The 57,671-nt window shown below is 72.7% G+C and carries 47 protein-coding genes and 1 pseudogene (2 of these 48 running past the window's edge); 25 read left to right on the top strand and 23 right to left on the bottom strand.

Annotation, left to right across the window (positions count from 1 at the left end):
* From OG937_04150 to OG937_04140, 3 genes are all read left to right on the top strand, one after another.
* Nucleotides 1-7,376: the final stretch of a non-ribosomal peptide synthase/polyketide synthase gene (locus OG937_04150; GenBank protein WUD78626.1), read on the top strand. It extends 14,530 nt beyond the left edge of the window; 7,376 of the gene's 21,906 nt are visible here — the last part of the coding sequence; its start codon lies beyond the left edge, outside the window; it ends in the stop codon at nt 7,374-7,376.
* Nucleotides 7,373-7,579: an MbtH family protein gene (locus OG937_04145; GenBank protein ID WUD70926.1), complete on the top strand. Its 207-nt coding sequence runs from the start codon at nt 7,373-7,375 to the stop codon at nt 7,577-7,579. Before OG937_04150 ends, OG937_04145 begins: the two co-directional genes overlap by 4 nt.
* Nucleotides 7,580-7,693: 114 nt before the next feature.
* Nucleotides 7,694-8,545: a tetratricopeptide repeat protein gene (locus OG937_04140; GenBank protein ID WUD70925.1), complete on the top strand. Its 852-nt coding sequence runs from the start codon at nt 7,694-7,696 to the stop codon at nt 8,543-8,545.
* 103 nt (nt 8,546-8,648) lie between these two features.
* Here the strand turns inward: OG937_04140 and OG937_04135 are convergent, their stop codons facing one another.
* From OG937_04135 to OG937_04125, 3 genes are read right to left on the bottom strand one after another with little or no spacing between them, the layout of a single operon-like run.
* Nucleotides 8,649-9,722, bottom strand: coding sequence for an iron-siderophore ABC transporter substrate-binding protein (locus OG937_04135; protein WUD70924.1), 1,074 nt, complete (start codon nt 9,720-9,722; stop codon nt 8,649-8,651).
* A gap of 57 nt (nt 9,723-9,779) precedes the next feature.
* Nucleotides 9,780-11,558 (bottom strand): ABC transporter ATP-binding protein/permease, encoded by a 1,779-nt coding sequence (locus tag OG937_04130; GenBank protein ID WUD70923.1) that lies wholly within the window; start codon nt 11,556-11,558, stop codon nt 9,780-9,782.
* Nucleotides 11,555-13,237 (bottom strand): ABC transporter ATP-binding protein/permease, encoded by a 1,683-nt coding sequence (locus OG937_04125; protein ID WUD70922.1) that lies wholly within the window; start codon nt 13,235-13,237, stop codon nt 11,555-11,557. The genes OG937_04130 and OG937_04125 overlap by 4 nt, the downstream gene beginning before the upstream one ends.
* A 219-nt stretch (nt 13,238-13,456) precedes the next feature.
* On the opposite strand from OG937_04125, the gene OG937_04120 reads away from it, so the two are divergent.
* Nucleotides 13,457-13,900 (top strand): MerR family transcriptional regulator, encoded by a 444-nt coding sequence (locus OG937_04120; protein ID WUD78625.1) that lies wholly within the window; start codon nt 13,457-13,459, stop codon nt 13,898-13,900.
* Nucleotides 13,901-13,913: 13 nt separating this feature from the next.
* Nucleotides 13,914-14,954 (top strand): aldehyde reductase, encoded by a 1,041-nt coding sequence (locus tag OG937_04115; GenBank protein WUD70921.1) that lies wholly within the window; start codon nt 13,914-13,916, stop codon nt 14,952-14,954.
* 13 nt (nt 14,955-14,967) lie between these two features.
* On the opposite strand, the gene OG937_04110 is transcribed toward OG937_04115, so the two are convergent.
* The 9 genes from OG937_04110 to OG937_04070 form a co-directional block, all read right to left on the bottom strand.
* Nucleotides 14,968-15,552: a hypothetical protein gene (locus tag OG937_04110; GenBank protein WUD70920.1), complete on the bottom strand. Its 585-nt coding sequence runs from the start codon at nt 15,550-15,552 to the stop codon at nt 14,968-14,970.
* A 191-nt stretch (nt 15,553-15,743) separates the two neighbouring features.
* Complete coding sequence (locus OG937_04105; GenBank protein WUD70919.1) at nt 15,744-16,109, bottom strand: YciI family protein; 366 nt, start codon at nt 16,107-16,109, stop codon at nt 15,744-15,746.
* 51 nt (nt 16,110-16,160) lie between these two features.
* A complete protein-coding gene (locus OG937_04100) occupies nt 16,161-19,163 on the bottom strand; it encodes a DUF4981 domain-containing protein (GenBank protein ID WUD70918.1) in 3,003 nt (1,000 codons plus the stop codon).
* 83 nt (nt 19,164-19,246) lie between these two features.
* Entirely contained in the window at nt 19,247-21,976 is a 2,730-nt protein-coding gene (locus OG937_04095) for an alpha-mannosidase (GenBank protein ID WUD70917.1), read from the bottom strand.
* Between the two features lie 74 nt (nt 21,977-22,050).
* Nucleotides 22,051-22,908 (bottom strand): carbohydrate ABC transporter permease, encoded by an 858-nt coding sequence (locus OG937_04090; protein ID WUD70916.1) that lies wholly within the window; start codon nt 22,906-22,908, stop codon nt 22,051-22,053.
* Nucleotides 22,905-23,855, bottom strand: a complete 951-nt coding sequence (locus OG937_04085; protein WUD70915.1) for a sugar ABC transporter permease — start codon at nt 23,853-23,855, stop codon at nt 22,905-22,907. Before OG937_04085 ends, OG937_04090 begins: the two co-directional genes overlap by 4 nt.
* Before the next feature lie 7 nt (nt 23,856-23,862).
* Complete coding sequence (locus OG937_04080) at nt 23,863-25,200, bottom strand: extracellular solute-binding protein (GenBank protein ID WUD70914.1); 1,338 nt, start codon at nt 25,198-25,200, stop codon at nt 23,863-23,865.
* 277 nt (nt 25,201-25,477) lie between these two features.
* Nucleotides 25,478-26,482 carry a LacI family transcriptional regulator gene (locus OG937_04075; GenBank protein WUD70913.1) on the bottom strand — a complete coding sequence of 335 codons (1,005 nt, stop codon included), beginning with the start codon at nt 26,480-26,482 and terminating at the stop codon, nt 25,478-25,480.
* A gap of 148 nt (nt 26,483-26,630) precedes the next feature.
* The gene (locus OG937_04070; GenBank protein ID WUD70912.1) at nt 26,631-27,032 is read right to left on the bottom strand and encodes a MarR family transcriptional regulator; all 402 of its coding nucleotides are present in this window, start codon (nt 27,030-27,032) and stop codon (nt 26,631-26,633) included.
* A gap of 208 nt (nt 27,033-27,240) precedes the next feature.
* Between OG937_04070 and OG937_04065 the strand changes: the two genes are divergently transcribed.
* The 11 genes from OG937_04065 (at nt 27,241) to OG937_04015 (ending at nt 38,020) form a co-directional block, all read left to right on the top strand.
* A complete protein-coding gene (locus OG937_04065) occupies nt 27,241-28,020 on the top strand; it encodes an RNA polymerase sigma factor (GenBank protein WUD70911.1) in 780 nt (259 codons plus the stop codon).
* Nucleotides 28,021-28,228: 208 nt separating this feature from the next.
* A complete protein-coding gene (tal, locus tag OG937_04060) occupies nt 28,229-29,377 on the top strand; it encodes a transaldolase (GenBank protein WUD70910.1) in 1,149 nt (382 codons plus the stop codon).
* Nucleotides 29,374-30,927, top strand: a complete 1,554-nt coding sequence (zwf, locus tag OG937_04055) for a glucose-6-phosphate dehydrogenase (GenBank protein WUD70909.1) — start codon at nt 29,374-29,376, stop codon at nt 30,925-30,927. Before tal ends, zwf begins: the two co-directional genes overlap by 4 nt.
* On the top strand, nt 30,924-31,958 hold the full coding sequence (gene opcA / locus OG937_04050; GenBank protein WUD70908.1) for a glucose-6-phosphate dehydrogenase assembly protein OpcA: 1,035 nt from the start codon (nt 30,924-30,926) through the stop codon (nt 31,956-31,958). The genes zwf and opcA overlap by 4 nt, the downstream gene beginning before the upstream one ends.
* A complete protein-coding gene (gene pgi / locus OG937_04045; protein ID WUD70907.1) occupies nt 31,951-33,600 on the top strand; it encodes a glucose-6-phosphate isomerase in 1,650 nt (549 codons plus the stop codon). The genes opcA and pgi overlap by 8 nt, the downstream gene beginning before the upstream one ends.
* 91 nt (nt 33,601-33,691) lie before the next feature.
* Nucleotides 33,692-34,579, top strand: a complete 888-nt coding sequence (gnd, locus tag OG937_04040) for a decarboxylating 6-phosphogluconate dehydrogenase (GenBank protein WUD70906.1) — start codon at nt 33,692-33,694, stop codon at nt 34,577-34,579.
* 89 nt (nt 34,580-34,668) lie between these two features.
* Nucleotides 34,669-35,346: a histidine phosphatase family protein gene (locus OG937_04035; protein WUD70905.1), complete on the top strand. Its 678-nt coding sequence runs from the start codon at nt 34,669-34,671 to the stop codon at nt 35,344-35,346.
* A 97-nt stretch (nt 35,347-35,443) separates the two neighbouring features.
* The gene (locus OG937_04030; GenBank protein ID WUD70904.1) at nt 35,444-36,271 is read left to right on the top strand and encodes a sugar nucleotide-binding protein; all 828 of its coding nucleotides are present in this window, start codon (nt 35,444-35,446) and stop codon (nt 36,269-36,271) included.
* Between the two features lie 122 nt (nt 36,272-36,393).
* Entirely contained in the window at nt 36,394-37,056 is a 663-nt protein-coding gene (gene nthB, locus OG937_04025; protein WUD70903.1) for a nitrile hydratase subunit beta, read from the top strand.
* Nucleotides 37,056-37,655 carry a nitrile hydratase subunit alpha gene (gene nthA / locus OG937_04020; GenBank protein WUD70902.1) on the top strand — a complete coding sequence of 200 codons (600 nt, stop codon included), beginning with the start codon at nt 37,056-37,058 and terminating at the stop codon, nt 37,653-37,655. The genes nthB and nthA overlap by 1 nt, the downstream gene beginning before the upstream one ends.
* Nucleotides 37,652-38,020 (top strand): nitrile hydratase accessory protein, encoded by a 369-nt coding sequence (locus tag OG937_04015; GenBank protein ID WUD70901.1) that lies wholly within the window; start codon nt 37,652-37,654, stop codon nt 38,018-38,020. The genes nthA and OG937_04015 overlap by 4 nt, the downstream gene beginning before the upstream one ends.
* A gap of 29 nt (nt 38,021-38,049) precedes the next feature.
* On the opposite strand, the gene OG937_04010 is transcribed toward OG937_04015, so the two are convergent.
* On the bottom strand, nt 38,050-40,299 hold the full coding sequence (locus OG937_04010; GenBank protein ID WUD70900.1) for a SpoIIE family protein phosphatase: 2,250 nt from the start codon (nt 40,297-40,299) through the stop codon (nt 38,050-38,052).
* Between the two features lie 203 nt (nt 40,300-40,502).
* On the opposite strand from OG937_04010, the gene OG937_04005 reads away from it, so the two are divergent.
* Nucleotides 40,503-41,408, top strand: a complete 906-nt coding sequence (locus OG937_04005; GenBank protein WUD70899.1) for an NAD(P)H-binding protein — start codon at nt 40,503-40,505, stop codon at nt 41,406-41,408.
* Between the two features lie 499 nt (nt 41,409-41,907).
* A complete protein-coding gene (locus OG937_04000) occupies nt 41,908-43,866 on the top strand; it encodes a multicopper oxidase domain-containing protein (protein WUD70898.1) in 1,959 nt (652 codons plus the stop codon).
* 79 nt (nt 43,867-43,945) lie between these two features.
* Here the strand turns inward: OG937_04000 and OG937_03995 are convergent, their stop codons facing one another.
* Together OG937_03995 and OG937_03990 are read right to left on the bottom strand one after the other, a co-directional pair.
* Complete coding sequence (locus OG937_03995; GenBank protein WUD70897.1) at nt 43,946-45,301, bottom strand: mycothione reductase; 1,356 nt, start codon at nt 45,299-45,301, stop codon at nt 43,946-43,948.
* Between the two features lie 166 nt (nt 45,302-45,467).
* Nucleotides 45,468-46,070, bottom strand: a complete 603-nt coding sequence (locus tag OG937_03990; GenBank protein ID WUD70896.1) for a CGNR zinc finger domain-containing protein — start codon at nt 46,068-46,070, stop codon at nt 45,468-45,470.
* A gap of 343 nt (nt 46,071-46,413) precedes the next feature.
* On the opposite strand from OG937_03990, the gene OG937_03985 reads away from it, so the two are divergent.
* From OG937_03985 to tatC, 5 genes are all read left to right on the top strand, one after another.
* Nucleotides 46,414-46,887, top strand: coding sequence for a VOC family protein (locus OG937_03985; protein WUD70895.1), 474 nt, complete (start codon nt 46,414-46,416; stop codon nt 46,885-46,887).
* Nucleotides 46,888-46,985: 98 nt separating this feature from the next.
* Nucleotides 46,986-48,104: an alpha/beta fold hydrolase gene (locus tag OG937_03980; protein ID WUD70894.1), complete on the top strand. Its 1,119-nt coding sequence runs from the start codon at nt 46,986-46,988 to the stop codon at nt 48,102-48,104.
* 50 nt (nt 48,105-48,154) lie between these two features.
* A complete protein-coding gene (locus OG937_03975) occupies nt 48,155-48,394 on the top strand; it encodes a hypothetical protein (protein WUD70893.1) in 240 nt (79 codons plus the stop codon).
* Between the two features lie 72 nt (nt 48,395-48,466).
* Complete coding sequence (gene tatA, locus OG937_03970; GenBank protein ID WUD70892.1) at nt 48,467-48,748, top strand: Sec-independent protein translocase subunit TatA; 282 nt, start codon at nt 48,467-48,469, stop codon at nt 48,746-48,748.
* A gap of 21 nt (nt 48,749-48,769) precedes the next feature.
* Nucleotides 48,770-49,630, top strand: a complete 861-nt coding sequence (gene tatC / locus OG937_03965) for a twin-arginine translocase subunit TatC (protein WUD70891.1) — start codon at nt 48,770-48,772, stop codon at nt 49,628-49,630.
* 20 nt (nt 49,631-49,650) lie between these two features.
* On the opposite strand, the gene OG937_03960 is transcribed toward tatC, so the two are convergent.
* On the bottom strand, nt 49,651-50,100 hold the full coding sequence (locus tag OG937_03960; GenBank protein ID WUD70890.1) for a MarR family winged helix-turn-helix transcriptional regulator: 450 nt from the start codon (nt 50,098-50,100) through the stop codon (nt 49,651-49,653).
* A 262-nt stretch (nt 50,101-50,362) separates the two neighbouring features.
* Here OG937_03960 and OG937_03955 point away from each other — a divergent pair, with 262 nt between their 5' ends.
* Nucleotides 50,363-50,839: a MarR family transcriptional regulator gene (locus OG937_03955; protein WUD70889.1), complete on the top strand. Its 477-nt coding sequence runs from the start codon at nt 50,363-50,365 to the stop codon at nt 50,837-50,839.
* A gap of 83 nt (nt 50,840-50,922) precedes the next feature.
* On the opposite strand, the gene OG937_03950 is transcribed toward OG937_03955, so the two are convergent.
* The 7 genes and pseudogenes from OG937_03950 to OG937_03920 form a co-directional block, all read right to left on the bottom strand.
* The gene (locus OG937_03950) at nt 50,923-51,645 is read right to left on the bottom strand and encodes a hypothetical protein (GenBank protein WUD70888.1); all 723 of its coding nucleotides are present in this window, start codon (nt 51,643-51,645) and stop codon (nt 50,923-50,925) included.
* Nucleotides 51,646-52,043: 398 nt separating this feature from the next.
* The gene (locus tag OG937_03945; GenBank protein ID WUD70887.1) at nt 52,044-52,649 is read right to left on the bottom strand and encodes a GPP34 family phosphoprotein; all 606 of its coding nucleotides are present in this window, start codon (nt 52,647-52,649) and stop codon (nt 52,044-52,046) included.
* A 114-nt stretch (nt 52,650-52,763) separates the two neighbouring features.
* Nucleotides 52,764-53,222 carry an Rrf2 family transcriptional regulator gene (locus tag OG937_03940; GenBank protein WUD70886.1) on the bottom strand — a complete coding sequence of 153 codons (459 nt, stop codon included), beginning with the start codon at nt 53,220-53,222 and terminating at the stop codon, nt 52,764-52,766.
* 42 nt (nt 53,223-53,264) lie between these two features.
* Entirely contained in the window at nt 53,265-54,500 is a 1,236-nt protein-coding gene (locus OG937_03935; protein WUD78624.1) for an acyl-CoA dehydrogenase family protein, read from the bottom strand.
* A gap of 96 nt (nt 54,501-54,596) precedes the next feature.
* The gene (locus OG937_03930) at nt 54,597-55,700 is read right to left on the bottom strand and encodes a serine/threonine-protein phosphatase (protein WUD70885.1); all 1,104 of its coding nucleotides are present in this window, start codon (nt 55,698-55,700) and stop codon (nt 54,597-54,599) included.
* 160 nt (nt 55,701-55,860) lie between these two features.
* Complete coding sequence (locus tag OG937_03925; GenBank protein WUD70884.1) at nt 55,861-56,607, bottom strand: hypothetical protein; 747 nt, start codon at nt 56,605-56,607, stop codon at nt 55,861-55,863.
* A 136-nt stretch (nt 56,608-56,743) separates the two neighbouring features.
* Nucleotides 56,744-56,979: pseudogene (locus OG937_03920) on the bottom strand (IS5/IS1182 family transposase).
* A gap of 63 nt (nt 56,980-57,042) precedes the next feature.
* On the opposite strand from OG937_03920, the gene OG937_03915 reads away from it, so the two are divergent.
* On the top strand, nt 57,043-57,671 hold the 5' portion of the coding sequence (locus OG937_03915; GenBank protein WUD70883.1) for an esterase-like activity of phytase family protein. Its footprint extends 403 nt past the window's final position; 629 of the gene's 1,032 nt are visible here — the first part of the coding sequence; the start codon lies at nt 57,043-57,045; its stop codon lies off the right edge, out of view.

Raw genomic sequence — 57,671 nt, 5'->3', positions numbered from 1 at the left:
TCGACCTGGAGCGCGAACTCCCGCTGCGCGCCGCCCTGTCCGAGACCGGGCCTGACGAGCACGTGCTGCTGCTCGTGCTGCACCACATCGCCACGGACGAGTGGTCCGACCGGGCCCTGCTCGCCGACCTCGGTACCGCCTACGCCGCGCGCACCGCGGGCCACGCCCCCGACTGGGCGCCGCTGCCGGTGAGTTACGCCGACTACACGCTCTGGCAGCGCGAGCTGCTGGAGCACTCCGGCGACGACCTGCTCGCCTACTGGACGGAGACCCTGCGCGGCCTCCCCGAGGAACTGGCGCTGCCCACCGACCGGCCGCGCGCCCAGGAGTCCTCGCACACCGGCGGCACCGTGGGCTTCACGGTCCGGCCCGAGCTGGAACGCGCCCTGCGCGCGCTCGCCCGCCGCGAGGGCGCCAGCATGTTCATGGTCTCCCAAGCCGCCGTCGCCGCCCTGCTGCACCGGCTCGGCGCGGGCGAGGACATCCCGCTCGGCGCGCCCGTCTCCGGACGAGCGGACGAGCGCCTGGAGGACCTCGTCGGCTTCTTCGTCCACTCCCTCGTGCTGCGCACCGACCTGACCGGCGAGCCCGGCTTCGCGGAGCTGCTGCGCCGCGTCCGGTCGGCCGACCTGGCCGCGTACGAGCACCAGGACCTGCCCTTCGAGCGGCTGGTCGAAGCCCTCAACCCGGGCCGCTCCCTGGCCCGGCACCCGCTCTTCCAGGTGATGGTCGTCCATCTCGCCGAGGGCGCCGGCGCCCCCGTGCTGCCGGGCCTCACCGCTCGCCCGGAGCCGGTCGGCCAGGACACCGCCAAGTTCGACCTCAGCTTCGACTTCGTCGAGCAGGGCGAGGGCAACGGCATCCAGGGCTGGATCGAGTACAGCGCCGACCTCTTCGACCGGCCGACCGCCGAACTCCTCGCCCGCCGCATGGAACACCTGCTGGAGCAGGCCGCCGCCGCACCCGAGCGGCCCGTCGGGCACCTGGACGTACTGGAGGACGACGAACGCGCCCGCGTCCTGGGGGAGTGGAACGCCACCGGCCACGCCGTGCCCGGCCTCACCCTCCCCGAGCTGTTCCGCGCCCAGGCCGCGGCGACCCCGGACGCCACGGCGCTGCTGGTGGAGGACACCCCCGTCGGTTACGCGGAGCTGGACGCCCGCGTCGGACGCCTCGCCCACGTCCTCGCGGGCGCGGGCGTCGGCCCGGAGTCCACGGTGGCCGTAGCGCTGCCGCGCTCGGCGGCCCTGGTCGTCACCCTGCTCGCCGTCCACCGCGCGGGCGGCGCCTACCTGCCGCTCGACACCGACTACCCGGCGGAGCGGCTGGCGTTCATGCTCGCCGACGCCCGTCCGGTGTGCGTGGTGACCACCGACGGCGTCGACCTGCCGGGCACCGACGCGCCGCGCCTCCTGGTCGACGCCGACGGCACCCCGGCGGCGGACGCCGCCACCGGCCCGCTCCCGCAGGCGTACGACCCGCGCCGGCCCGCCTACCTCATCTACACCTCCGGCTCGACCGGCCGCCCCAAGGGCGTCGTCGTACCGCAGGAGGGCATCGTCAACCGCCTGCTGTGGATGCAGGACACCTACGGCCTGACGGCCGACGACCGCGTACTGCAGAAGACGCCGTCGAGCTTCGACGTGTCGGTCTGGGAGTTCTTCTGGCCGCTGATCACCGGCGCGACGCTCGTCGTGGCGCGCCCCGAGGGCCACAAGGACCCGGCCTACCTCGCCAGGCTGATCAAGGGCAGCGGCGTCACCACGGCGCACTTCGTGCCGTCGATGCTGCGCGCCTTCCTCGACGAGCCGGCCGCGGCAGGCTGCACCGGACTGCGCCGTGTGATCTGCAGCGGCGAGGCGCTGCCCGCGCCGCTGGCCGCCCGCTTCCACGAGGTGCTGGGCACGGCCGGGCTGCACAACCTGTACGGCCCCACGGAGGCGTCCGTCGACGTCACCGCCCACCACGTCACGCCGGGGGCCGGCACCGTCCCGATCGGCCGCCCGGTGTGGAACACCCGCACCTATGTGCTGGACGCCTCGCTGCGCCCGGTTCCCCCGGGCGTGCCGGGTGAGCTGTACCTCGCGGGCGTCCAGCTGGCGCGCGGCTACCTCGGCCGGGCCGGGCTGACCGCCGAGCGGTTCGTCGCCGACCCGTACGGTGAGCCCGGGAGCCGGATGTACCGCACCGGCGACCTGGCCCGCTGGACGCGCGACGGAGAGCTGGACTACCTGGGCCGCGTCGACGACCAGGTCAAGCTGCGCGGTTTCCGCGTCGAACCGGGGGAGATCGAGGGAGTGCTGACCGGGCATCCCGCGGTCGCCTCGGCCACCGTCCTGCTGCGCGACGATCGCCTGGTGGCGTACGTCGTCCCCGCCCCGGAGCAGGACGCCGACACGGCGGCGCTGCGCGACCACGCGGCCGCCGCGCTGCCGGAGCACATGGTGCCCGCCGCCTTCGTCGTCCTGGACGTCCTCCCGCTCACGCCGAACGGCAAGCTCGACCGCGCGGCCCTGCCCGCGCCGGACTTCGCCTCCCAGGTCACCGCGACCGCGCCCCGCACCCCGCGCGAGGAGCGCATGTGCGAGCTCGTCGCCGCCGTCCTCGGCCTCGAACGGGTCGGCGCCGACGACGACTTCTTCACCCTCGGCGGCGACAGCATCGTCGCCATGCAGCTCGTCGTCCGGGCCCGCGCCGCCGGGCTGACGATCACGCCGCGCGACGTCTTCCGCCACAAGACCCCCGCGGGCCTGGCGGCCGTCGCTGTCGACACCGTCCGCGAGGACCCGGCCGACGACACCGAGCTGCTGCCCGGCCTCACCGACGCCGAGCGCGCCGAACTCCCCGGCGCCGGATCGGCCGAGCTGCTGCCGCTCACCCCGCTCCAGGCCGGCCTGCTCTTCCACGCCTCCTTCGACTCCGGCGACCAGGGCCCCGACGTCTACACCGTCCAGGTGTCGTACGACATCGAGGGCGAGCTCGACCCCGAGCGGCTGCGCGCCGCCGGGCAGGCCCTGCTCGACCGGCATGAGAGCCTGCGCGCGGGCTTCCGCTACCTCTCCTCCGGCCGCCCGGTGGCCGTCGTGCCGCGCTCGGTGCCGCTGCCGTGGCGCCACGTCGACCTCACCGCCGTCCCGGACGCAGGGGAGGAGTGGGAGCGTCTGCTGCTGCAGGAGCGCCGCCGCTTCGACCCCGCCGAACCGCCGCTGCTGCGGCTGTTGCTGGCCAGGACGGGCGACGGCGCCCACCGCCTCGTCCTGTCCCACCAGCACCTGCTGCTCGACGGCTGGTCGGTGCCCCGGCTGATGGCGGAACTGACCGCCCTCTACGACGGGACCACCCCGCCTGCCACCGCCCCCTACCGCGACTACCTGCGCTGGCTCGCCGCGCAGGACACGGCGGCCTCCGCGGCCGCCTGGGCCGCGGCCCTGGACGCGCTGGAGGAGCCCACCCACCTGGCGCCCGCCGACGCAGGCCGGGCGCCGGTCGTGCCGCTCACCCACACCGTCGAGGCCGACGAGGAGCTGACGGAGGCGCTGGGCGCGCTCGCCCGGCGCCGCGGGCTCACCGTCAACATCCTCGTGCAGGCCGCCTGGTCGGTCGTGCTGTCCCGGCTGACCGGCCGCGACGACGTGGTGTTCGGCGCGACGGTCGCGGGCCGTCCGCCGGAGCTGGACGGCGTGGAGTCGATGATCGGCCTGTTCATCAACACCGTGCCCGTCCGGGTCGGGCTGCGCCCGCAGGAGCCGGTCGGCGCCCTGCTGGACCGCGTCCAGGACGAGCAGTCGCGCCTGCTGCCGCACCAGCACCTCGGCCTGGCCGACATCCAGCGCGGCGCCGGGCTCGGCGACCTCTTCGACACGCTGATGGTCTTCGAGTCCTACCCGGTCGCGGAAGAGACGGACGAACCGGGCCTGCGCCTGTCGGTGCGCGAGCACGAGGACTCCACGCACTACCCGTTCGCCTGGGCCGTCGAACCCGACGAGCGCCTGCGCCTCACGGCCGAGTTCCGCCCCGACCTGTTCACCCCGGCGGCCGCCGGGCGCATCGCCTCGGCGATGCTCTCCGTCCTGTCGGCGATGGCCGCCGACCCGGACACCCCCGTCGGCCGCATCGACATCCTCAGCGACGCCGACCGGCGCCTGCTGCTGGAGACCTGGAACGACACGGCCCTGCCCCCGCGGGCCGGCGACGCCACCGTCCCCGCCCTCTTCGCGGCGCAGGCCGCCGCGTCCCCGGACGCGGTCGCCGTCACCGACCCGTCCGTGACGTGGACCTTCGCCGAACTGGCCGCACGCACCGACCGGCTGGCCCGCGTGCTGGCCGGCGCGGGCGCGGGCCCCGAGGGCATCGTGGCGCTGGCGCTGCCGCGCACCGCCGACCACATCACGGCGATCCTGGCCGTCATGACGGCGGGCGCCGCCTACCTGCCCGTCGATCCCGACCTGCCCGCCGACCGCGTGCTCGACATGCTCGCCGACGCGGGGCCGCGGCTGATCCTCACCACGCGGGAACTCGCCGCGTCCCTGCCGGACACCGACGTCCCGGTGCTGCACCTGGACGCCCTCGACGGGCTGCCCGAGGCGGCCCCGCAGGCACCGGCCCCCGACCACCCGGCGTACGTCATCTACACCTCGGGCTCGACGGGCCGCCCCAAGGGCGTCGTCGTCACCCAGCGCAGCCTCGCCAACCTCTTCCACAGCCACCGCCACGACCTCCACGACCGCGCCAAGGAACTGACCGGACGTCGCCACCTGAGGGTCGGCCACGCCTGGTCGTTCTCCTTCGACGCGTCCTGGCAGCCGCAGCTGTGGCTGCTGGACGGGCACGCGCTGCACATCGTGGACGACGAGACGCGCCGCGACGCGGAGCAGCTCGCCGCGCTGATCCGCGCCGAGGGGCTGGACTTCATCGAGGTCACCCCGTCGCTGCTCGCCCAGATGACGGACGCCGGACTGGTCCGCGACGGGAACTGCCCGCTGGCGGTGGTCGGCGTCGGCGGCGAGGCCGTGCCGGACGCCCTCTGGTCGCGCCTGGCGGCCCTGGAGTCCACCGAGGCCTTCAACCTGTACGGGCCCACCGAGGCCACCGTCGACGCCCTCGTCGGCCGGGTCGCCGACAGCGACCGGCCCGTCGTCGGCCGCGCCGTGCGGGGCACGCGCGCCTACGTCCTGGACGGCTCGATGCGCCTGGTCCCGCCCGGCGTCACCGGCGAGCTGTACCTGTCCGGCGCCGGGCTCGCCCGCGGCTACCTGGGCCGCCCCGACCTGACGGCGGAGCGCTTCGTCGCCGACCCGTACGGCCCGCCCGGCGCGCGGATGTACCGCACCGGCGACCTCGCCCGGTGGACCGAGGAGGGGCAGCTGGAGTACGCCGGCCGCTCCGACGACCAGGTCAAGATCCGCGGCTACCGGGTCGAGCTCGCCGAGGTCGAGACCGCCCTCGCCGCGCACGACACCGTGGCCCAGGTCGTCGTCACCGCCCGCGAGGACCGGCCCCGCGTCCGGCAGCTGGTCGGCTACGTCGTCCCCGCCGAGGGCCGCACCGCCGACCCCGCCGCCCTGCGCGCCCATGTGGCGGCGAGCCTGCCGGAGTACATGGTCCCGGCCGCCGTGGTCGTCCTGGAGCGGCTGCCGCTGCTGTCCAACGGCAAGCTGGACCGCAAGGCGCTGCCCGCCCCCGACTTCACCGCGGGCACGGGCGGCCGCAGGCCCGGCAACGACACCGAACGCACCCTGTGCGGCCTCGTCGCCGAGGCGCTGGGACTGCCCGCCGAGGCCGTCGGCACCGACGACGACTTCTTCGCCCTCGGCGGCGACAGCATCGTCGCGATGCAGTTCGTCAGCCGGGCCCGCGCGGCAGGGCTGCGGATCACCCCCCGCCAGGTCTTCCAGCACCGCGACGTGGCCTCGCTCGCCGAGGTCGCCGTACCGCTCGCGGGCGACGAGCTGCTCCGCACCCACGACGACGGCACCGGCCTCGTCCCGCTCACCCCGATCATGCACGCCCTGCGCGAGCGCGGCGGCCCCATCTGGGGCTACCACCAGGCCGCCTTCCTGCAGACCCCTGCGGACCTGGACGAGGACGGCCTGCTGGCGGTCCTGCGCGCCGTGGCCGACCGGCACGACATGCTCCGCGCCCGCCTGGAACGCACCCGCACCCAGCCGTGCCACAAGGGGGACAGCGGAGAGCAGTGGGCGCTGCGCGTGCCCGCTCCAGGCACGGTCGACGTGAGCGCGTGGCTCGCCCGCGCCGACGTGTCGGGCGCGGACGACACCGCGCTGCGGGAGGCGGTCTCCGCCCACGCGGTCACCGCGCGCGCCGGACTCGACCCCGACACCGGCGACATGGTGCGCGCGGTGTGGTTCGACGCCGGGCCCGGACGTCCGGGACGGCTGCTGCTGCTCCTGCACCACCTCGTCGTCGACGGCGTGACCTGGCGCATCCTGCTCCCCGACCTGGAGACCGCCTGGGCGGCCGTCGCCGCGGGCCGCACACCGGAGCTGCCCCCCGTGGACGTCTCCTTCCGCCGCTGGTCCGAACTGCTCACCGCCCGCGCCCTCGACCCCTCCCGCGAGGACGAACTGCCCCGGTGGACCTCGGTCCTCGCGGACGGCGCGGGCCTGCCGCTGGCCCGGCCGCTGGACACGGCACGCGACACCGTGGAGAGCACCCGCTACCTGTCGCTGACCCTGCCCGCCGAGGTCACCGGGCCGCTGCTCGGGCGCGTGCCCGCCGCGTACGGCGCGAGCGTCAACGACGTGCTGCTGACCGCCTTCGCGCAGGCCGTCGCCGACTGGCGGACCCGGCTGCTCGGCGCGGAGCCCGGCACCGCGGTCCTCGTCGACCTCGAAGGCCACGGCCGCGAGGAGGAACTCGCCGGCAACGCCGACCTGTCCCGCACCATCGGCTGGTTCACCAGCGTCGTACCGGTCCGCCTCGACCCGGGCCCGGCGGGCCTGGACCCCGACGAGGCCGTCGCCCGCGTCCGCGAGCACCTGACGGGCCTGCCCACCGGCGGCGTCGGACACGGCCTGCTGCGGCACCTCAACCCGGTCACCGGTCCGGAACTGGCCCGGCTCGCCGAGCCGCAGATCGAGTTCAACTACATGGGCCGCTTCGACGTCCCCGAGGCCGCCGACTGGTCGTACGCGCCGGAGGGCGACGCCGCCGACCTCGACGCCGACCCCGGGATGCCGATGTCCCACGCCCTCACCCTCAACGCCCTCACCGAGGACCGCCCCGGCGGCCCCGAGCTGAGCGCCCACTGGGCCTACGCCGGCGAACTCCTCACCGAGGAGGCCGTCCGGGATCTGGCGCAGACCTGGTTCCGGGCCCTTGAGGCCCTGGTCACACGGAAGGAAACCACCCGATGAGCAGCAACCCCTTCGAGAACCCCGACGGCGTCTACTCCGTCCTGGTCAACGCCGAGGGCCAGCACAGCCTGTGGCCGGACTTCGTCGCCGTCCCGGCCGGCTGGACCGTCGCCCACGGCCCGGCCGCCCGCCAGGAATGCCTGGAGTACATCGAGACCAACTGGACCGACCTGCGCCCCAAGAGCCTCGTCGAGGGCCGGTAACCGGGAACGCACGGCAAGAGGCCGAGAGGGGGGCCGCCCCGCGGGGCGGCCCCCCTCTCGTACGTACCTGCACCCCATGGGGAGGCGCGGGCGCCTGATCCGTACGCTTCGGGCATGAGACTCTTCGGGCCGCGCGGCCGACACGAGGCGGATCGGCCCACGAGTTCCCCCGTGGATGAGGTCATCGCGCTCTACACGGCGGGGCGTTACGCCGAGGCGGAGACCGAGGCCCGTGCCGTGGCGGCTGCCTGGACCGGGCGGCGCGGCACCCCGTACGCACCGCTGGCCCTGAGCTTCGCCGCCCTGGCGGCGGGGGCCCAGGGCCGTCACGCCGAGGCCGTCACCGCGTACGACGACCTGCTGCCCGTCTTCGGAAGGACCTTCGGCGCCGAGCACATGCTGACCCTGAAGCTGCGTTCGGATCGCGCGCAGGCACTCAGCGCGCTCGGTCGGCACGCCGAATGCGAGGCGGAATGCCGGGCCGTCGCAGGGGTCGCGGCCCGCGGCACCGGCCCGGACATGCTGAACACAGCGGCGGCCGCACGCAACGGACTGGTCTTCGCGCTCACCGCGCAGGGCCGTCACGCGGAAGCGGAGGCCCTCGTCCGCGACGCCCTCGCGGCCCATCCGGAGCATGACCGGTTCGCTCTGGTCCTGCGACTCGGCCTGGCCCGCAGCCTCAACGCCCAGGCCCGTCACGAAGAGGCCCTCGCCGAGGCGGAACGCGCCGACGACCTGCGCCGCGGCATGTCCGCGGAGCAGCACCGCGCGGAGACCGGTGCGGTCGAACTGGCCTTGGCCACCGCCCTCCAAGGGCTCGGCCGTGAACGCGAGGCCCACAGCGGGGCCGTGACCGCGCATGATGCGTGCCTGGCGATGTTCGGCCCGGACCACCGCCGGACCGTCGAGGCTCGGGACCTGCTCGAACGTATCGCCGGGGACGTGCCGGACACCGACGCCCGGTAGCGTGACACACGGGCTGGGGCCCGCTCTGCACGCAGAGCGGGCCCCAGCCCCGGGTTGCCCGGCCTCGGCCCGGCGGCGCACGGAGCACCGCGGGACGGGGTGATCAGGACGCGGGCTGCTCCACCTTCGTGGCCGGGTCGCCGTCCACCGCGGCGGCGAGCTGCGGGACGAGGCGGTCGAGGACGTAGGGGATGCTCAGCACGGTCGACAGGGACACCGCGTTGCCGTAGTCGCCGGACTCCTTGACGAAGACCTCGCGGCCCTCCTTCACGACCTTCAGGTCGGCGTACAGCTTGTCCTTGTGCAGCTTCGCGACGGCCGTGGTGGTGTCGGGCACGATCCACACCGCGACGCTCTGGTCGAGCAGGTCGGTGCGCTCCTTGCTGATGTTGGCGCCGAACTGGTCGCCGATCACCTTGTCCAGGTCGGCCGGGAGCTTCAGCCCGAGGTCGGACAGCAGCCGCGAGCGGGCGTCCTGGCTGCCGTAGACGAAGGTGCCCTCGTACGGGGTGGCCATCACCGTGGTGGCGCCGGCGAACTCGGGGTGCGCCGACTTGGCCTCGGCGAACTTCGCCTCGACGCCCTCGACGAGCTTCGTGGCCTCCTCGGGCTTGCCGAGCGCCTTGCCGATGGTCTCGGTCTGCTGCTGCCACGGGATGCCATAGTCGTTGAACTCCTTGGGCTGGGCCACGACCGGCGCGAACTTCGACAGCGTGTCGTACTGCGCCTTGGTCAGGCCCGAGTACAGGGCGAGGATCAGATCGGGCCTGAGGGCGGCGATCTTCTCGACCTGCGGCCCGGTGCCGGTGTCCTTCAGGACCGTGGGCGCCGCGGCGGAGCCCAGCTTGTCCTGCGCCCAGGGGCCGACGGCACCCTTGTAGCCGCCGATCCACTCGGTGGTGCCGACCGGGACGGTGCCGAGCGCGAGGACGGCGTCCTGGTCGGTGAGGCCCACGGTGACCACGCGCTTGGGCTCGGACTTGATCGTGGTGCTGCCGTACTTGTGGGCGATCGTGACGGGGAAGACGTTGCTCGCCGACGCCTTGGTGGAGCCGGAGCCCGGCTTCGACGCGTCGGAGGGCGAGTCGGAGGAGCCGCAGGCGGCTGCCGCACCGACGAGCATCAGTACGGAGGCGAGCAGTCCGGCGAACCGGGTGGCTCTGTTGGCGCGGGGCATCGGGTGATCCTTCTGTTCGTTTCGGTTCTGGACGGGTTCGTTCAGGGGCGGCGGCCGTTACGGCCGGGGGGTGCTGCGGTGCTCCGCCCAGGCCTGCCACAGGGCGGCGTACGGGCCCCCGGCGGCGCGCAGTTCGTCATGGGTGCCGCTCTCGGCGATGCGGCCCTCCTCCATCACCACCACCCGGTCGGCGGCGGCGGCCTGGCTGAGCCGGTGCGCGACGACCAGGGCCGTACGGCCCTCCAGCGCGCGCTCGGCGGCCTCCTCCAGCCGCCCGGCGCCGGCGCTGCCGGCCTCCGCGGTGGCCTCGTCGAGGACGGCGACCGGCGGATCGGCCAGCACCAGCCGGGCGAGGGCGAGTTGCTGCGAGCGGTCGGCGGTCAGCCGGTGGCCGCCCTCGCCGACGACGGTGTCGAGGCCCTCGGGCAGCGCCTGCGCCCAGCCGAGCGCGCCCACCCGCTCCAGGGCCTCGCGCAGCTCCTCGTCGGTGGCGTCCGGGCGGGCCAGGCGCAGGTCGTCGGCGAGCGGGCCGGAGAAGACGTGCACCTCCTGCGTGACCAGCGCGACCGTGCGCCCGGTCTCCGCGGGTTCGCCGCCGCCGACGTCGACCCGGCCGGACGACGGCCGGTGGATGCCGACGACGATCTTGGCGAGCGTGGTCTTGCCGGCGCCGCTGGCACCGACGAGGGCGACCCTCTCCTTGGGCCGCAGCACCAGGTCCACGTCGCTGAGCACCGGCCGTCCCGGCACGTAGGCGTGGCCGACGCCCACCACGGTCACGGCGGGAACACCGGGGACGTTCTGCCGCTGGGCGTCATCCACGACGAGGGGCGCCGGCTCGTCGACGACGCCGACCAGCCGGGCCAGGGCGGCGGTCGCGGACTGGGCGTCGTCCAGCAGCACCAGCGCGGTGTTCACCGGGCCGAACAGGCTGTGGAAGTACAGGGCCGCCGCCGTCGCCGTGCCGATCGACGCGGAACCGCCGCGCACCAGCAGGAAACCGGTGACCAGCACGGCGGCCAGCCCGGTGTACTCGGCCACGTGCAGCCGGCTGTAGAAGCGCAGCACCAGCTGCACCCCGCGCAGCGTCAGGTCGACGGCCGCGCGGGAGCGTTCGGTGACCCGTTCGGTGTGCCCGGCCTCGGCCCGGTAGGCCCGTACGGTCGCCGCGCCGCCGATGGTGTCGAGCAACTGCTGCTGCTGGGCGCCGGTGGCGATGCGCTCCTTGGCGTACAACGGGGTGGCGTTGCGGACGTACCAGCGCGCGGTGTGCGCCTGCACGGGCACCGCGAGCAGCGCCGCCAGCAGGAACCGCCAGTCCAGGACCGCGAGGGCGGCCAGCGTCAGCACGATCGACAGCCCCGAGCGCACCAGTTCCGGCAGGGCGGTGCGCACCGCGTCCGCCACGCGTGACACGTCCCGCGTCACCCGGGAGTTGAGGTCGCCGGAACCGGCCCGCTCCAGGCGCTCCAGCGGCAGCGACAGCGCCCGTTCGACGAAGCGCTCGCGCAGCTCGGCCAGTACGGTCTCGCCGAGCCGTGACACCAGCGACATGCCGAAGGCGGTGGCCACGCCCTGCGCCACGGCGACCAGCACCAGCAGCACCACGGGCAGCGTCAGCGCCCCCGCCGGGCGCCGCTCGGTCACCAGGTCGACGATGTGCCCCAGCAGGGGCTGCGTCAGCAGCCCCACCGTCGTGGCCGCCACCATCACCACGGCCCCGCCCACCGCCAGCGCCCGGTGCGGACGCAGAAGTTCCCGTACCGCGGCACGCGTCCGCGCGGGCGTCGCCGTGGGCAGCAGCTCCCGGGCCGCGGATCCCGATGCCGTCGTCATGCCAGTACCGCCGTCCGGTAGGTCGCGTCGCCGTGCACGAGGTCGCCGTGCGCGCCGTCGGCCGCCACCCGGCCGCCGTCGAGGAGGACGACGCGGTCGGCGACGGACAGCAGGGCCGGGCTGTTGGTGACCAGCAGCGTGGTGCGGCCGCGGCGGTGCTCGCGCAGGCCGCCGGCGATGCGGGCCTCGGTGACCGCGTCGACCGCCGTGGTGGGGTCGTGCACGACGAGCACCGGGCGGTCGGCGACGAGGGCACGGGCGAGCGCGACGCGCTGGCGCTGGCCGCCGGAGAGCGAGCGGCCGCCCTCGGCGACCTCGGTGGCGGTGCCCTGCGGCAGGGCCCGGGCCACCTCGTCCGCGCAGGCGGCGGCCAGCGCGAGGTCGTCGTCCCCGGTGCCGCCCAGGTTGTCGGCGAGGGTGCCCTCGAACAGGTCGGCGTCGTGCGCCGCGACGAGGACCACGGTGCGCAGCCGCGCGGGGTCGAGCTCCGGCAGGGGTACGCCGTCCAGCTCGACGACGCCGGCCTCCGGGTCCGTGGTGCGGCCGAGGCAGGCGAGCAGTGCCTGCGCGGCGGCCGGGTCGGTGCTGGCGACGCCGAGCAGTTCTCCGGGCCGGACGTCGAGGTCGGCCCCGCGCAGGGCGCCGAGGGTGACGCCGCGCAGCCGCAGCCCCCCGCGTACCGGTTCCGGCAGGGCGCGTTCGCCGGGCTGCACGTCGGGTTCCGCGGCGAGCACGGCCGCGATGCGTCCCGCGGAGGCCCGCCCCTGGGCGAACTCGGTGTTGACCCAGGCGAACACCTCCAGCGGTCCCAGGAGGAACAGCGCCAGGCCGACCGCAGAGACGAGCTGACCCAGCGTGATGTCGCCCGCCGTGGCGAGCCGTCCGCCGATCAGCGCGACCACCGCGATGAAGACCCCGGTCAGGGTGAGCACCACCCCGCTCTGCCAGGCCTCCGCGCGCGCCGCCCGCACCGTGGCGCCCAGCGAGGCACGGCTGGTGCGCCGGTACCGTTCGACGGCGGCGCTCTGCGCCCCGATTCCCTTGAGCACCCGCAGTCCCGCCACCAGGTCGGCGGCGATCCCGGAGGCGTACGCGGCGCGCTCCTGCTCGGCCTCGCTGCGCCGCTCCAGGGGCTTGCTGAGCAGGTGCCCGAGCCAGAGCAGCACCGGTGTGCCGAGGAGGACGACCAGGCCCAGCAGGACGGAGATCCGCAGCAGCGCCACGGCGCTGACCAGGAGTCCGGTGAGGGCCGAGATCCCGGTCATCACGGCCATGTTGACGGCGCCGACCCGCTTGGCGTCCTCGGTGGCGATGTTCGCCAGCTCACCGGGCAGATGGCCGCGCTCGGCGCCGCCGCGGGGGTCGAGGACCCGGCGTACGAGGGTGATCCGCAGTTCGTGCGCGGCCTGTTCGGCGGCGCGTTCGCCGGCGCGGGCGCCGAAGCGGAAGCTGAAGGAGAGTCCGACGTACACGACGGCCAGCACCGCGAGCCAGCCGAAGAGGGCGCGTCCGTCACCGTCGGACACGGCCTGGTCGATGACGATGCCGATGAGGACGGGGACGAGCGCCTCCCCGAACTGATGGCCGGCGCCGAGCACGGCGCCCACGGCGACGTCCTTCCGCCGGCCCTTGACCGTCCGCAGCAGGACATCCCGCCCCGACGGCACCTTCGTTCCCACCCCGCGACCCCTCCGGTACCCAGCCGACGGCGAGCAGCACGCCCTGTCTGAAGCTTAGGTAAGGCTACACTAAGTCCCCCTCGGGGGTGAGGTCCCCCCGGAGACGTCCCGGGCCCGCGGCGGACGACGCGCCGGGGCCGTGGCGAAGTGACCTCGGCCACGTGCGCACCCCACGCTTGACCTCAAGCGCTTGAGGTTCCGAAGACTGAGGACGTGGCAATGACAGACGCCCCGCCGGTTTCGATCCAGGAGGTGTCGCGACGCAGCGGCCTCTCCGAGCCGACACTGCGCTACTACGAGAAGATCGGCCTCATCGGCCCGGTCCCCCGTGACGAGAGCAGCGGCCACCGCCGCTACGGCGCTTCCGTGGTGGAGAGGATCGAGGCCCTGAGCTGCCTCAAGGCGACCGGGATGAGCGTGCGCGACATGCACGCATACCTCCGCCACCTCGACGCGGAGGCGGACGCCGACCGGGCCGTGCAACTGCGCGAGCTGTTCCGGCGCAACGCCGACCGGGTGGCCGGGGAGCTCGAGCGGATGCGGGTCCGCCTGCGGTACCTGCAGCTCAAGACCGACCTGTGGGACGCGCGGGAGCGGGGCGACGACGACGCGGAGCAGCGTGCCGTGGACGAACTCACGCGCACGGTGCCCGATCTGAGATAGGGAAGAGAACACCATGTACGACCTGAACCCCGGCTCCGGACCCGTCCTCGTGACGGGCGGCAGCGGCTACCTCGGCTCGCACGTCCTCGACGCGCTGCTGCGCGCCGGCCACCGGGTGCGCACCACCGTCCGGTCGCTGGACCGCGCGGAGGATGTCCGCGCGACCGCGGCCCGGGCGGGCGCCGACCCCGGACGGCTGGAGATCCTCGCGGCGGACCTGGGCGCGGACGAGGGCTGGGCGGAGGCGGTGAAGGGCTGCGAGCACGTCCTGCACGTGGCGTCGCCCTTCCCGGCCCGGCAGCCCCGCCACGAGGACGAGGTCATCGTCCCGGCCCGGGACGGAGCACTGCGCGTGCTGCGGGCGGCGCGTGACCACGGCGTCCGGCGCGTGGTGATGACCTCGTCCTTCGCCGCCGTCGGCTACAGCCGTACGGGTGGCGGCGCCTACGACGAGAGCGACTGGACCGACCCCGGGGACGACCTGACCCCCTACGTCAAGTCCAAGACGGTCGCCGAGCGCGCCGCGTGGGACTTCGTGGCCGCCGAAGGAGGGGACCTCGAACTGGCCGTGATCAATCCGCCCGGGATCTTCGGCCCCGTGCTGGACCGGCACCTGTCCGCCTCGGTGGGGCTCGTCAAGGCGATGCTGGAGGGGGCCCTGCCGGTGGTCCCGCCGCAGTACTTCGACGTGGCCGACGTGCGTGACGTGGCGGAGGCCCATCTGCGGGCGATGGCGGAGCCGGCCGCCGCGGGCGAGCGCTTCCTCATCGGCACCGGCACGGCGACGAGCCTCTTCGCGATGGCCCGTGTCCTGGCGGAGGGACTGGGCGAGCGCGCCGCGAAGGTACCGGCCCGGGAACTCACCCCCGAGGAGGTGCGGGAGGGCGCGCGCACCGACTCGGCGCTGCGGGAGGCGGCGGGTCAGCTGGGCAAGGTGCCGGTGCTCCGCACCGACAAGGCGCGCGCGGTGCTGGGCTGGGAGCCCCGCTCCATGGAGACGACCGTCCTCGACACCGCCGGGAGCCTGTTCCGGCTGGGGCTGGTCGACGTCTGACACCCCGTGCGGGTCACGTCGGCCAGTCGTACCCGAGGGTGAAGTCGACCACCACGGCGAAGGTCAGGTACAGCAGCCAGGCGGCGGTCAGCAGGCGGAACAACCCCATCACGCGCTCCGCGACGGGCACGCCGACCGACATGACGAACTTGCTGAGGTAGACGGCGAAGAGCCCGACGAAGACCAGCCCGACGGGCCAGTCGTCGACCGCGAAGAACACCGTCGCGCCGAGGGCCGACAGGACCATGTAGGCCACGCCGACCCCGGCGTTGACGCGTGCGTCGTTGCCGCGGTAGCGGTCCCAGCCGAGCGCGAACCAGTGGATGCCGTACGCGGTGAAGGCCAGGGCGGCCATGTAGAGCGGCGGCTCCTTGAACACCTCGAACCAGGTGAGGCCCACGAAGAGGATGACGCCCGCCAGGAGCTGGCAGAAGCCCGGCAGCCAGATGCCCCAGACGCCCATCGCCCGGTCGACCCGCTCGTCCCTCTTGGGCCAGCCGAACAGCTCCTGGGAGCCCCAGATCAGATAGCCGGTCGCCAGTCCGAAGAAGCCGAGGGCGAGCGGTGGGTACACCGATGGTTCAAAAATCACATCCATTAGTCCATTATTCACCCAAATGGGTCATATTGCCCATTCGGCCCACGGGGTGCGGCCCGCACTTCGGCGCACGGCGATGGCGGAGGGTGTCGATTCCGTCACCCTCCGTCGGTCGGCGGTGCGGAGGGCTCACGGCGGGTGAACGGGAACCGCTCACCCTGCTCGCCGTGACCGTCGTCCGGACGTAGGGGTCAGCGTGCGTCCATGCCGAACGAGTCGTGGACGGGGCGCACCTCGACCGCCACGACGTGGAAGTCGACGACGCGTCCGGCGATCTCCCGCGCACGCTCCGGGCTCGCGCAGTCGACCATGTAGTAGGCGGTCACCTGCTCCCTCGCCTCCGTGAGCGGTCCGTCCGCCGTCGTCGCGCCGTCCCCGCGCAGCCGGATCGTCGTGGTGTCCCTGGGGTAGGCGAGGCCGGCCCCGTTCAGCAGCTCGCCGGTGCCCGCGAGATCCTTGTGCAGCTCGTCGTGCCGGCGGAACACCTCGGCGCGCTCCTCGGCGGTCATCGCCTCGGTCGCCGCGGGGTCGGCGTACATCAGCACCAGGTACTTCATGCCACCACCTTGGCAGAAGGCCGCTCGTCGCGGCCTTCTGCCATCGGAACTTCAGCCCGCCGTGATGCGGAGCCTGATCGTCCGGGACTGCGGGCGCAGCGCGAACTCGGGCCACACGTCGGGCCCGCACGCCCGGGAGCCGAGGCCGTGCTGGGCCGCGTCGACGAACAGGTGGCTGGTCGCCGACTCCGGGAGCTCGAACGGGTGCGCAGCCCGGGCGATCTGCTGCGGTGTGTGGCGGCTGAGCGTGAAGCCGGGGAGGCGCCCCTGTGCGTCCGGGACGGTCACGAGACGCAGCACTCCGGCGCCGCCACTGGTTAGTTCCAGCTGTCGCAGGCGGGAGCGGTGCCCGGTCTCCTGGGGGCGCGCGTAGGCGACGGAGAGCTCGTCGACGCCGGCGGAGAAGCGGCCGGTGCGCGCCGCGCGGAGGCTGTCGGGGTAGGACTCGTGCGGGCCCATGCCGAACCACTCGGCGCCGTCGACGGGGGCGGCGCCGTCGGGCAGGTCGAAACGGACGCCGATCCGCGGCCACACCGTCGCCCAGCCGCTCGACGGCTCGATCTCCACCCGCAGTTCGAGCTCGTCCCCTTGGAGGGACCAGACGGTCTCCACCGTCACCGACGACGCGGTGTTCGCCGCGGACACCTTGGTGACGGTCCGCAGCGCGTCCGTGGCGGTCTCCACCAACAGCACCCGCGTGGTCAGCCGGTCCAGGCCGTCGCCACGCCAGAGTTCGGCGTTGGAGACCCCGGGGACGTGGGCGTCGCTCTCCTCGGCCACCCCCGAGGTGCCCTCGTCGTTGTCGGTCGGGGCGCGGAACAGTTCCAGCCGCGGGCCCGCCACGGCGCGGCCGGCGAGCCGTACCAGGTCCCCGCCGGCGAACTCGGCGATGCCGAGCGTCAGCGTCCCCTCGCTCCGCCGCCAGTCGGCCGGAAGCCGGACGGCGGGCACGGCACGTCGCGCCGAACGGTCCAGCTGGGCGGTCGCGACCACATGGCCCTCGCTCGCCCACGCGGTGCCGGCCGCCAGGACCGCGTCCAGGGTGAGCCAGGTCTCCGCATCCCGCGACATCGCGATCCGCGGCAGCGGCACGCGCGCCGACCCGCCCGCCACGACGACGGGCACGTCAAGGTCCCCGGCGTCCACGGGCGTCCCGTCGTGCTCGACGCGCCAGCGGAAGCGCAGGTCGGCGGTGTCGGCCGAGTGCCGCAGATTGGTGATCGTCACCGTGTCGCCGTCGCCGTCGCCGTCGCCGTCGCCCGCGTCGAAGGTGAAGCGGACCGGCTGCACGACCGCCTTGAACTCGTGGAGGCCGGGGGTCGGGACGTCGTCGCTGAGCACCATCCCGTCCATCACGAAATTGCCGTCGTGCACGACCTCCCCGAAGTCGCCGCCGTAGGCGTAGTAGGGCGTGCCGTCCGGGGCCGTCGTCAGGATGCCGTGGTCGCGCCATTCCCAGACGAAGCCGCCGTGCAGGCGCGGATGCCGGTGCACCAGCGCCTCGTACTGGTCGAGGGCGCCCGGCCCGTTGCCCATCGCGTGGGCGTACTCGCACAGCAGGAACGGCTTGGTGCGCTGCCGTGCGCCCTGCGAAGGGGTGCAGTCCTGCAGCGGGGTGCGCGAGCCGTCGGTCCCGATCTGCTCGGTCTCCGGCACCGAGGCGTACATGCGCGAGTAGACGTCCGTGTACGCGCCGGTGTGGTCGCCCTCGTAGTGCACGGGGCGTCCCGCGTCGCGGGCGTGCACCCAGGCCGACATCGCGGCGAGGTTGGCGCCGGTGCCCGCCTCGTTGCCGAGCGACCAGAGCACGATGCTGGGGTGGTTCTTGTCCCGTTCGACGGTGCGCCGGATCCGGTCCAGGTACGCCTCCCGCCACGCCGGGTCGTCGCTGGGGTTCCCGGCCCAGCCGACCTTGTCGAAGCCGTGCGTCTCCAGGTCGCACTCGAGGACGACCCAGAACCCGAGTTCGTCGGCGAGGTCGAGCAGCCGCGGATGCGGCGGGTAGTGGCTGGTGCGGATCGCGTTGACGTTGAACCGCTTCATCAGGGCCAGGTCCTGGCGCGCGTGCTCCTCGTCGAAGACACGGCCGCGCTCGGGGTGGGTCTCGTGGCGGTTCATCCCGTGGAAGACGACGCGGCGGCCGTTGACCAGGAACCGGTCGCCGCGGATCTCGACCGTGCGGAAGCCCGTCCGCACCGTGACGGTCTCCGCCGCCGAGGCCACGGTGACCTCGTACCGCCGCGGTACCTCGGCCGACCAGGGCTCCACGCCGTCGACCTCGAACGCGGTCACCTCGGCCGCGGAGCCCCAGACCCGCTCGACGCCGAGCTCGGGGATGCGGAGGGTGACCGGGAACGCCGCCGCCTCCGCGGTGACCTCCGGGTCGATCCGGCCGCGCCCCCGCTCGAACCCGGTGCGCAGCCAGACGTCCTCGATGCCCCCGACCGGCCGCGCGATCAGGGTGACGTCGCGGAAGATGCCCGGTAGCCACCACTGGTCCTGGTCCTCGAGGTAGCTCGCCGCCGACCACTGGTGCACGCGCACGGCGACGACGTTGTCGCCCGGGCGCACGGACGCGGTCACGTCGAACTCGTGGGCCAGCCGGCTGCCCGAGGCACTGCCGACCTCGTCGCCGTTCACCCACACCTTGAAGAGCGACTCAACGCCGTCGAAGCGCAGCACGACCCGCTCGGCCCGCGACCAGTCGGCCGGCAGGTCGAAGTGACGGCGGTAGTCGCCGGTCGGGTTCTCGTCCGGCACGTGGGGCGGGTCGATGGGGAAGGGGAACTGGATGTTGGTGTAGATGGGCCGGCCGTAGGCCCCGTCCCCCTGGAGCACCCAGTGGGAGGGCACCGGGATGTCGTCCCAGCCGCCGTCGTCGAAGCCTTCGGCCGCGAAGTCGTCCGCCGCCGTCGCCGTGGGCGACAGACGGAACCGCCAGTGCCCGTTGAGCGAGCGGGAGGGGGCGTCGGAGTGCAGCCACGAGCGCGCCGGACGCAGCGCGCCACGCCCTGGGGTGGTGTCCGAAACATACGCGGAGAGCTCGGAGGGCAAGAGGTCACAACTCTTTCTTGGTAGCGAGAGGGGGATCCGGTGTGCGGTCACGGCCGCGGTCGGGGTCACGGCCGCGACCGCGGCTACCTGAGCACGATCGTCCGGATCTCCCACGGGCCGAGGGCGAGTTCGAGTGCGCCCTCCGCGGATGCGGTGGCCAGCGGCCGGCCGAGCAGGTCGACCGTGGTCACCCGGCCGAACGCGCCGGTGACGCGGGCGGTGGAGCCCGTGTCGCTCATCGCCACCAGCCGCACCTCGGTGCCGGCACCGAGGTCGTCGCCCGTGACGCGGCGGACGCTGGAGACGAAGACGTCCGTGCCGTCGACCCGCACGCCGGCCGCGTCGGGGGGCAACTGCCCACCGGCGGGCGCCGTACCGCGGGTGACCAGCACGTCGTTGCGGAACTCCTCGGCGAGGGCGACCGCGTCCGCGGCCTGCCAGCCGGTCGCCGACGGCAGGACGGCGAAGCGGTTCTCGATGCGCACCCCGAGGTCCTGCGCCCCCGGCGTGGGGATCTCGCTCGCCGCCGGCTCGTCGCGGAGCGGATGGATGTTGACGCTGATCGAGCCGATCGCGCGCAGGAGGGTCACGGCGAGTTCGGCGCCCCCGGCGGTGAGTTCGTACTCGGTGGCGTGGTCGAGCAGCACGGTGGCCGCGCCGGCAGACACGAAGGTGCTCGCGGGGAAGGTCGGTATCGGGTACTCGCCCCAGCCGCCCTCGGCGGTCAGCCCGCGCTCGGTGACGGCGAACTGCCCGGCCGACGCCGAGCCGGCCGCCGGCCGGGGGAGCGGGACGTGGAAGCGCAGCCGGTGGTCGGCGGACTGGTTCAGGAACGACGTGGTGACGCGCACGAAGGGCTCGCCCGCGCGCAGCTCCACCAGGGTCTCCACCGGCGTCGGCACGGTCCGGTCACCGCGTACGTCGCGGTCGGGGGAGAGCGCGGCGGGCCACGGGTACACGCGGGTGACGCGCACCCGCGACCGCAGCGGGCCGTTCTCGAGGAGTTCGACGGCGACCTCCGTCGGCTCCGAGACGAGCAGGTCGTGGGCCGGTGGGCCGTAGTTGTAGCTGTCGCCGCGGTCACCGCCGTCGACGAGACGGCCGACCCCGCGCAGCACGGTGCCGTCCGCCCCGGTCACCTCCAGGGTGCCGTCGGCGGCGATCACGACCTCGGCCAGCCCGTTCGACAGCGACCCGGCCGTCGCCGTCGCCGGCGCGAAGGCGGTCCCCGATGCGGGCGCCCGCCCGGCCGGCACGACCGTGAAGCTCGCGAGACCGGAGGCGGGGACCGCGACCGGCACCAGCGCGGTCGCCCGTGCCTCCTCCAGCGTCAGCACCCGCCACTCACCCGGGTGCGCGGCGGCAGCGGCGGCGACCTCGCGGCGCAGGATCAGCAGGTCGAACGGACCGCTGGAGGGCACCTCGGCGAGGTGGAAGACGAGCGAACCCGCGGTGAGCTCGTAGTGGTCGATCTGGCGGCCGAACAGCTCACGACGGTGGATGCGACGCAGCACCCGCTCGAGCTGCGAGGCGTCCATGCGCTCGTCGCTGAGCACGGTCGGCGCCTGCGCGACCAGCTGTACGGGGTGCTCCGAGCCGTCGGCCGCGGTCGCGACGAGGACGGTCCCCTCGGGCGGAGCCACGACGTCGACCTCGACCAGCGTCGTGCGCGGGACCGCCAGCGGGTTGGCGACCAGGTGGCCGTCGCTCGGCACGCGGGCGGCGGGTCCGGCCAGCGCCGCGTCCCGCACGGCGCGCGCGGCGTGCGCGGCCTCGGCGAGCCGCGCCTCGACCTGGTCGGCGGTCTCGTCCGTGCCGGAGCCGACGACCGAGTCGTGGGCGCTCGACTCGATGATCTTGTGCCAGGCGAGCGACAGGAACGGCGCGTCGTCACGCCCGGACCACAGCGCGTTCAGTCGCTCGGCGTGGTCGACGGTGCGCTCGGCGACGGCCATCCGGCGCTTGAGCCCGCGCCGCACCGAGAGCACGCCCGGGAGGATGTTGCCGCGTACGTGGCTGCGCAGTTCACCGGTGACGACGGCCGGGACCTCGTCGCGCACGTGCTTGCGTATGTACTCGTCGAGCGTGGCGATGGTGATGGTGCGCCCCTCGCCCGAGGCCCGCCGCAGCCACTCCGCGAGGCGCGGGTCCGGCGCGTTGTGGTCGGTGCCGGCCATCGCGAGCACCGGGTCGTCGCCCCACCGCCCGGCCGTCATCTCCGCGTACTCGCCCAGCGCGCGCCCGATCTGATCGGGCACCAGCAGGACGTCGAGGCCGTTGTCGTAACCGTCGAAGAGGAACTCGGTGCGTACCTCCGAGCCGTCGGGGGCGCGCCAGCGGAAGGCGTGGCCGTCGACGGAGCCGGGCACCCCGCGCCACAGCGCCGCGTGCTCGATCCCGGCGCGCGCCAGGATCTGCGGCATCTGGGCGACGTGGCCGAACATGTCCGGGAGGTAGCCGATGGGCATGGAGCCGCCCAGCTCCGCCGCGGCCGCCCACCCCATCTGCAGGTTGCGGACGATGGTCTCGCCCGAGCAGAGGAACTCGTCGAGCAGGATCAGCCACGGCCCGATCGCGAGCCGGCCCTCGGCGACCAGGGCCGTGACGCGCTCGCGGTTCTCCGGCCGCATCTCCAGGTAGTCCTCGACCGCGGCCATCTGCCCGTCGACGGTGAAGCGGAAGTCCGGGTTCGTCTCGGCCGTCTCCAGCACGGTGTCCAGGGCGGTGACGAGCCGGTGCCGGAACACCTGGAAAGGCTCGTACCATTCCCGGTCCCAGTGGAAGTGGGGCACGAAGACGGCGGATCGGGGCATGGCAACGGGACCTTCTGTGCTGGCGGGGCGGCGGGGGGAGGGAGGGCGAGGGAGGGCAGGGTGCCGGCGCGGGGCTAGCGGAGCGAGCCGGCGGCCAGTCCGGTGCGCCAGAACCGCTGGAGGAGGATGAACACGAGGATCACGGGCACGATCGAGACCAGCGAACCGGTGATCACCGACTCCTGCAGGAGCGGGGCGCGGGCGGTCTGGCCGTTCCACTGGTACAGGCCGAGCGTGATCGGGAAGAGCGACTCCTTCTGCAGCATCACCATCGGCAGGAAGAAGTTGTTCCAGATCGCGACGAACTGGAACAGGAAGATGGTCACCAGCGAGGGCGTCATCAGCTTGAACGCCACCGAGAAGAACGTCCGGAACTCCCCGGCCCCGTCGAGGCGCGCCGACTCCAGGATCTCCTGGGGGACGGCCGACGCGGCGAAGATCCGGGCCAGGTAGACGCCGAACGGGCTGACGATGCTGGGCAGGAACACCGCGAGGTAGGTGTTGACGAGCCCGGTCGCCGAGAACAGCAGGAACAGCGGCAGCGCGAGCGCGGTGGTCGGTACGAGGATCCCGCCGAGGATGACGGAGAAGAGGAACTCGCGGCCCCGGAAGGGGAACTTGGCGAGCGCGTAGCCGCACAGCGCCGAGATCAGGGTGCCGACCGCCGCGCCCAGCACCGCGTACAGCACGCTGTTCAGCGCCCAGCGCCCGAAGATGCCGTCGCTGCGGGTGAAGAGGGTGTCGAGGTTGGCGAAGAGGTCGAAGTGCGAGAACGCCAGGCCGTTGGTGGAGGCGAGGTCGCCCTGCGGCTTCGTCGCCGCCACGACCAGGAAGTAGACCGGCAGCAGGAAGTAGACCGCCAGCAGGAACATCAGGGCCGTGGCCGCCGTGCGGCTGACGCGGCTCTCGCGGATCGGGGTCTGGTCGCTCACAGTCCGGCCCTCTTCGAGGTCAGTCGCATGAACCCGAAGCTCAAGACGAAGGTGATCACGGCGATGACCACGGAGATCGCCGCCGCCTGCTGGTAGTTGTTCCCGGAGGCCACCGTGTACGCGAGCATGTTCGGGGTGAAGGTGCTCGAGATGTTCGAGGAGATCTGGCGCAGCACCGCCGGCTCGGCGTACAGCTGCAGCGTGCCGATGATGGAGAACACCGTGGTCAGGACGACCGACGGGGCGATGATCGGCACCTTGATCCGCCACGCGATGGCCCAGTTGCTGGCGCCGTCGAGCTTGGCGGCCTCGTAGAGCTCCTGCGGGATCGACTGCAGCGCGGAGAACATGATCAGCATGTTGTAGCCGGTCCACAGCCAGGTCGACACGTTCGCCGTCGACCACAGCACGGCACCCGGACCGAGGAAGTCGGGCTGGAGGCCGACGCCCTTGAGCAGGTCGACGACCGGGCTGATCTGCGGCGAGTAGAGGTACGACCACATGATCGCGGCGATGACGCCGGGCACGGCGTACGGCATGAACGCCGAGATGCGGAAGAACGCCTTGAGCTTCAGCAGGGGGGTGTCGAGCAGCAGCGCCATGACCAGCGCCACGAAGAGCATCACCGGCACCTGCACGATGCCGAACAGCCCGATGCGGCCGATGCTGCCCCAGAACTCGGTGTTCTGGAAGACCTGCGTGTACTGCTCCAGACCGCCGAAGGTCGTGTACGACGTGCCGTACTGGCCGCCGGTGCGGCGCACGACGAGCAGGCTCTGCCAGAGCGCGTAGCCGATCGGCACCAGGTAGAAGAGGACGAACGGCAGGAAGAACGGGGTCACGAACGCGGCGATGGTGCCCGCCCGGGGGCCGCCGCCGTTGTGGCGGCGACGGCGGCCCTCGGTGGTCGCCACCCCGCGCGTCGCGCGGGTTGCGAGGTCGGTCATGCGACGGTCACTTGCCCGCCGTGGCCGGGATCGCCTGGTCCTTCATGGACTTCAGCGCGGCGTCCTGGGCGGCCGTGAGGGCGTCGGCGACGGTGCCGTCACCGGCGGTCGCCTTGGCCATCGCGTCCTGGAGCGCCAGGTTGACCGTCTTCTGGGTCGGGCCCCAGGTGAACTCGGTGTCGATGTTCTTGGACGACTCGGCGAAGACGTCGAAGATCTTCTCGTTGTCGTAGTAGGCCACGCCCTGGGAGAGCGCGGGGAGCGCCAGACCGGCGGTGGCCGCCGGGTAGAGGCCGCCCAGCTTGTTCTCCAGCGCGAGGGCCTCGGGGTCGGTGTTCAGCCAGGTGTTGAACTTGACCGACTCGTACGGGTGCTTGCCGCCCTTCATGAAGGCGACGGTGGAGCCGCCCCAGTCACCGGACGCGGCGCTCGAACCCCAGGTCGGCATCGGCACGATCGACCACTTGCCGGCCTGCTTGGGGAGGTTGTCGCGGAACATGCTGTAGCCCCAGGCGGCGCCGACGTAGGTGGCGATCTGGTCCTTCTGGTACGCCGTGTACATCTGCGTCGAGCCGTGGGCGAGGTCGGTCCGCACCAGCTTGGCGTCGATCAGCTTCTGCCAGTAGTCGGCGACCTGCTTGCTCTGCTCGGACTCGACGGCGACGTGCCACTTGTCGCCGGAGTAGGAGTACATCTCGGCGCTGTTCTGCCAGAGGAGTCCGTTGAACCACTCGGCGTTGTTCGGGTCGAAGAACGTCATGCTGAGGTTCGGGTCCGCCTTGTGCAGCTTCTGCGCCTCGGTCGCGTACTCGTCCCAGGTCTTGGGGATCTCCAGGCCGTGCTTCTTGAAGATGTCGCTGCGCACGTACAGGGCCATCGGGCCGGTGTCCTGCGGGATGGCGAACACCCCGGTGCCGCCGAAGCTGGCCTGCGACCAGGTCCAAGGCACGAACGCCGACTTGGCGTCGGTGGCCGCCTTGCAGGCGGAGGCGTCCGCGAAGGCGTCCTGGCTCCGCAGGTTGGGCAGTTCGTCGTAGCCGACCTGGGCGAGGTCCGGCGCCTTGCCCGCCTTGAGGGCGTTGCCGATGGTGCCGTACTGGTCGTTGGAGATGTTCTTCGTCTCGACCTGGATGTTCGGGTTCTTCTTGTTCCACAGCGCGACGACTTCGTCCATGCCGGGAACGGTGTTCCAGTACTGGAGGGTGACTTTGCCCTTCGCGGGCGCGCAGGCGTCTGCCGATGCGCTGTCACCCGAAGGGGCCGGCGATGAGCATCCGGCGAGTACGGCGATGCTGGCTGCCGCGGCGACGGCGGCGACGCGGATGCGCGTGACTGTGCTGCTCATGGTTTCCGTTCCGGAGGACGACTGGCGTGGGCGCCAGCCGGGTCGACGTTGACACCTCAGGCGGGCCGTGCTGGAGAGAAGGGACAGGGGGAGCGACGGGTTCCGGTGCACGCACCGAGCGCCGTCGCAAGGTTGGGCAAAACCACGTGTTCCGGTCCCGTGAGCGTTCACGTGAGCGTTCACGTGAACGCTCACGGGGCCATTGAGAATTGTTCGGAAGTGTGCGCTCCGGCGCCGTCAAGTGTCAAGACTTTGCGGCGCACACGGGTCCGGCAGGTTAAGCGGAGCCGCTCAGCCGCAGCTCGGCGCGGACGACGAGGTCGTCGGCCCCGAGCGGTTCCAGCCCGGTCAGCAGCCGTGCGACCTGGTCGATGGCGAGCGCGCCGAGCCGGCGCGTGTCGAGCGCGACGCTGGACAGCGGGGGCTCCACGAGCGTGCCGAGCTGCAGTCCGTCGAAGCCGACCACGGCGAGGTCCTCGGGGACGGCCCTGCCGAGCCGGCGCGCCTCGCGCAGGGCGCCGATGGCGATGATGTCGTTGAAGGTGAAGACCGCGGTGACGTCGGGATGTGCGGCCAGCAGCTTCCTGAGCGCCGTCCCGCCGCCGTCGGCCGACTGGGCGGCCCCGACCACCCTGCCCGCGTCGATCCCGTGGGCCGCCGCGGCCGTGGCGAACCACTCGCGCCGGACGCTCGGCTCGGCACGGCCGTCGTGGTCGAGCATGCCGATGTGGCGGTGGCCCGCGGCGACCAGGTGCGCGACCGCGGCGTTCACGCCCTCCTCGCCGTCGATGCGGATCGAGCTGAACCGCGCCGTGTGGTGCTCACGCCCGATGAGCACCACGGGCACTCCGCGGGTGAAGCGTTCGAGGTCGTGCTCGGAGCAGCTGAAGTAGCCGACGACCGCGTCCACTTGCGAGGCGATCACCTGCAGGGTGCCGAACTCCTCCTCGGCCCTGTCCCCGGTGTCGTAGACGACGACGTGCCAGCCGCGCGCCCGGGCCGCCTCCAGCGCGGCCGCGGCGACCTCGGTGAAGAACGGGTTGAGCAGGTCGGGGATGACCAGCCCGATCGTGGTGGTGTCCTGCCGGACCAGGCCGCGGGCGAAGCGGCTCGGCCGGTAGCCGAGCTCGCGGGCGGCCTCCAGCACACGCTGCTTGGTGGTGCCGTCGATCTCGTCCTTGTCGTTGAGCGCCCGCGACACGGTCTGCCGGGACACCCCCGCGGACCGGGCGACGTCGTGGATCGTGACCCTCCGGGATTCCGTCCCTGACGACGACACCATCGCGTACCTCCCGATCGTCGCGGGTGCCGGCGCGCCCGCAGGGCCTGAGTATGCACGTCCCGGACGGCGCGGCGCGAGATCAGGTCCTCGCACTGCTGCGGGGGTACGGGTGCGTCGGCGCGGCTCTGACCTCGGGAAAGGGGCGGGGTCAGGTCGCCGCGCCACGCAGCGCCGCGCTGAGCGCCCGGAGGTCGAGACCGGCGAGGTGGTCCAGGAAGTGGCGGCGCATGGAGGCCAGGTGGGTCGGCCAGGCCTCCTCCAGGCGGGCCAGCCCGGCGTCGGTGAGGACGGCGTTCGAGCCCCGGGCGTCCCGCTCGCACCTGACCCGCCGGATGAATCCCTGGCCTTCCAGCCGGCGCACCACGCCCGTCATGCCGCTGAGCGACATCTCGCAGGCGGCGGCGAGGTCGCTCATCCGCATCCGCCGCCCGGGCGCCTCCGAGAGGTTCATCATCGCCCGGTACTCGATGAGGGGGAGCCGCTGCTCGCGGGTCATGTCGGCGTCCAGCGCGCGGGGCAGGGCGTAGATGACACGACTGAGGGACCGCATGAGGGCTTCTTCGTCCGGATTGAGGGGATTTGGCAGATCCGGGTCGGGTTCCGGGCGGTGTGCGGCATCGTGCATGCCCCCCACTTTACTTGCTTCGCGAAGGATATATATTTGCTGCGCGAAGCAATTAATGCCGAGCCGTGCGGCGTGGCCACCCCTGCCCGCGCGACCGTACCGACCAAGCAGGTCATCCCGGAAAGAGACGCACATGCCTCAGTCGCCGACGAACGCCCAGTCCACCGCGGGAATCCGGTACGCGGTGTCCGGCCCGGGCGGTGGCCGGCACCGGGGCCGGAGCGTCGACGGTGAACCGTACGTGCGGGGGAGCGGTACGGCTCCCGGGAGCGGCCGCCACCGCAGGACCGTCCGCGCCCCGCAGGCCCGGCAGGCCGGCGAGGGTCCGGTGCGGCCGGCCGTCGGCGACGAGGACGGTTCCGCCGGGCGCGAGGCCCGCTTCGAGCGTGACGTGCTGACCCTCCTCGACCCCGTGTACCGGGCCGCGTTGGGCGTCACGGGCGACCCGGCCGAGGCGGAGGGGCTCGTCCTGGAGGTGTTCACCCGGGCGTACGCCGCGTTCCCGCGCCTCCTCGACGGCATCGACCACCGGGCCTGGCTCTACGACCTCCTGGCATCGGCGTTCGTCGGTCCCCACCCGGAGGTGTGCGTGCTGCCGCCGGAGTCCGGGATCCCGCAGGGGGTGCGGGTGTCCGCGCTGGACGAGTTCGTCCTGCTGTCCGAGGAGGACGTCCGGGCCGCCCTCCTCACGCTGCCGAAGGAGCAGCGGTTCGCCGTGTACCTCGCGGCCGTTGAAGGCTTCGCCTATCAGGAGATAGCAGACATCATGGATGTTTCCGCAGCAATTGCGGCGTACTGGCTGCACGACGCCCGGCTGCGGCTGTGGGCGGCCGAAGGCCCGCGCATGGTGGCGTCCGAGCAGGAGTACGTCTCCGGCGACCTCGTCGGTGCCGGGCGGAGCGTCTCCGCATGACACGTCGTCGCGCGGACAGGCGGCGGGCAAGGGCCGGCGGGCCCGCGCGGCACCCACGCGCGGCGTGATCTTCATCGCTCGTCACATTCCCGGGGCCCGCGCTGTCATGCCCGCGGGGAGGAACACCTCCGTCACCTGCGGAAACACGGCCCCCCACAGCCGGGAATCCTTTGGGGTCCGCCGCGGTTGACGCGAGCGCAGAAAGAAGATGATCACAGTGAACGAAGAACCAACCGCAACCGCGGAACCGTTGCAGCGACTGGCCGCCGAGGGAGTCTCGGTCTGGCTGGACGACCTGTCGCGCAGACGCATCGCCTCCGGCGACCTCGCCCGACTCGTCGCATCGGGACGTGTGGTGGGAATCACCACGAATCCGTCCATCTTCCGGGCCGCCATCGGCTCGGGGGAGGACTACCGGGAAGAGCTCGCCGACCTGGCCGCGCGCGGCGTCACCCCGGACGAAGCCGTCCGCATGATGACCGCCGCCGACGTGCGTGCCGCGGCCGACCTCCTGCGACCCGTGTACGAGGCGACCGGCGGCCGGGACGGCCGGGTGTCGATCGAGGTCGACCCGCGCCTGGCCCACCGCACACGGGCGACCGTCGCCGAGGCCCGGCAGCTCGCCTGGCTGGTCGACCGCCCCAACGTGATGGTCAAGATCCCGGCGACCGCGGAGGGCCTGCCCGCCATCACGGAGGTCACCGCCCTCGGCATCAGCGTGAACGTCACGCTGATCTTCTCGCCGGAGCGCCACCGCGAGGTCATGGAGGCCTACCTGGCCGGTCTGGAGAAGGCGCGTGCGGCCGGGATCGACCTGTCCACCGTGCACTCCGTCGCCTCCTTCTTCGTCTCCCGCGTCGACACGGAGGTCGACCGGCGGCTGACGGAGCTGGGCACGGACGAGGCGTCGGCCCTGAAGGGCAGGGCGGCGCTCGCCAACGCCCGGCTGGCGTACCGGGCGCAGCGGGAGTTCTTCGCCGGCGACCGCTGGGCCGCGCTCGCCGCGGCGGGCGCCCACGAGCAGCGGCCGCTGTGGGCCTCCACGGGCGTGAAGGACCCGGCGTACCGGGACACCCGCTACGTCGAGGAACTCGTCGCGCCCGGAACGGTCACCACCGTGCCGGAGGCGACGCTCGACGCCGTCGCCGACCACGGCCGCGTCGACGGCGACACCGTCACCAGCCGCCACGACCGGGCCGGCGCCGACCTGACGGCCCTGGAACGACTGGGGATCCCCCTCGACGAGGTCGTCCGGCGGCTGGAGGACGAGGGCGTGGCGAAGTTCGAGGCGGCCTGGGCCGAGCTGCTGCAGGCCATCGGAACAGCACTGAACGGCAAGGGAGCCGACGCGCGATGAGCAAGGACCCGACCGCACCCGCCACCACCCCGTGGCCCAACCCCCTGCGCGATCCGTCCGACCGGCGGCTGCCGCGCATCGCCGGCCCGTCCGGTCTGGTGATCTTCGGCGTGACGGGTGACCTGTCCCGCAAGAAGCTGATGCCGGCGGTGTACGACCTGGCCAACCGCGGGCTGCTGCCGCCGGGCTTCTCGCTCGTCGGCTTCGCCCGCCGCGACTGGGCGGACCAGGACTTCGCCCAGGTCGTGCACGACTCGGTCCGCGAGCACGCCCGGACGCCGTTCCGCGAAGAGGTCTGGCAGCAGCTCGCCGAGGGCATGCGCTTCATCCCCGGCGACTTCGACGACGACGTCGCGTTCAAGCAGCTCGCCGTCACCGTGGACGAGCTGGACGCGACCCGGGGGACCAGCGGCAACTACGCGTTCTACCTGTCCGTACCGCCGAAGTTCTTCCCCAAGGTCGTGCGGCAGCTGAAGAAGCACGGACTCACCGACGCCCCCGAGGGCTCCTGGCGACGCGCCGTCATCGAGAAGCCCTTCGGCCACGACCTGGCCAGCGCGCGGGAACTCAACGCGCTCGTCCACGAGGTGTTCGCCCCGGAGCAGGTCTTCCGGATCGACCACTACCTGGGCAAGGAGACGGTCCAGAACATCCTGGCGCTGCGGTTCGCCAACACGATGTTCGAGCCGCTGTGGAACCGTTCCTACGTCGACCACGTGCAGATCACGATGGCCGAGGACATCGGCATCGGCGGCCGCGCGGGCTATTACGACGGGATCGGCGCCGCGCGCGACGTCATCCAGAACCACCTCCTGCAGCTGCTCGCGCTGACCGCGATGGAGGAGCCCGCCTCCTTCGACGCCGAGTCGCTCCTCACCGAGAAGCTGAACGTGCTGCGCGCGGTACGGCTCCCCGGCGACCTGGGCGCGCACACCGTGCGCGGGCAGTACGCGCACGGCTGGCAGGGCGGCGAGGAGGTGGACGGATACCTGGAGGAGGACGGCATCGACGCCGAGTCCAGGACCGACACCTACGCCGCGATCAAGCTGGAGATCGACAACCGCCGCTGGGCGGGCGTCCCCTTCTACCTCCGGGCCGGCAAGCGCCTGGGCCGCCGCGTCACCGAGATCGCGGTCGTCTTCCAGCGCGCCCCGCACTCCCCGTTCGGCCCGGAGGCGACGCAGGAACTCGGGCAGAACGCGATCGTCATCCGCGTCCAGCCCGACGAGGGCATCACGGTGCGCTTCGGCTCGAAGGTACCCGGGACGTCGATGGAGATACGCGACGTGACGATGGACTTCGCCTACGGCGAGTCCTTCACCGAGTCCAGCCCCGAGGCGTACGAGCGGCTCATCCTCGACGTGCTGCTCGGTGACGCCAACCTCTTCCCCCGCCACCTGGAGGTCGAGGAGTCCTGGAAGATCCTCGACCCGATCGAGGAGTACTGGGACACGCACGGACGGCCCGCGCAGTACACCGCGGGCAGTTGGGGCCCCGCGGAGGCCGACGAGATGCTCGCACGAGACGGACGGAGCTGGCGCAGGCCATGAGGATCGACCTGACCGACACCACGGCAAGCCACATCAACAAGGCCCTGGTGCAGGGCCGCCGCGCCATCGGCACCCCCGCCGTCGGCATGGTCCTGACCATGGTCATCGTGACCGACGAGGAGAACGCCCACGATGCCCTGAAGGCGGCGGAGCAGGCGGCGCAGGAACACCCCTCGCGCACGCTCGTCGTCATCAAGCGGCCCTCGCGCACCACCGGCCGGCGCACCCCCTCCCGCGTCGACGCCGAGGTCCGCGTCGGCTCCGACGCCGGATCCGGTGAGGCGGTGCTGCTGAGGCTGTTCGGCGAAGTGGCCGGGCACGCCGACTCTGTGGTCCTGCCGCTGCTGCTGCCCGACGCCCCCGTCGTCGTCTGGTGGCCCGCGGACGCACCCGACGTACCGGCCGAGGACCCGCTCGGGGCCCTGGCCCAGCGCCGCATCACCGACGCCTACGCGGTCGACCGGCCGCTGGAGGCACTGGCGGCCAGGGCCGGTGCGTACGCGCCCGGCGACACCGACCTCGCGTGGACCCGGACGACGCCGTGGCGCTCCATGCTCGCCGCCGCGCTGGACCAGGCCCAGGCCCGCGTCACCTCCGCGGTCGTGGAGAGCGAGGCCGACAACCCCAGCGCCGAACTGCTGGCCCGCTGGTTCGCCGACCGGCTGCGCGTGCCCGTCGAACGAGTCGTCACCGAAGGGCCCGTGGTGACCGCGGTCCGGCTGCGCACCCCGCACGGCGACGTCACCATCGACCGCCCCGAGGGCGCCGTGGCCCGGCTGTCCATCCCCGGACAGCCCACCCGAGCCCTGGCGCTGAAGGTGCGCACCACCGCGGAACTCATCGCGGAGGAGCTCCGCCGTCTCGACCCGGACGAGGCCTACGCCGCCGCGCTGCGAACCCAGGTCAAGGCCCCCCGCACGAAGGCCCTCCCGGCGAAGGCCCCCTCCACCAGGGCCCGTTCCGCGAAGGCCGCCCCGGTGCCGCCGCAGCCCGCGCACCAGCACCAGAACCAGGAGAAGGACGATGCCTGACACACCCAAGCCGAGCCACCGCCCGCAGTGGGCCGCACTGGCGGAGCACCGCGCCGCCACGCGGCCGGGACCGCACCTGCGCGAGCTGTTCGCGGCGGACCCCGCACGCGCGCGGCGCTACACGGTGGAGGTCGGCGACCTGCGCATCGACTACTCCAAGAACCTGGTCACGGACGAGACCCTCGCCCTGCTGCGCGAGCTGGCCGCCGCCACCGGCGTGTTCGAGCTGCGCGACGCCATGTTCCGCGGCGAGAAGATCAACGTCACCGAGGGCAGGGCCGTCCTCCACACCGCCCTGCGCGCGCCGCGGGACGCCGTCGTCGAGGTGGACGGCGAGAACGTCGTGCCGCGGGTCCACGCGGTGCTCGACAAGATGTCCGCCTTCGCCGACCGGGTGCGCTCCGGTGAGTGGACCGGCCACACCGGCAAGCGGATCAGGAACGTCGTCAACATCGGCATCGGCGGCTCCGACCTCGGCCCCGCCATGGCGTACGAGGCGCTGCGGCCCTTCACCGACCGCTCGCTGACGTTCCGCTTCGTCTCCAACGTCGACGGCGCGGACCTCCACGAGGCCCTGCATGGCCTCGACCCGGCCGAGACCCTGTTCGTCGTCGCATCCAAGACCTTCACCACCATCGAGACGATCACCAACGCCACCTCCGCGCGCAGCTGGCTGCTGGCCGGGCTCGACGGCGAGGAGAAGGCCGTCGCCCGGCACTTCGTCGCCCTGTCGACCAACACCGGCAAGGTCGCGGAGTTCGGCATCGACCCGGACAACATGTTCGAGTTCTGGGACTGGGTGGGCGGCCGTTACTCCTTCGACTCGGCAATCGGCCTCTCCCTGATGATCGCCATCGGCCCGCGGCGGTTCCGTGAGATGCTCGACGGCTTCCACACCGTCGACGAGCACTTCCGCACCGCGCCCGCCGAGGCCAACGCGCCGCTGATCCTCGGACTGCTCGGCGTCTGGTACGGCAACTTCTTCGACGCCCAGGCGCACGCCGTCCTGCCGTACTCCCACTACCTGTCCAAGTTCACCGCCTACCTGCAGCAACTGGACATGGAGTCCAACGGCAAGTCCGTGGACCGCGACGGGCACCCCGTGGAGTGGCAGACCGGGCCCGTCGTGTGGGGCACGCCCGGCACCAACGGGCAGCACGCGTACTACCAGCTGATCCACCAGGGCACGAAGCTGATACCGGCGGACCTCATCGGCTTCGCCCGCCCGGCCGGCGAGCTGAGCGCGGAACTCACCGCCCAGCACGACCTGCTGATGGCCAACCTGTTCGCGCAGGGTCAGGCGCTCGCCTTCGGCAAGACCGCCGACGAGGTCCGCGCCGAGGGCGTGCCCGAGGAGCAGGTCCCGCACCGGACCTTCCGCGGCGACCACCCGACCACCACCGTCCTGGCGGCCGAACTGACCCCCTCGGTCCTCGGCCAGCTCATCGCGCTCTACGAGCACAAGGTCTTCGTCCAGGGCGCCCTGTGGAACATCGACTCCTTCGACCAGTGGGGCGTCGAACTCGGCAAGGTCCTTGCCAAGCGCGTCGAACCCGCCCTGACCGGCGAAGCCGACGTGCCCGGACTCGACCCCTCCACCGCGGCCCTGGTGGCCGCGTACCGCTCCCTGCGGGGCAACTGACCCGGGGGGGACTCCCACGGCGGCGCCGCCCGGCCCCCCGGTGCGCGCCGCCCGCCGACCACACCCGCGACACACACAAGGAGCACCTGACATGCAACTCGGACTCGTCGGCCTCGGCAAGATGGGCGGCAACATGCGCGAGCGGATCCGCCGCGCCGGCCACACCGTCGTCGGCTACGACCGGGACCCCGACCTGGCCGACGTCGGCAGCCTCACCGAACTGGTCGACAAGCTCGACGCACCCCGCGTGGTGTGGGTGATGGTGCCGGCCGGCGCGCCGACCCAGTCCGTGGTCGACGAGCTCGGCGGCCTCCTGGAGCCGGGTGACATCGTCGTCGACGGCGGCAACTCCCGCTGGACGGACGACGAGAAGCACGCCGAGGAGCTGGCCGCCAAGGGCATCGGCTTCGTGGACGCCGGTGTCTCCGGAGGCGTCTGGGGCCTGAAGAACGGCTACGCCCTCATGGTCGGCGGCCGGGCCGAGCACGTGGCGAAGGTGCAGCCGGTCTTCGACGCCCTCAAGCCCGCGGGCGACTTCGGCTTCGTCCACGCGGGAGCGGTCGGCGCCGGCCACTTCGCGAAGATGGTCCACAACGGCATCGAGTACGCCATGATGCAGGCCTACGCCGAGGGCTGGGAGCTGCTGGAGAAGGTCGACTCGGTCACCGACGTGCGCGAGGTGTTCCGCTCCTGGCAGGAGGGCACCGTCATCCGCTCCTGGCTGCTGGACCTGGCCGTGGGCGCCCTCGACGAGGACGAGCACCTCGACGGACTCAGGGGTTACGCGGAGGACTCCGGCGAGGGCCGCTGGACCGTCGAGGCGGCCATCGACAACGCCGTGCCGCTGCCCGCGATCACCGCGTCGCTCTTCGCGCGCTTCGCGTCCCGCCAGGACGACTCCCCGCAGATGAAGATGATCGCCGCGCTCCGCAACCAGTTCGGCGGCCACGCCGTCACCACCGCGGACGACAAGGCCTAGTCACCGCCGGAGCCCGCGCCCGCCGGCGCGGGCTCCGCACCGCCTCACCCGCACCACCCATCCTCCGTGCCGAAAGTGGATGAACGACCATGGGCGACCTGCTCCTGCTCCGCCACGGCGAAACCGCGTGGACCCTGTCCCGACAGCACACCAGCCACACCGACCTGCCCCTGACACCGCACGGCGAGGGGGAGGCGGCCCGCGTCGCCCACCTGCTCCGCGGGCACGACATCGCCCTCGCCCTGAGCAGCCCCCTGCGCCGCGCCGTACGCACCGCCGAACTGGCCGGGGTGTCCGGTGCCGAGATCGACCCGGACCTGAGCGAATGGGACTACGGGGGCTACGAGGGCGTCACCACCGCCGAGATCCACCGCACCCGCCCGACCTGGAACCTGTGGGCCGACGGCGTGGCCCCCGGCCCCGCGGACCATCCGGGGGAGGGCCCCGAGGACGTCGGCCGCCGCGCCGACCGCGTGCTCGCGCGCGTCGAGCCGCTGCTGCGCGACCCCGCCGCGGGCGACGTGCTGCTTGTCGCGCACGGCCACATCCTGCGCGTCCTCACCGCCCGCCGCCTCGGCCTGCCGCCGTCGGCCGGATCGCTGTTCGCCCTGGACACCGGGACCGTCAGCCGGCTCGGCACCGAGCACGACCGCCCCGTCATCAAGGCCTGGAACACCACGGGCGCCCCGGCGACCGGCGCGCCCTCCCCGTCCGGCGTGATCCCCTGGCCGCGGCGCCCCGAGCACGACTCGTCCCCGGGCCGGTGAGGGGGCGTCGCCCCGTCGGGAATTTCCTCCCTTGCCTTAGCCGTCCTCCGGGGCGGAGGAGCCCCGCCGGTCCTGCGGCTGCCCTACCGTGAAGCTCGTGAAGGTCCTCATCGTCGGCGGCAGCGGGTTCCTCGGCAGGGAACTCGTACGACAGGCCGCAGCCGCGGGTCTCGAGACGGCCGCGACGTACCGCTCCCGCCACCCCGGCGGGGTCCCCGGTGTCCCGTGGCACCACCTCGACCTCCGCGCCCCGGGGCGCCTGGGCGAGGTACTGGCCGAGGTGGCCCCCGACACCGTCGTCAACGCCAGCAGCGGGTACAGCGACTGGGAGGTCACCGCCGACGGCTCGGTCCGCGTGGCCCTGGCCGCGGCGGAACACGACTGCCGCCTGGTCCACGTCTCCAGTGACGCCGTCTTCTCCGGGGGCCGGGTCCACTACGACGAGACCTGCCTGCCCGATCCCATCAGCCCGTACGGCGCGGCGAAGGCCGCCGCCGAGACCGCGGTGCGGCTCCTGGCGCCGTCCGCCGTGGTCGCGCGTACCTCGTTGATCATCGGCGACGGCGGATCCGCGCACGAGCGCCTGGTCCACGACCTGGCCGCAGGCGTGCGCGACGGCGTCCTGTTCACCGACGACGTCCGCTGCCCGGTGCACGTCGAGGACCTCGCCTCCGCTCTGTGGGAACTCGCGGTGTCCGGCGCCTCGGGCGTGTTCCACCTCGGCGGGACGGACGCCCTCAACCGCTACGAACTGGGCGGCCTCATCGCCCGCCGCGACGGACTCGACGCCACCGCGCTGCGCCCCGGGCGCCGCGTCGACGGCCCCGTGCCCGGCCCCCTCGACGTCCGCCTCGACAGCAGCGCCACCCAGCGGCGCATACGGACCCGCCTGCGCGGAGCCCGGGAGTTCCTCCTCCCCCGGTAGGACGCGGGCCCGACTGCCCATCGGATGGAACCGGGAGGCGCGCGGGCCGTGTCGCGGGGGACACCGGCCGCCCAGGGGCCAAGCTGATGTGCCAGTGGTCCCGGCACACGGAAGGGCGCGCCATGGAGGGCATCGCGGACATGGGGGGCACACGGGGATGGGGGCCCGTCCGGCCGCCGAGACCCGGCGAACCGGTCTTCGCCGAGCCCTGGCAGGGCCGGGCGTTCGCGCTGGCGATCCTCTCCATCCAGGTGTCCGGGTACAACGTGGACGCCTTCCGGCACGCCACGGAACGCCTGGACCGGGCCGCCTACCTGGACGACGGCTACTTCGGCCGCTGGCTGAACGCCGCGGAGCTGATGCTCACCGAGAGCGCCGTCCTGGCGCCCACCGCGGTCGAGACCCGCGCCCGCAACCTGCGCGGCGCCGGCGTCGAGGAGCCACCGGTCCCCGAACCGGCCCGCCCCGACTACGCCCCCACCGCACCGGGCTCGCTCCGTAGCGTGGACACCCCGCCGGCCTTCGCCGTCGGCGAGCGGGTCCGCGCGAAGGACATGTCCCCGCCCGGGCACACGCGGCTGCCGGGCTACCTGCGCGGACACCCCGGCGTCGTCGAGCTCGTGCAGCCCGCCGCGCTGCTGCCGGACACCCATGCGCACTTCCTGGGCGAGAACCCGCAGCACGTCTACTCGGTCCGGTTCGACTCCCGCGAACTGTGGGGCGCCGGCGCCGAGCCCTTCTCCGTCACCGCCGAGCTGTACGAGAGCTACCTGGAGACCCCCTGATGACCTCCACCAGCGGACCGGACGACCACCTCCCCCCGGCCCTGCGGACCGAGGCGCTGGAGCAACTGCTCACCGAGCGCGGCCTGATCGACCCGGCGGCGATGGACACGATCATCGCCACCTACGAGACCCAGGTGGGCCCGCTCAACGGCGCCAAGGTCGTCGCCAAGGCGTGGACCGACCCGCAGTACAAGCGCCGGCTGCTCCAGGACGGCACCGCGGCCATCGCGGAACTGGGCTTCGCCGGGCGGCAGGGTGAGCACATCGTCGTCGTGGAGAACACCCCCACGACCCACAACGTGGTGGTCTGCACGCTGTGCTCGTGCTATCCGTGGCCGGTGCTCGGCCTGCCGCCGAGCTGGTACAAGGACCCCGCCTACCGTGCGCGCGTGGTGAGGGAACCGCGCACGGTGCTCTCCGAGATGGGACTCGACCTCGCTGAGGACGTGCGGATCACCGTCCGCGACTCCACCAGCGAGGTGCGCTGGCTGGTGCTGCCCGAACGCCCCTCCGGCACCGAGCACCTGACGGAGGAGGAACTTGTGCCGCTGGTGACCCGGGACGCCATGGTCGGCGTGGCGAAGGTGACGGCGCCGTGACCGCGCCCCTGGACGTCGACGGGCCGGCCGCGCCGCCCCGCTCCAACGGCGAGCTGGTCTTCGCCGAGCCGTGGGAGAGCCGCGCCTTCGGCATGGCCGTCGGCCTCCACGAAGCGGGTGCCTTCGCCTGGCCCCGGTTCCAGGCCGCGCTGATCGCCCGGATCCGGGCCTGGGAGAACGCGCCGCCGGCGGACGGTCCCTGGAACTACTACCGGCTCTGGCTGGCCGCGCTGGAGGACGTGCTCGCCGAACAGGACGTGGTCCGTTCGGGCGAGGTCACCGCGCGCGCCCGCACCCTGGCCGGCCGGCCCGCGGGCCACGACCACGGCGACCACCACGACCACGACCACGCACATCGGCACTGACCGCGAGGCACCGGTCCACGCCCGATCCGTCAGCCGTGCGGGATGGGCAGGTCCAGGGAGACGGTCTTGCCGCGGCCGTTGGGCGAGGTGTTCCACTGCCCGGCCAGGGCCTCCACGATGAGCAGACCCCTGCCGTGCTCGGCCTCGGCGTTCTCCTCCTCGTCCAGGGCCAGCGGCGAGGGGACGGGCGGGTTGCTGTCGGAGTCCCGTACCTCCAGCCGGACGTGGTCGCCGAAGGCCCGCAGCCGGACGTCGACGTCGCTGCCCGCGTGGATGAGGGCGTTGGTCACGATCTCCGACGCGATCAGCTGGAGGGTGTCCGACACCACCGGCAGCGACCACGCGTGCAATTGCTCGTCGATGAAAGCCCGGGCCGCCTTGACCCCGTGCAGATCGCGCCGCTGCACGTGGAGGCTCGCCGCCCGCGGCGCCCCCCTGCCCGCGGCGCCTTCGTACCGGGCCAGTAGCAGCACCGCGTCGTCCCGGCGCCACCGGGGGCCGGAGACCTCGGCGACCATGCGGTCGGCGACCTGTTCCAGGTCGGCCGCGGCCCCGGTCTCCCGGACCCCCGCACGGAGCAGGGTCCGCGCGCACGCGCCGTGGTCCCCGGTGAGGGAGTCGGTCAGGCCGTTGGAGTAGAGCATCAGCACGGACCCCGGCGCCAGCGTGTGCTCACAACTGCGGTAAGGGTGCTGTGTGGTGACGCCCAGGGGGAGGTTCGGAGGCGCGTCGAGGACGTCGACGCTTCCGTCGGGCCGCCGTACGACCGGCGCCGGATGCCCGGCGAGAGCCACCTCTGCTGTACCGTCAGCGGTGTCCAGGGCGACCACGCAGCAGGTCACGAGCTGCTCCGTGCCGAGTTCGGCGAGCAGCCGGCCCGTCCGGTCGATCACCACGGCGGGGCGGTGGCCCTCGGTCGCGTACGAGGTCAGCGCGGTGCGCACCTGGCCCATGACGGCGGCGCTGTCCAGGTCGTGGCCTTCCACGTCACCGACGACGAGCACCATCCGGTCGTCCGACACCTTGATCACGTCGTACCAGTCGCCGCCCGCCTGGCAGGTGGTCGTGGCGGGCCGGTAGCGCGCGGTGGTGGCCAGCCCCGGCAGCTCGGACAGGACGGGCGGCAGGAGCCTGCGCTGCAGGTGTTCCGCGATCTCGCGCTGCCGGGTGCCCAGTTCGACGCGTTCCACCGTCGCCCCCAGCATGCCGGCCATCATGCCGAGCACCGTCCGCTCCTCGGGCGGGAACGCGCGGGTCCCCTCGAACTCCAGGCAGCACACCCCGACGATGCGCGGGTTCATCAGGGACACTTCGGCGACGCTCCTGCTCCCGACGACGAGCGGCAGGTAGGCCTCGGCCCGCGGCCCGGCGTCGTGCCGGTCCGGGTCCGTGTCCGGCGGTGCGCCCTCGGACAGGAACAGCGCGTGCCCGCGCACCGCCTCCACCGCCGGGGTGCTCGCGCCGAGTCTGGCGCCGTGGACGGTGCGGACCAGGGCGGAGGACGGCCCGCTGTGCCCCAGGACCCACAGCCGGCCCGCACTCACCGAGGCCAGCACCAGGGCTCCGGCGCCGAAGGGGGACATGATGCAGTCCCGGGCCGCTGCGACGACGTGGTCCACCGTCGTGGCCTGGTTGAGCCGTTCGGCGAAATGGCGCAGGGGGTACATCAGACTGGCGCCGGCCGAGCCCGGGACGCCGCGCACCCCCCAGCCCGGGGTGCGGATGCTCGCGTGGAACACCGGTACGAGGGCGGGTGCGGGGCCGGCCGTGACGGCGGTGCCGTGGCGCACGAGTTCGGCGAGGGCCGCGGCCAGTGCGTCCGCGATCTCCCGCAGCACCGTGTGGTCGACGGGGCCGTAGCCACCGTGGCTCTCCAGGCGCAGCACCGTGAGCGCGCCGAAGCGGTGCCCGCCGGCGGTGACCGGGGACGCCAGTGCCGCGTACGGATAGGGCAGTGCGAAGCGCTGGTCCGGGCCGGCCGGGTCGGGATCGGGCAGCACCGCCGTCGCGCCCGTGGCGACCGCGCGGGTCGAAGCGCGGGGCATGTCCATGGTCATCCGGCAGGGCATCGTGAACATGGAGGGCGAGCCGCCGGCGATCATCGCCGCGCGCAGTTCGGCGCCGGTCCGGTCCAGCAGGTAGACCGCCGCGGCCACGGCGTCCATCCGGAACAGGGCCTCACGGACGGCGCCGTGCAGGACCTCCTCGAGACCCGTGCCCTCGATCCGAGCGGGCCCGCCTTCGCGGCGGTGTTCTCCGACTGCGCTGTTGCTGGTCATCGAACTGCTCCCTCTTCGCGAGTATAGGTGCGCGGGTGACCGGTCGCTCAGAGGCGAGGACTCCGCTTGCCGCTCGGGAGATAGGAGCATATGCTCGTAATGGTGCGGGTGGGAGTGCGCGCCCTGTGGCACCTCGTACGCCACGGGAGTCCGTGGCCACACCCGTCACCCGAAACTCAGCCAACCCAGAAGGAGACCGACCGATGGCTGCCGGCAATCTTGTCCTCGTCACCGGGGTCGGCGGCGTGGGCCGTGCCGTCCTCGAACTCCTGCGTGAGCAGGACGTACCGGTGCGCGCGATGGTCCGCCACGACGACGAGCGGGCGGACGCGCTGCGCGCGCTCGGCGCGGAGGTCGTCACCGGCGATCTGACCCGGCCCGAGACCGTGGCCGCGGCACTGGAGGGTGCGCGGCGGATGTACTTCGCGATGCCCGTCTCGACCGATCACCTGCTCGCGGCGACCGTGGTGGCGAGCGTCGCCCGCGCGTACGGGCGGCTGGACGCGCTGGTGGGCATGTCGCAGATGACGGTGTCGCAGATGACCGCGACCAGCACGGGGGAGTCCCACCAGCAGCGGCTGCACTGGCTGGCGGAGCAGGTGCTGAACTGGTCGGGCCTGCCGGTGGTCCACGTCCGCCCGACGTCCTTCCTGGACAATCCGCTGTTCACCGCGCTGGCGGCACGGTCGATCCGGGAGACCGGGACGATCGCGCTGCCGTTCGGCACCGGGCGTACCTCCCCGGTGGCCGTGGAGGACGTCGCCCGGGTCGTCGCCACGGTCCTGCGCGACCCGGTCCCGCACGTCGGCAGGGTCCTCGAACTGACCGGGCCGCGCACGCTCGACATGGCCGAGATGGCCGGGGAGTTCTCCCGGGCGCTGGGACGTGAGGTGGCGTACGTCGACGTGCCGCCGGAGCGGTGGCGGGACGAGGTGCTCAGCCGGGCCGGTCTGCCGCCGCACGTCGAGGCGCACATCGCCACCATGGGCCGGCTGCACCGGGAGAACCGCTACGACCGGGCGTCCGACGACGTCGAGCGTGTGACGGGTGTGCCCGCCCGGACCGTCGAGCAGTTCGTCGCCGCCCGCCGGGACTTCTACCTGGGCTGAGCCCGGGTGGGGCCGCTCCGGCATCCCGCGGGGATGCCGGAGCGGGGTGCGGCGCGCCTCCGCAGGCTCTATTGCCGCCGGTTTGATGACGAATCAAGCTACTTGCACGTACAAGTAGTCCAATGTTCTACTTGCTTGACCGAGCAAATAGTGCGCGGGGGGCTCAGCGCAGGCTGGGGGGAATGCCCGGGTACGAGTGCCGCACCAAGGTGGCGAACCCACCGGGAGGATGCGCGCTCCGGGAGCGCCGGACCGACAGGACCCTCGTCGGGACCGGCCGGCAGGCCGACGTGCCTGCCCTGACGCGGGATGCCGGTGGCCGACAGGCCCGACGGCATCCGTCCGCGCCCGAATGTCCTCAGGCCGCCGGTCGACCGCTCGGCATCGCCGTCCTGAGGCGCGCGGAACGACGCTCCCCGGACCCGGGGGAGCGCATGTGCGTCCCCTTCGAAGCTTCGCCTCCCGTGCTCGTACCACCCAGAACAGGATGAACACTTACATGTCAACGACCAGCAGGCGGACCGTCCTCGGCATGGCCGGGGTCACCGCGGCGGCCGTCGCCGTCGCCGGTACCGGAGTCCTCGGCTCCGCCGGCGTCTTCGAGGGCACGGCGGAGGCGGCCGACGCGCTGCACGGCGTGAACGAGCCCACGTTCACGACGTTGAAGCCGTTCCGGGACGCGCTGCGCGTCCCGCCGACGCTGCGCCCCAAGAGCCATGGGATCACGGAGATCGACATGGTCCCGTCCTCGGTCCGGCTGCACTCCCAGATGCCGCCGACCCGGCTGTGGACCTACGCCGGCCACTTCCCCGGCCCGACCATCGAGGTCCGCAGCGGGGAGCGGGTCCGTATCGCCTGGAACAACAAGCTCAAGGGCAGGACGCCGATCAAGGCGGTGTGGGTGGACCCCGAGGGCCCCGGCCCCGGCCTGCTGCCCTACAACCGGCCCGGCGCCGAGGGTGCCGCCGCCCGCCCCGAGGTCGAGCGGCTCACCGCCTGGACCACCGTCCATGTGCACGGCGGCCACCAGAACGCCCTGAGCGACGGCGCCGCGGAGTTCGGAGTCACCTCCGGGAACGGGCAGTTGGGGGAGTACGCCAACGACCAGGCGGCGGCCCACCTCTTCTACCACGACCACGCCATGTCGGTGACCTCGCTCAACGTCCAGGCCGGTCTGGTCGGCAACTACGTGGTGCGCGACGCGGAGGAGGACCGGCTCGGACTGCCCCGCGGCGAGTACGAGATCCCGCTGACGATCCAGGACGTCAACTTCGACACCGACGCCCAGGGCCGGCTCACCGGCCAGGTCCTCGCCAAGCGGATCGTGGGCGGCGGCGCGATGCCGATGCCGGGCACCATCCCGCCCGCCCTGGCGAGCCTGAACCCGTTCACGATGGTCAACGGCGTGGTGTGGCCGTACCTGGACGTGCAGGCCCGCGCCTACCGCTTCCGCCTGGTGAACGTCTCCACCACCCGCGTCTACCGCCTGGTCGTCGTCGACGAGGAGACCGGCAAGGTCGTGCGCGGCGCCATGAAGCTCATCGGCACCGACATGGGGCTGCTCGGCAAGCCCCAGACCATCGACGAGGCGATCTCCCTCTCGCCCGCCGAGCGCGCCGACGTCGTCGTCGACTTCGCGGCCTTCCCCGGGAGGAAGCTCAAGCTCGTCAACACGATCCCGGGTCAGACCGCCGGAGCGGCCCTGCCGGACTTCATGATCCCCTTCCCCGACGTCATGCAGTTCCGCGTCGAGAAGCGGCGCCGCGCGCTCCACCCGCTTCCGACAACGTTGTCGAAGTCGTTCCGCAAGCTCACCCTCGCCGATGTGCCCAAGGACGCCACCGAGCGCTTCGTCCTGCTCGGCTTCGACAAGACCGGCGCCATGCCCCAGATCTGGGAGATGGAGCAGGTCCCGGCCGACACGGCGCCGGGCACCGGCATCGTCACGGTCGACATGCCGGGCGGCACCCGGACGCTGCGTCGCACGGGCACCATGTTCGAGGACACCACCACCTTCTTCGCTGCTTCCGGCACCTGGGAGAAGTGGCACTTCATCAGCGCCGCCCCCGAGGGCGTGCCCATCTACCACCCGATGCACATCCACCTGATGAACTTCCAGGTCGTCGACCGGCGGGCCGTCGACTCCTCCGGTGTGGACTTCGCCACGGCGCAGACCAGGAAGCCCATCACGGTCGGCGCTCCGGTCCCGGTCGCCCCGGAGGAGTCCGGCTGGAAGGACACCATCACCGTCAACGCCAACACCCTCGTCACCGTGGCGGGACGTCTCGCCGACCAGACCGGCAAGGTCATGTACCACTGTCACCTCCTCGACCACGAGGACGAGGGCATGATGCGGCCCTTCGTCGTCATGCCGTCGCCGGTCCACGACATCCACCGGATGCTGATGGACATGGGTCGGGGAATGGACGCGCACGACATGAAGCACATGAAGATGTAGGCCCCCACCATCGGGGCGTCAAGGCCCGGAGCGGTCCCGTCTCGGGCGGGACCGCTCCGGGCGGACCCGGACCCCGGGCCTACAGGTCCAGCAGGGCCTGCTCGACGGCCTCGGTCAGCGCGGGGTGGATGTACAGCACCTCCCGGCCGACCTGGTCGGCCGTCTGCCCCAGTGCCATGGCCTGGATCAGCGGCTGGATGAGCGTCGCGGCCTGGGGACCGATGATGTGCGCGCCCAGGATCGTCCGGTCGCCGGGGTCCGCCAGGACCTTCACGAAACTGGTGGTGTCCTCCAGGGCCCATCCGTAGGCGGTGTCCGCGTAGTCGCGGACGCTCACCAGGTACGCGACGCCGCGGCGGCGCGCCTCCTGCTCGGTCAGTCCGACGCTCGCGATCTGCGGGCTGGTGAAGACCGCGTGCGGAGCCAGCCGGTTGGACAGGGTGCGCAGGTCGTCCGGGTGGAGCAGGTTGTGCCGTACGACACGGGACTCGGCGTTGGCCATGTGCTTGAGCTGGAAGTGGTTCACGGCGTCGCCGAGGGCCCAGACCCCCGGTACGGACGTGCGGTACGTGTTGTCGGTCACGATGTGCCCGTGCCCGTCGAGTTCCAGCCCGCCGGCGGCCGCGTCCAGCCGGTCGGTGTTGGGCCGGCGGCCGGTGCAGATCAGCAGCATCTCGGCCTGGACGACCTGCTCGCCCTCGGCGCAGGTGACACTCACCTCGACGCCGCCGGGGCGACGTTCGACGGCGGTGACGGTGGCGCCGAGGAAGACCTGGTGCCGACGGGAGACGAGCTCGGTGAAGCGCTCGGACACCTGCTCGTCCTCGGCCATCAGCAGGCGCGGCCCCCGCTGGATGATCGTGACGTCCGACCCGAACGCGCCGAAGACGTGGCCGAACTCGGCCGCGATGAACCCGCCGCCGATGACGGCCAGCGAAGCGGGTGCGTCCTCGATCCGCATGATGGTGTCGGAGGTGTGGAACGGCACGGTGTCCAGTCCGGGGACGTCCGGCACGTCGGGCCGTGAGCCGACCGCGACCACGATGGTGTCGGCGGTGATCCGCTCCCCGCCCACCTGCAGCACCTTCGGCCCGATGAAGCGCGCCTCCTCGGTGTACACGTCGATGCCGTGGTCCCGTCGGTAGTCCACCGCGCTGTCGTGGATGGGGTCGATCCGGTGGAAGACCCGGTCGCGGACGGTCTTCCAGTCCACCGGTTCGACGGTGGCGTGGACCCCGAGCCGCGCGGCCGCCCGCGCGCCCTCTGCCGCGTCGGCGGCGACGACGAACATCTTGCTGGGGATGCAGCCCCGGTTCAGGCACGTACCGCCGAAGCGGTCCGGTTCGACGATGGCGCAACGCAGGTGTGCGAACTCGTCCCCGATCAGCATGTTGCCGCTGCCCGCGCCGAGGACCACAAGATCGTAGTGCGGCATGTCCGCCCGCCTTCCGCCGGTCAGCAGATGTCCGGACGTCGGGGCTGCGGCGCAGGGTCCTCCCGCGGGACGACCCGCCCGATTTGTGCCTGTTCGGTCCTTCGAGGTTCATATCACGGGCACGGGGCGTCGGGGGCGGACCACCGGTGCGACACAGCCGGAGGGGTCAGCCCGCCGTTCCGGCGGCCTGCTCCTTCCTGCGCTGCCGGTAGGCCCGCATGGACGCGCGGGAACCGCACCTCGGGCCGCAGTAACCGGCCGAGCTGTTGCGTGTCCGGTCGAAGAAGCAGAAGTGGCACGGCTCGTGGCGGCACGCCCGCAGCCTGTCCCACACGCCCGCGTGCGCGAGTTCGGTGACGCTCGCCAGTACGGTCCCGAACAGCCCGGGGATGCCGCTCTGCGTGCTCGCCAGGCCGGCTCCCTTGGCGGTGACGACCGTGATCAGGGGGTAGCGGGCGGCGATGCCGCGCAGGTGCTCCTCCGCCTGGGCGAGTGCCCCGGGTGTGGTGTTCTTGTCGCCCGCGTGCGCCAGCAGCACGGTGATCAGGGCGTCGCGCAGTTCGCGTGCGGCGGCCGCGTCGGCCTCGGTGACGTGGGTGGCCTCCGTGCCCAGGTCGTGCTCCAGCAGCCATGCGTGCATGCTGCGGGCGTCCGTGAAGCGCTCCGGGAGCTGCCTCGGCCCCGAAGGGTGCGTGTTGAGGAACCGCAGGAGCGCGTCGACGGCTGCGGGCTGGGTCAGCGGACTGCGCTCGGTCGTGGGCGTCGGCATCGTGCGGGCCTCCCTTTCCGGGCCAGTCTAGATCACTCCCCGTTGTGGGTGAAATCAAGACGGTCGTCATTCTCTTCCCCATGCAGTGGAGTGCGGTGAAGCGCGGTGAAGTGGGTCACGCTCGCCCCGATTCGTGAGGATGTGTGTTGCGGGTTGCGAGCTAATGGCCTACGGTCATCACCACGAGGACAGGCTGAGCCGCTCCAGTGGTACGGCTCGAAGCCTTCGGCGACCCGGCCGGGGATCCGGCATGTGGCGCCGGTGCGGCTCCGCCGTCCTCGTCCCCCGGAAAACGGTGGCCGCCGGCGTGCGGCGCACCGTCGTCTACGAAGGAAGACCCCCCATGTACACGAAGCTGGAACTTGTCGTGCTGCCCGTGTCCGATGTCGACCGGGCCAAGGCGTTCTACGAGGCGCTGGGATTCCGCCTGGATCTGGACAAGGCCGTCAGCGAGGACTGGCGCGCGGTGCACTTCACCCCGCCGGGCTCGGAGTGCTCGGTGATGTTCGGTCAGGGACTCACCTCCGCCGAGCCGGGCTCGGCCCAGGGGCTGTACCTGGCCGTCCTCGACATCGAGGAGGCCCGTGCGGAGCTGGTCGCCCGGGGCATCGAGGTGAGCGAGGTGTTCCACGACGCCGGCGGGCTGCTGTTCCACGGCCATGAGGGTGGGGAGGTCACCCACCGGCAGGAGGGTCAGGGGCGGCTCGCGGGCCTGCATCCCGACCGTGCCTCGTACGGCTCGTTCGCCGCCTTCAGCGACCCGGACGGCAACGGCTGGGTGCTCCAGGAGATCAAGCAGCGGTTCCCCGGCCGCTGATCCCACCCCCTCACCGCAGGGCGTACGGAGCCGTACGGACGTGGCCCGCCCTGCGCCCCGATACGCGCATATGCTCGTTCCTAGGGAAAGGAAACCCCGTGAACATGCCCCCCGTGGAGCCGTCCGAGCAGGACGGCCCCGGCCCGAGGCCGGCGTCGCACCGTGCCCCGCGCGGACTGTCACGACGCGCCTTCGTCGGCGGCGCGGCCGCCTCCGCCGTCACCGTCGCCGGCATCTCGCTGGCGGGCGGGTTGCCGTCGGCCTCCGCCACCCCGCCCCTGCGGACGCCGCACGGGTTCGGCTCGGTCTCCTCGGCGCCCCGGCTGCCGGCCGGGTTCACCAAGACCTTCAGCAGCCGCTTCGTCCGGGCCGGCGGGCTGCGCCAGCACGTGGTGACCGGAGGCGACGGGCCGCCGTTGCTCCTGGTGCACGGCTGGCCGCAGAACTGGTACGCGTGGCGCATGCTGATGCCGGAACTGGCCCGGCACCACACCGTCATCGCCGTCGACCAGCGCGGCATGGGACTCACCGACAAGCCCATGAGCGGGTACGACACCCGCTCCCTGGCGGGCGACCTGGTCGCCCTGATGGACGCCCTGGGCCACGAACGGTTCGCGGTCGTCGGCCACGACACCGGAATGATCATCAGCTACGCGCTGGCGGCCGACCACCCGGAGCGCGTCGCCCGCGTGGCCCTCGCCGAGGTCCCCGGACCCCCGCGGAAGTCCGCCTCACCGATCCTCTTCCTGGACGAGCGGGACAACGACAGGCTCTGGCACATCCCGTTCAACCGGGTCGACCACGAGCTGACCGAACGGCTGGTCAGGGGGCGCGAAGCGGACTTCTTCGGCTACGAGTTCGACATCCAGGGCGGGGAGAAGCTGCCCCGGTACGCGCGCGAGTACTACGTCCGCCTCTTCTCCGACCCCGCGACGCTGCGCGGCAGTTTCGGGTTCTACCGCGCGTGGGACGGCACCACCGGTCAGAACGAGGACCGCGCGCAGAAGAAGCTGACGATGCCGGTCCTGGCGATCGGCGGATCCGAGAGCTGGGGCGGTGCCGTCGCCGGCGCGCTGGAGCCCCTGGCGGAGGACGTACGGGGCGTGGTCATCCGCGGCGCCGGTCACTGGGTCGCCGAGCAGGCGCCCGAGGAGATGCTGGCGGAACTCGGCACGTTCCTCGCCCCGTACCGCCGCGCCGCCGGCGCCTCGCGGTAACCCCCGGCCGGGTCCGTCCCGGCGAACCCCACCCACAGACGGGAGGCACGGTGTTCTCCGACATCGGCCCGCTGGAGGTCCTGACGCTGCTCGTGGTGGCGGTCGTCCTCGTCGGACCCGACAGGCTCCCCGGGCTGGTCTCCGACACCGTGCGTGCCCTGCGCGGGCTCCGTGAGCTCGCGCAGGGCGCCCGGGCGGGCCTCCGGGACGAACTCCCGCCCGAACTGCGGGACCTGGACCTCATGGACCTCGACCCGCGCGATCCGCCCGCCGGCGGCCACCGGCCGTGACGGGGCCGTCCGGCGGCGCACGGATCCGCGTGCGGCACCTCGGTACCTCGGCACCTCAGAAAGGAAGCACCCATGTTCGGAAGGCTCGGAGCACCCGAGATCCTCCTCATCCTCGTCGTCGTCCTCCTCCTCTTCGGGGCCAAACGGCTTCCCGACATGGCCCGTTCCTTCGGGCAGTCGCTCCGGATCCTCAGGAGCGAGACCAAGGCCATGCGGGAGGACGGCTCCGGCGAAGCCCCGGGTGCCGTGCGGACCGCTGCCCTCGAGCCCGGGGCGGCGACTCCTGGGCCCGGGGCCGCGACCCCGCACACGGCGCCCGAGGCCGCCGCGGCGGACGCACCCCACCGGCGCTGAAGCGCCCCGGACGGACCGGCCATGACCACCCGTACCCCGCGTGACCCCGATCGGATGCCCCTCCGGGAGCACCTGCGCGAACTGCGCAACCGCCTGCTCAAGGCCGTCGGGGCGATCCTGCTCGTCACCGTCGCCGCAGCCCTGTTCCACCGGCAACTCATCGGGTTCCTCATCGATCCGCTGCCCGGCTGTGCCCCCGGCCGCCTGACCGGGGCCTCCGGGGCGGACGGTGCGGGTCACTGCGGCGTGATCTCCCTCAACGGTCTCCTCTCGCCGTTCTCCCTCGCGCTCAAGGTGTCGGTCACCGCGGGAGTGGTCGGCGCGAGCCCGGTGTGGCTCTACCAGCTGTGGGCCTTCGTCGCGCCGGGCCTGCACCGCCGCGAGCGGAAGTACACCCTGGCCTTCCTCGGGGCGGGCATCCCCCTGTTCCTGACCGGCGCCGCGGTGGCGTACCGGACGCTGCCGACGACGGCCCGGGTGCTGATCTCCTTCACCCCCGACAACGCCACCAACATCCTGCCCGTCGACGACTTCCTCGACCTGGCCACCCGCATGGTGATCGTCTTCGGCCTCTCCTTCGAACTGCCCGTGCTCCTCGTGCTGCTGAACTTCGGCGGGGTGATCAGCGCCCGGCGGATGACCGGCTGGTGGCGCGGCATGCTCATGGGGGTCGCCGCCTTCGCGGCGATCGCCACCCCCAGCACCGACCCGATCAGCATGCTGCTGCTCGCCACGCCCATCAGCCTGCTGTACGGGGCGGCGTGCGCGGTCGCCTGGTGCAACGACCGCCGGCGACGGCGCACCGCACCCGGCCGCCCCGACCCGGCCCCGGCCGCCGTCGAGGCCCCCGCCGCCGACGACGTCGCCGTCGGCAGGTCATGACGCGTCCCGGCGGGAGCCGCTCACTCCGCCCACGGTTCGAAGCCGGTGTCCAGCACGGCCTCGAGGAACCCGCGCAGCAGGGCCGCGTCCGCGGACCCGAACCGTTCCTCGAACCGGGTCTGGACGTCGTTCCAGAGGGGGAGCGCCGCCTTCATCCTGGCGAGGCCGTCCGGTGTGAGCGTGACGATCCGCGCGCGGCGGTCGGTCGCCGACGTCTCGACGGTGACCAGGCCCTCCCGCGCGAGCGGCTTGAGGTTGGAGGCCATCGTCGTACGGTCCATCGCGATGATGTCGGCGAGGGCGGTGATCGTCATCTCTTCGTGGACGCTGAGCTGCTGCAGGATGCTGAACTGCGTCGCACGGAGGCCGACCGGGGCGAGGGCCTTGTCGTAGGTCGCGCCGAGGTACCGGGCCGCCTTGCGCAGCGCCAGGTTGTTGCACGAGTCGGCTTTCGACGCCGCAGCGGTCATGGTCTCCTCCCGAGGATCCTCCCCATGATACGAGCATCTGCTCCCACACGGGTACGACGGTCCCCGCGCCGAAGCCACGGGCACGGCGCGACGGCGACTCCCCGTGGCCGGACGAAGACAGAACGACAGGCTGCGGCTGCCGGAGACCTATCACGACCGACGGAACGGACGAACCGGGTCATAATTCCGGATGTGCGGGGATTTCGGGGATCCCGCCGTTAGGAAGCGTTCACTTCCTTCGCCGCGCAAGTAAACTAGGGGCATGTCAGACGTCATGCCGCGGCAGGAAGCGGCCCCCGAGGCGATAGTGCCGCTCAGTCCCGACGAGGAAGCGGTCGTCCGGTCGCTGAGTCGTGTCATCTACGCCCTGCCCCGTGTCATGGACGCTGATCTGGTCCGCGAGCAGCGGCTCCCGCTCATCGAGTACCTGACCCTGATGAACCTCTCCGAGGCGCCCGGTCGGCAGATGCGCATGAGCGACCTCGCCGGGGCCTGCGAACTGTCGGTCAGCGGGATGACGCGTGTCGTCCACCGGCTGGAGAACGACGGGCTCGTGCAGCGCGTCAAATGCGCCGAGGACGCCCGCGGCTGGAACGCGGTCCTCACCGACGCCGGCCTCGCCCGCCTCAAGGAGGCGTGGCGGACCAACCTGGTGTCCGTGCGCCGTCACTTCCTCGACCACCTCGAAGGCCTGGACCTCAAGGCGCTCGGCGCCGCCCTGAGGAACGTCGCCACCTGACCCGCCCCGTACGGCCGAGGTGCCCACCCCGGCTCCGCGGCCACTCCGCCGTGGCAGAGGCGTGCCCCTGCCACGGCGCCCGGTCAGGCTGTCGCCGAGACCGGCTCCCCGGCCTCGGACGCTGCCGCGCCCGCGTCGTCACCGGTGGTCCCGGCCGACGGTGTGACAGGGGTGTAGAAGACGCTGCCCTGACGACGGGACCGCTCGGCGAGCCCCTTCGCGACCAACGCCTCCAGGGCGTTGCGCACGACGGGGGCGCTCGGGGCGGAGCGATCCGGATGCCGCTTGGCCAGCGCGTCGACGAACTCACTGACCATGCGTGGCTCTTCATCGGCGGCGAGGACGTCCGCGACGAGGCCGCGCAGCGTCGGCTTCTCCTTGTCGCGGGACGGCGCCGCCTTCTTGCCGGCCTTCCGGGCCTTCGCCCCACCGGCCGGCTTCCGTGTGCGGGGCCGCGGGACGGCCCGGGGAGCGCCCTCCTCCGGCGCCCCGGCCACGCCGGCGGCCGGAACCACCTCGGCGGGAACCTCCTCGGCCGGAACCTCCTCGGCCGGCACTTCTCGGGCCGCGACTTCTTCGGTCGGCACGGCATCGGCAGGTTCGTCGCGCGGGGCGACGCGGGGTCCACCGGTCGTCACGCTGCCCTGCAGCCGGGTCAGCCAGGCCCGCTCGTCCTCGAGCCGGGTCAGGCGGGCCTGGAGCCCGGCCACCTGCTCCCGGACCGCTTCCTGTTCCTTGGCGTTGTTCTCCAGGTCCTCTGCGAGACGCGCCGCATACCGGTCCTGAATGGTTGTGTTGTGGGACACGACAGCCGCTTCCTGGTGTATGGGATGTTGCTGCCGGATCGTACCCATCCTCCGCCCTCACCGTGCGGAACCGCCCCGTACTCAGCGAGTTGGGGCAGTGTTCACCGTGGCCGTCCCGGCCGAACGCCCCGCCGCCGCAAGTCCCGGTCCGGGCAGGCCCGTGGACGGGCCGGGCGAAGCATGCTCGTCCCAACTCGTCATTTCGCGGGGCATAGTTGAGGTTCCACTTCACGATGGCGGAGTGCAGATGCGGCGTCCGGCCCTGGCAGTGCGGGAGGAGTCCCGGACGGGCGAACCCGCTTACGGTCAGGGCAAGTTCGAGGGAACCCCTCCGGGGTGAGTCGCCGTTGACGCGGAACCGCCTCCGGGGCGCCGCGGCCGCGGCGCCGCCCTCGCCCTCAGGCCCGCCAGATGTTGTCGAAGGCCGCCTTCTCGATGTCCTTCCGCTGCCGTACCGACTGCAGTTCCTCGACGGCGTCGTGGACCGCGGCCAGCACCGTTGCCACGGCGTCGTCGCCGACGTCGGCGAGGTCGCCGGCGGTCCGGTCCCCGGGGACCCCGGCGGCGGAGGCGAGGGCGGCCAGGACGGGCTCCCCCGACGACCGGCGGCCGAGCGCCTCCCGGCGGGCGGGGGAGTCCAGCAGCACCTGCTCCCCGGTGGCCCAGGGCCGCCACCGGGGGCGGCTCACGGCGGTCAGGCCGGTCGCCTGCAGCGCGCCGCGGTAGACCGAGGAGAGGTTGCGGCCCCTGCGCCACAGCCAGTCCTCGACCGACTCGTAGGGCGCCTGGTCGACGAGCGCCGACGCCGCCTGGTCCAGCAGGTGGTCACCGGTGGCCGGCCCGTCCGCCGGCACCAGGCGGTCACCGTCCAGCGTGACCGCCCGCGCTCCGAGGAGATCGATCACCTCGGCGCCCGCGAGCGCGAGCGACAGGTCGCCCGGTTCGACGGGAGGGCTCGAAGGCACATCCATGGTGACGATCATCAGGTCCTGCGGCGTGCTCATGGCGGCTCCTGTCGAAGAGATCAACAACGATACGTCGCCGCGGGCCGCCGTCCGCCGTTCCGGGCGCACGGCGAGCCGCCCCTCACGGTGCGCGCATGTCCGGGCGGTGCCCGGTCAGGGGTTCGTCCAGGCGCTGGGGGACTCCGTCAGCGCCAGGACGCCGCGCGGCAGTTCGGCCCCCGCGACGTCGGCGAGCGACACGCCCTCGAGGATCTCGCGCACGTTGGACCGCAGCGCGATCCACAGCGGCAGCAGCGACTCGGCGGGGCCGGTGTACGCCAGGTCCGGGGGGCGGACCCCGCGGACCGAGACGAGCGGTCCGTCGACGGCGCGGATGACGTCGGCGATGCTGATGGACCCGGCGGGCCTGGCCAGGCGGTAGCCGCCGTTGCCGCCCCGCTGGCTGAGGACGAGCCCGGCGCGCCGCATCTCGTTGAGGATGCCCTCGAGGAACTTGTGCGGGATGTCCTGGGCGGCGGCGATGGCCTCGGCCTTCATCGGCCCGGCCTCCGGTGACGCGGCGAGCTGCAGTGCGGCACGTACCGCGTAGTCCGCCCTGGCTGAGATCCGCATGGGCGCATTATCCCGTCGGGTGCCGGTGGTGTCGGTTCCGGGTCACACGGGTAGCGTGAACGGGGGGTGCGTGCCGTTGAGGTAGTAGTCCCCGACGTCGCGGAGGCGGGGGGCCACGGGCTCGTACAGGGTGTGGGTGCGCGCGTTGCGCCAGAAACGGTCCAGGCCAAGGCGCGCGGACGCGGAGCGGGGCCCGATGACGTCCAGGGCGCGCGTCGTGCTCTCCCGCACGGCGGTGGACGTCGCGACCTCGGCCACGGCCACGAGCGCCGAGATCTCCGCGCACTCCTCGTAGCCGAGGTCCTCCCCTCGTGCCAGGCCGCCCTCCAGTGCCTCCAGCGCCTGACCGGCGAGCGCGGAGGCGGAGCGGGTGAGGACGGTCAGCTCGCCGTACGCGGCGAGCACGTGGGGGTCCTGGGGCGATCCGGCCGGCCACTCGGGTTGCCACGGCCGCTGGCCCGCCCTGCTGTACTCGCGGGCCTCGGCGAGCACGCCCTCGGCCGTGCCGAGTCGGAGCTGGACCGACATCAGACGCCCCAGCGGCGAGGCCAGCGAGGCCAGGGGCGACAGGACGTCCTCCTCGGCGGAGAGCGAACCGAGCACCTCGTCGGCGGTGACCGCCACGGAGGCGAACTCCACGCCGCCCCCGGCGGCGAGCCGCTGGCCGAAGGGATCGTCCTCCGCGCCGACCGCGACGCCGTGCCGGGCGAGGTCGACGGCGACGGCGAGCGGTTCCCCGGTGTCGGCCCGCACGGCGCGTACGGCGATGCGGTCGGCGACGAGGACGCCCGTGACGTAGCTCTGCCGGCCTTCCAGCCGGTAGCCGCCCGCGGTCCTGGCCAGCGTCAGCGGCGGATCCTGGCGGGCGAATCCACCGCCCCAGCACCACTGCCCGGCCGCGGAACGCCGTTCCAGCCCCGTGACGGCCGAGGGCCCGGTGAGGAGCCGGGCGCTCCACGACACGAAGTAGTGCGTGCCGAGCAGTTGGGCGATCGCGGCGTCGGCTGCCGCGATCTCGCGGACCACGGCGTACGCCGTGGCCCAGTCCGCGTCCCCGCCGCCGGACCCGGCGGGCACCAGCAGCGGCAGGAGCCCCGCCTCGCGCAGCCGGGAGACCTCGTCGAACGGGGGCTTGCCCGCCTGGTCCCTGGCGACCGCGTCCGTGGCCAGGTCGTCCGCCGTCTCACGGGCCACCCGCAGCCAGTGCGCGCGGCCGGGCCCGGTCGGCTCCGGTTCCGGCGGTGGTGCGGAGCCGGACGGCGCGGTCTCAACGTCCATGGGCGTCTGGGGCACGTTCCTCATCCTGCGCAGCCTGTCGGACCACCGTCAATGCTTTCCCATCAATTCCATAGGAAATACTCGGCGGTGGCAGCCTCACGGGGTGCCCGCGGCGGTCCTGCGGATGGCGACGCAGGCGATGTCGTCGTTGAGGACGCCGTCGCTGTGGCGGAGGAGGGCCTGGTGAAGGAGGCGCAGGAACCCGGCCGGTGCGGTGGTGGCGGCCTGCCGGGTCCAGGCGGTGAGGGGGAAGAAGGTGCCGCCCGGGTCGCGGGTCTCGCTGACGCCGTCGGTGTAGAGCAGCAGCAGGTCGCCGACGGCCAGGGGAACGCGGTCGACGTGGTAGCCGGAGCCGACAAGTGCCGCCAGGTTGACCGGTGGTGAGGGGACCACCGGTTCGATGGCCCGGGTGCGGCCGTCGTGCACCAGGAGGGCGGGCGGGTGCCCGCAGCTGAGCACGGAGGCATGGTCGGCTGCGGGTGGGATCTCGACGATGACGGCGGTGGCGAAGCGTTCGCAGTCGTCCTCGGCGGGCACCGCCGCGGTGTACCGGGCGATGGTGGTCTCCAGACGGTGCGCGAGGTGCGCCAGGTCGGGGGCCTCGTAGGCGGCCTCGTGGAAGGAGCCGAGGAGGGCGGCCGAAACCCCCACGGCGCGCAGGCCCTTGCCGCGGACGTCCCCGAGGATCAGGCGCAGGCCGTGGGGGGTGTCGGCCGCGGCGTAGAAGTCGCCGCCGATGCGTGCCTGGGGTGCCGCGGCGAGGTAGAGGGTCGCGATCTCCAGGTTCCTGATGCGTTCGGGCACCGGCCTGAGGAGGACCTCCTGCGTCGCGTCGGCGACGGCACGGACCTGGGCGAGGGTGTGTTCGCGCTGCAGGCGCAGATGGCTGGCGTATGCGGCGGCCAGGCTGACGGCGCCGATCGCCCCGGCGGTGTAGAGCGCGGACATGTCGGAGAAGGCCAGGGCGTAGCCGATGACCGGGAGCAGGCAGATCATCCCGAGGGTGAGGGTCGCCCGCACGGACCAGAGCGACGCGGCGAGCGCGGGCGCCGCCGGCAGCAGGCGGGTGAAGGGGACGTCCTGAGGGGTGAGGATCGCCAGGACCCCGATGACCGCGGTCAGGGCGGCGGGGGACAGCAGAACGGGGTCCCGTCGCCGCAGGTTCGACCACATCGTCCGATACCGGGCCAGAGCGCTCATGGCTGGATCGTAGGCGATCCTTGATCGCACCCCGCGGGTGCGACATCTGATACCGCGTCCGCCCCCGGACGCCCTTCGCGGGTCCGCGGAAGTCGCGCGTCCTTGGGCTCGTGTCTCCCACCTGCCGCGGTGTTCCGCCGGTGGGCCCTGCGCGTATGGGTCAGAAGGGAGGTTCGAGATCGCCGCGGCCGTCGCTGTGCGGCCCCCGGTCCCAGGGCTCCGCCCGGAAAGGTTCGGGGCCGGGGACGTCGTGGCCCCACGCTTCAAGGGCCCTCCGGGCGATGCGGCGGGTGGGCTCGTGGCCGTTGGTGTCGAGGACGTGGCGCGCGTGCACGGCGAGGTGATCACGCTGCTCGGCGAGCGCGGGGTGTTCGGCGAGGATGAGCGCGGCGATGACGGCGGCTTCGCGCACGTTCTCGTGGCCGTCCTGCACGAAGGGAGCGACGGCCCGGTAGAGCATCGGGCGCAGGTCCCGGAAGGACGCCATGGTCGTGTCGTGGGTGAGGAAACCGGGGAACCACTGCTCGATGCGGCCGGCGATCTCGTCGGAGGCGTCGTAGGCCGTGGAAACCAGCCAGTTCAACAGCGTCGCGCGGATCGGGACGTTGCGGTAGGCCCGGAGGTTCGCGGCCGCCGGGTGGGTGAGGATGCCGGCGACGTACAGGGCGACGGGTGCGGTGGCCTCGTAGATGCTGTTCTGGTGGTTGACCATCTCACCCAGCTCCGACAAAGCGGTGACCTGGATCTTGGGATCGGGCTCCAACAGCCGCGCGAGGACGTCGGGAAGGTCCTCGCCGCTCCCGAAAGCAGTTTGGAGCGAGCTCCAATCGGTCTCCGCCAGGACCACCTGGTAGGGCGGCACGCCGGGCTCAAGGGGCGCCCCGGCGCTGGAACGGCTCTCGTGCATGGGTCGAACCTAGACCAGGCCTCTGACACGATTCCCTTGCGGGCGACCGATCGCGTGCCGCAGGCATCCTTGTCGCCATGAGATCGGATCGGAAACGGCGGGTTCCGCACCGACTTCCGCTTCCGCGAGCGCATCGGACACCAAACAGCGGGGCGAACTGTCGCATCGTGAGGTTTGCGCGTCATCCGCCGCGACCGCCGGTATCCGGTCCTCCAGGGGGCGTCAGGGGCGGCTCGTGCTGACCGTGTCCTCGCCGTGGCCGCGCATCGTCATCACTGGCTTGCCGGACTGCCGCGGACTCGGTCCGGCGAACGAGGCCATCCAGTAGGGTTCCGACGCCGTGATCACTCCCGCGCAGCGGGATCGCTCCATGGCGGCAACGCCTTCGCGCGCGGTAGTGAGGAATCGCCGGAACTTACTGCGAGAACATCCCAGGTGACGGGCACGGCCGAGAAGTCCGGTGTGGAGGGTTTTCGACCCAATGTGAAGGGGTTTACGATGACCGAATTTTCTGAGGGTTCGGAGCCGAACGCCTGCTCCGCCTGGGCCGTTGTCGAATGGTTCTCCGATGCCCTCGACAAGACCTGTTTCGAGGAGAAGTTCGTCGGCAACATGTCGGCCCTGGCGGTCAGCCCCGAGGGACGTGTAGCCGCCCTCGCGGACCGCTCCTTGCTCTTCCACCTGGACGCCGCCACCCACGAGCCCGTCGAAGTCGTGGCGCTGTACGACGAGAACGGGAAGGAGACGGACTTCGAGGCCCTGGTCTTCGATGAGGACGGCACGCTCCTGATCGCCTCCGAGGAACCGGCCGTTCGTCGCTACACCCCGGAGGGAAAGTTCATCGACAGGCTGCCGGTGCCGGACAGCCTCCTCCTCGCGCCTGCGGGCCGGGCCGTGGTCAACGAGACCTTCGAGGGCCTCGCCATGCAGCCCGGCGGCCTCACCCTGGTGGCGTCGATGGAGGGCGCGCTGAGGGGTGACGAGAGCGCCTACGTGCGTTTCCAGGCGTGGAAACGCGAGACGACCGGCGACGAGTTCCGGATCGGCGTGCAGTGGGGCTACGT

Origin of the sequence: Streptomyces sp. NBC_00510, assembly GCA_036013505.1 — a bacterium.
GTDB lineage: Bacteria > Actinomycetota > Actinomycetes > Streptomycetales > Streptomycetaceae > Actinacidiphila.
Note: the sequence above shows the minus strand (reverse complement) of the source record. Positions and strands in the feature narration are given on the sequence as shown.

Bases quoted from the DNA above. Each gene is read 5' to 3' on its own strand.
- OG937_04145 (WUD70926.1), top strand. From the start codon at position 7,373: ATGAGCAGCAACCCCTTCGAGAACCCCGACGGCGTCTACTCCGTCCTG.
- OG937_04140 (WUD70925.1), top strand. From the start codon at position 7,694: ATGAGACTCTTCGGGCCGCGCGGCCGACACGAGGCGGATCGGCCCACG.
- OG937_04135 (WUD70924.1), bottom strand. From the start codon at position 9,722: ATGCCCCGCGCCAACAGAGCCACCCGGTTCGCCGGACTGCTCGCCTCC.
- OG937_04130 (WUD70923.1), bottom strand. From the start codon at position 11,558: ATGACGACGGCATCGGGATCCGCGGCCCGGGAGCTGCTGCCCACGGCG.
- OG937_04120 (WUD78625.1), top strand. From the start codon at position 13,457: ATGACAGACGCCCCGCCGGTTTCGATCCAGGAGGTGTCGCGACGCAGC.
- OG937_04115 (WUD70921.1), top strand. From the start codon at position 13,914: ATGTACGACCTGAACCCCGGCTCCGGACCCGTCCTCGTGACGGGCGGC.
- OG937_04110 (WUD70920.1), bottom strand. From the start codon at position 15,552: ATGGATGTGATTTTTGAACCATCGGTGTACCCACCGCTCGCCCTCGGC.
- OG937_04105 (WUD70919.1), bottom strand. From the start codon at position 16,109: ATGAAGTACCTGGTGCTGATGTACGCCGACCCCGCGGCGACCGAGGCG.
- OG937_04095 (WUD70917.1), bottom strand. From the start codon at position 21,976: ATGCCCCGATCCGCCGTCTTCGTGCCCCACTTCCACTGGGACCGGGAA.
- OG937_04085 (WUD70915.1), bottom strand. From the start codon at position 23,855: ATGACCGACCTCGCAACCCGCGCGACGCGCGGGGTGGCGACCACCGAG.
- OG937_04080 (WUD70914.1), bottom strand. From the start codon at position 25,200: ATGAGCAGCACAGTCACGCGCATCCGCGTCGCCGCCGTCGCCGCGGCA.
- OG937_04075 (WUD70913.1), bottom strand. From the start codon at position 26,482: ATGGTGTCGTCGTCAGGGACGGAATCCCGGAGGGTCACGATCCACGAC.
- OG937_04070 (WUD70912.1), bottom strand. From the start codon at position 27,032: ATGCGGTCCCTCAGTCGTGTCATCTACGCCCTGCCCCGCGCGCTGGAC.
- OG937_04065 (WUD70911.1), top strand. From the start codon at position 27,241: ATGCCTCAGTCGCCGACGAACGCCCAGTCCACCGCGGGAATCCGGTAC.
- tal (WUD70910.1), top strand. From the start codon at position 28,229: ATGATCACAGTGAACGAAGAACCAACCGCAACCGCGGAACCGTTGCAG.
- zwf (WUD70909.1), top strand. From the start codon at position 29,374: ATGAGCAAGGACCCGACCGCACCCGCCACCACCCCGTGGCCCAACCCC.
- opcA (WUD70908.1), top strand. From the start codon at position 30,924: ATGAGGATCGACCTGACCGACACCACGGCAAGCCACATCAACAAGGCC.
- pgi (WUD70907.1), top strand. From the start codon at position 31,951: ATGCCTGACACACCCAAGCCGAGCCACCGCCCGCAGTGGGCCGCACTG.
- gnd (WUD70906.1), top strand. From the start codon at position 33,692: ATGCAACTCGGACTCGTCGGCCTCGGCAAGATGGGCGGCAACATGCGC.
- OG937_04035 (WUD70905.1), top strand. From the start codon at position 34,669: ATGGGCGACCTGCTCCTGCTCCGCCACGGCGAAACCGCGTGGACCCTG.
- nthB (WUD70903.1), top strand. From the start codon at position 36,394: ATGGAGGGCATCGCGGACATGGGGGGCACACGGGGATGGGGGCCCGTC.
- nthA (WUD70902.1), top strand. From the start codon at position 37,056: ATGACCTCCACCAGCGGACCGGACGACCACCTCCCCCCGGCCCTGCGG.
- OG937_04010 (WUD70900.1), bottom strand. From the start codon at position 40,299: ATGACCAGCAACAGCGCAGTCGGAGAACACCGCCGCGAAGGCGGGCCC.
- OG937_04005 (WUD70899.1), top strand. From the start codon at position 40,503: ATGGCTGCCGGCAATCTTGTCCTCGTCACCGGGGTCGGCGGCGTGGGC.
- OG937_04000 (WUD70898.1), top strand. From the start codon at position 41,908: ATGTCAACGACCAGCAGGCGGACCGTCCTCGGCATGGCCGGGGTCACC.
- OG937_03995 (WUD70897.1), bottom strand. From the start codon at position 45,301: ATGCCGCACTACGATCTTGTGGTCCTCGGCGCGGGCAGCGGCAACATG.
- OG937_03990 (WUD70896.1), bottom strand. From the start codon at position 46,070: ATGCCGACGCCCACGACCGAGCGCAGTCCGCTGACCCAGCCCGCAGCC.
- OG937_03985 (WUD70895.1), top strand. From the start codon at position 46,414: ATGTACACGAAGCTGGAACTTGTCGTGCTGCCCGTGTCCGATGTCGAC.
- tatA (WUD70892.1), top strand. From the start codon at position 48,467: ATGTTCGGAAGGCTCGGAGCACCCGAGATCCTCCTCATCCTCGTCGTC.
- tatC (WUD70891.1), top strand. From the start codon at position 48,770: ATGACCACCCGTACCCCGCGTGACCCCGATCGGATGCCCCTCCGGGAG.
- OG937_03960 (WUD70890.1), bottom strand. From the start codon at position 50,100: ATGACCGCTGCGGCGTCGAAAGCCGACTCGTGCAACAACCTGGCGCTG.
- OG937_03955 (WUD70889.1), top strand. From the start codon at position 50,363: ATGTCAGACGTCATGCCGCGGCAGGAAGCGGCCCCCGAGGCGATAGTG.
- OG937_03945 (WUD70887.1), bottom strand. From the start codon at position 52,649: ATGAGCACGCCGCAGGACCTGATGATCGTCACCATGGATGTGCCTTCG.
- OG937_03940 (WUD70886.1), bottom strand. From the start codon at position 53,222: ATGCGGATCTCAGCCAGGGCGGACTACGCGGTACGTGCCGCACTGCAG.
- OG937_03935 (WUD78624.1), bottom strand. From the start codon at position 54,500: ATGGACGTTGAGACCGCGCCGTCCGGCTCCGCACCACCGCCGGAACCG.
- OG937_03930 (WUD70885.1), bottom strand. From the start codon at position 55,700: ATGAGCGCTCTGGCCCGGTATCGGACGATGTGGTCGAACCTGCGGCGA.
- OG937_03925 (WUD70884.1), bottom strand. From the start codon at position 56,607: ATGCACGAGAGCCGTTCCAGCGCCGGGGCGCCCCTTGAGCCCGGCGTG.